Raw genomic sequence first — 52,181 nt, 5'->3', positions numbered from 1 at the left:
AAAAATTCGATTGGAGATAGAAAAAGAAAGAGAAGATGACAATGCGAAAAAGCAATATTTTAGGGATTTTTGTAGGACTATTTATAGGGCTGGTTACAGTCTTAGGAATGAGCCTATTTACTTTTTTTAATTTAAAATACCACTCTGTTTATTATGCTCAGCACATCCCTCATAAGGAGGGGACAGAGCCGGATATCGTTATGCTAATGGAGAATAATGGCTGGATTTATACACCGGAAATAGATGGTATTAGCTATGATGAGGACGGGTCGTACGCTATAACTAGAGAAAAAGGAACAGAATCGTCTGTATTAGATCTTTCAGGTGATACTCTATTCTTTTTCTCGGACTCAGGTGAAAGTTATATTTTTAATCGTAATTTTTCTATCCAAGATGCTTTTGACAAACGTTATCACAAGATAAAATATAATCAACGAAAAGTCCTAAAAGAAATTAGAGAGACCGTTCAACCTGTGATTGATGCTCAACCAAAACCATTAATCAACCTTCAATGGTTGTTTAATTTAATTTATCAAAGTAGGTTTAATTAGAGAATATAATTCTGCAGAATATTTTTGTTGGTTTTATTGGCCTGGATGACATAGTGGAAAAAGCGTGAGGGTTAATAGGTTTATTTCCTTGGTATTCATGACGGCTAACCTTTGAAAACACCTCATTTTTATGCTACTATGAAAGTTATGAAAAAACAGTTACAAGGCTTGACGCAGGTGGAGGTCAAGCGGCGGATAGATGCCGGTAAAACAAATCATTTTAAAGCAAAAACTGGCTCCAGCAATTGGGAGATTTTTAGGCGTAATGTCTTCAACTCCTTTAATGTGCTCAATTTTGCAATCTTTATGGCCTTGATTGCTGTTCAGGCTTGGTCTAATCTTTTTTTCTTCGGAATCATTGTGCTTAATGCCTTTACGGGGATGATGACAGAGTTGCGTGCCCGTCGCATGATTGATAAGCTCAATCTCATGAATAAGGATCAGATCCGTGTGGTGCGTGATGGCGAGGTTACTTCTATTGATCCGAAGGATATTGTCTTGGATGATATCATGCTCTTGTCTGCGGGTGAGCAGGTTCCTAGTGATGCCGTGGTTGTTGATGGGATGGCTGAGCTTAACGAGGCTATGCTGACTGGTGAGAGTGATCACATTCTAAAGAAAGATGGGAAGGAGTTGCTCTCCGGTTCTTATCTTGTGAGTGGTCAGGTCTATGCTAAGGTCATTAACGTAGCCGAGGACAATTACGCCAACAAGCTCATGCTAGAAGCTAAGACTCATAAGCCAATCGTGTCCCGTATTCTTTATAATATGGACAAGATTGCTAAGTTTACGGGAAAGATTGTCATACCGTTTGGGCTTGCGCTCTTTTTTGAGGCTTACTTGATTAAACAGCTCTCCCTTCAAGAGTCGGTAGTTACCAGTTCGACAGCCCTTCTGGGAATGTTGCCTAAGGGAATTGCCCTTTTGACAATTACCTCTCTTTTGACGGCCGTTATTAAGCTTGGAATGAAACATATCCTGGTGCAGGAGATGTACTCTGTCGAAACCTTGGCGCGTGTCGATGTGCTTTGTTTAGATAAAACAGGAACAATTACGCAAGGAAAGATGACCGTTAAGGGTTTGAAACTACTGTCGGAGCGTTTCACTAAAGAGGATTTGGAGCGCTTGCTTGCGGCCTATATGCAGCATAGCAAGGATAACAATGCAACGGCTCAGGCGATTCGAAATGCCTATGAACGTCTGGAGCATCACTATCAGGTAGGGGATGTTATCCCATTTTCAAGTGATCGTAAATGGGGTGCTATGAGCATTGACGGGGTCGGAACTCTCTTTTTGGGAGCACCTGAGATGCTTCTTAAGGAAAACCCAAAAGCAGTCGATCAGGCGCAGGCTCGTGGTTCTCGTGTTTTGATTTTGGCATGGAGTCAGTCAGCGGTTGATACAGAGACTATGAGTTTGCCGAATGATGTTGAAGGCTTGACCTTGCTCGAAATTGCCGATCCTATTCGTGAGGATGCTGCAGAAACTTTGGAATACCTACGTTCAGAAGATGTGACGCTTAAGATTATTTCTGGTGACAATCCTGTGACGGTTTCTCATATTGCCCACCAGGCTGGTTTTGCGGATTATCAAAGTTATATTGACTGTTCTAAGGTCAGTGATGAGGAGTTGGAGGCTTTGGCTGAAGATACTGCAATCTTTGGTCGCGTATCTCCACATCAGAAGAAGTTGTTAATCCAAACCCTTAATGCCAATGGGCATACCACAGCTATGACTGGTGACGGTGTCAACGATATCTTGGCACTACGTGAGGCGGACTGTTCGATTGTTATGGCTGAAGGGGATCCCGCTACACGTCAGATTGCCAACTTGGTGCTTATGGATTCAGAGTTTAAGGATATTCCTGAAATTCTATTTGAGGGACGTCGTGTGGTTAATAATATTGCCCACATTGCACCTATTTTCCTCATCAAAACGGTCTATTCCTTCCTTTTGGGGCTTATCTGTATTGCCAGTATTGTTTTTGGAAAGGCAGAGTACCTCTTGGTCTTCCCATTCATTCAGGTTCAGATGACATTAGCGGGGCAATTTATCGAGGGTCTTCCACCATTTATTTTGACCTTCGAACGTAATATACGACCTGTTGAGAAACATTTCCTCAGACGTTCGCTTCAGTTGTCTATTCCTAATGCCTTGATGCTGGTTATCAGTGTTCTTATTTTCCATCTATCTCAGGTCTATCTTGGTATGAGCAATACGGACATGCTGACGCTGTCTTACTATATGATGGGATCAACGGGTGTTCTTGCCGTTATTCGTGCTTGTATCCCTTTGAATAAGGGACGTGTGGCCTTGATTATTTACTCAGTCTTTGGTTTCTTAATCAGCTCTTACTATCTTCGAGATGTGATTGAAATTTCGACACTTAATAGCTACACCTTGCCAATCTATCTGGTAGCAATGGCTATCTGTACACCGCTTTTCTTCTGGATTAGCTACAAACAAGGTGCTTTCCAAAAAACATAAGTCAAAACTCGAGCTTGGTAACAGGCTTGAGTTTTTTTGATACCTCAACAATAGGAAAGACCTTGATGTGTATGAGATGTGGTACAATAGAGACATGAAAACAGTAGGGCACTTGACGCCAAAAGTCATTAAAGCTTTTGATTTGAACTACAAGCCTGGTGAAGAAATCACGCTGTCTGCACAACGTAAGAAGCATATGGAAAAACATCGCCAGGAATTCAGTGATTTTGATGCCACCTATGAGCGTATTCCAGAGATTATTGCTCATCCGGACTATATCGGTCGCCATCCTAATGGTCAGTCCTTGGAATATATCAAACGTATTGATGGTAATGTTCTGGTAGCGGTCAGATTATGTGATAAACTTAATGTCCGTACCATGTTTGTGATTAAAGATTCTAAGCTGAAAAATTATCTAAATGCTGGTAGAGCTAAGAAAATGTGATATAATATAAGTAAGAAATAACAACGAGGGCGGAAGAGGCAGCCGCCGCACCTTCGGGTCTGAAAGAGATGCAGGACTGTCACCCTGCCGTTGTTTATCAAACCGAGAAGTCCCTTTGGGGGCTTTTTTGCGTAGCAAAGGTATCAATTCTTACAAAAATACAAAAAGTGTATTGACAAAAATAAAAAAACTGTATATAATAACTTTAAAAGTAAGCGCTTACTTAATGTAACAGTTGATTTATGAAGGTTTAGAAATGTTATGCATAGTTTATGTCATTTTATTTCCTTCATCGCAATTACTTTAAGGAGAATACTTATGAGAAAAAATATGAAATCGTTAATGGTTTTGGCTCTTGCTGTGACTTCTTTTGGGACTTTGTCTGGAGTTGCTGCAGCTACGCAGTATCCAGGTGGTGGTGTTTGGACTTACGGGGCTTCTAACGGTGGTGCTTTTTCGAATTACTATCATGGTTCGAAATATCATAGTTCAACTGTAGTTAGTCGTTGGACCTCTAAATCTAGTAAGGCCTATGCTTATGCCGGTCAGACTTCGTATGCTTTTATTAAAACGTCTTTTGGCGAGCAGGCTGCCTTTTACTATAACTATAATTAATTAAGTAACGGTGACTAGGTTGAATGTAATATGTCAACCTAGTTTTTGTTTCCTTGTAATGGTTCCATTTTCGACCGTAAACTTTATTTCAATACAAAGATATATAATTGTTCCGTTTAGGAGGTTTGTATGAAACGTGTTTTTATATTCATCTCGACTATCCTGTTTTCTTGCTACTTAGTCACAATGATTGTTCAACAAAATCAGCAAATATCTTTTTCGAGTTATAATGCTGTAGATGTGACTGGTCAGGCTTTGACTGATCATAAGGTATCTAATCGCAAGGAAGTAACAGATGCTTTAACTAATTTAGCTAATGAGCATAATAGCTTAATTGCTAGACGGATTGTTCAACCAAATGAAAAGGGTGAAATAGATTTTCGTTATCAGTTTTACGGACACGTTTCTCCACCTTCTAATTTAAAAAGGGCTTCTCAGGAGAGTGCTGAAGGCAGTGATATAGTTAGTAACTATCTAATTGTCTCAGGTGATTTAAAGGGAGCAGAACTTATCTCGACATTCAGTCAGCTTGGCTATAATGCGGTTGATTTTTCTTCTTATTCAATACTGTCTTTACTTTTAACAATATTATTGAATGAGGTTTCACTTATTAGTTTCGCATTATTTCTGTTGACCTTTGCTTCACTAGTGTTGATTTACCGAATAAAGGATTTAAGGGATGCGGGAATCAAGCTTGTTTCGGGGCAAAGCATGATGAAAGTAATGTTATCATCATTTATCGTTGATTCTAGGCAGTTATTGGTTGCATATTGTTTATCTATTCTTATTGGGGGAGTAGGTTTGTGGCATTTTCGGATTTTGCAATCTTTGCCTATATTACTTTATTTTACAGGAGTAACTTTATATTTTTTTGCGCTATGTTTTATTTCTCTTGGGTTAAGTTTAATATATCTACTAGGGTTAAAAGCAACTTCTTTAGTTGAAGTTATGAGAGGGCGCCTCCCCTTAAGAAGACTTCTAGGAGTGATGTTCTTAGGACAATTCGTTGCAATTGTAGTTGTTGGTATTACTGTAGGTACGTTGTTGAACAGTTATCAAGATTTTGTGCAATTAAATAGTGCTAAAGAAGAGTGGTCTATAAATAGAAATTACTACCAGCTATCTTATAGTTATAGCTCTGCCTTTACACAAGGTAAGGAAGAAGAAAAGCAGAATAAGTCTTGGTATGACTTCGCAAATCGTACTCTAAAGGACGATAAAGGGCTATTTGTAAAAACAAATTTACGTCAGTTCTTAGTATCAAATATAGCTAATGGGGTTAAAATAACAGACTATGTGCCTAATGGGAATACCATTTATGTTTCACCTAATTACTTGGAAAAGCAAAATGTTGGTGTCTCCGATGAATTTTTAGCACAAATGAAAAAACTTAAGCGTGGCGAATTTGGATTAATAATTCCAGAGAAGTTGAAGAATAGTAGGAAAGAGTTAGAGAGTATATATTCAGAATATATGTCAGGTTTCTCAAGTCGTAGTCTAAATCCTCATAGTCATCACTTATTTAAGGTATCGGTCTCTACCGAATTCGTAAAAGATAAGAAAAAGCGTTTTTTGTACAATACAGATAGTGACATACCTATGCAATTCCTTAATGATCCTATTATTGTTGTGACTACACCTGAAGCAATGGGAGATACACCAAGTAGTCAGTTATTTTGGGGAACAGAAGTAGGTTCGGGACTACACATGACGGGCTATAAGGATAGCATTGATTTACTTAAACAAGGTGGTGTTTATCAGTGGGTTTCTTATTTGACTAATAATCGTAATAGCTACTATAAGATTCTTTCAGAGAGTCGTAGTCGCCTTGCTTTTCTATTAATTGGTGTTTTATTAGGTTTATTGACCTCTATACTTTTATTTGACAGTATGAACCTTCTTTACTTTGAGCAATTTAGAAAAGAAATCTTTATCAAGCGATTATCTGGTATGAGGTTTGAAGAAGTGCATTTTAACTATCTTTTTTCACAAATCTGTGTTTTAGGTGTTGCACTTGTGTTTTTGATTTTCTTGACTCATCATTTGATTATGAGTTTACTTATAGTTTCCTTGTTTATTATCAACATGTTTACCATTTTATACAGACAGACGCTTACTGAGAGTAGAACTTCAGTCAGTGTTTTGAAAGGAAAGTAATATGATTGCAATTAAGAAACTAAGCAAATATTTTGGTAAGCGAGTTATTTTTGATGATTTAAATTTATCTTTTGATAAAGGAAAGATATATGCGCTTATCGGAGAAAGTGGCTCTGGGAAAACAACTCTTTTAAATATTCTGGCAAAACTAGAGACTTATGATAGTGGTTCTGTCACTTATGATGGTACAGACTTGAAAGAGATTAAATCTCAAGTCTATTATCGTGATTATTTGGGTTATTTGTTCCAAAACTTTGGGCTTATTGAAAATGATAGTATAAGTTACAACCTGGATTTGGGGTTGGTAGGAAAGAAACTCAGAAAGAATGATATTCAAGAATGCAAAGAAAAAGTGATGAAAGATGTTCATCTGGAACATTTAAATCTTAATCAAAAAATATACGAATTATCTGGTGGAGAAGCACAGCGTGTTGCTCTGGCTAAACTTTTTTTGAAAAATCCTCCTATCATACTAGCTGATGAGCCAACAGCTTCTTTGGATCCTGATAATGCTCAAGAAATTATGGACTTAATTCGATCACTAAAAAATCCAAATCGTATTATTATTATTGCTACCCATAATCCAGGTATTTGGGAACAAGCAGATCAAGTAATTCGATTAAATAAGATTCGATATAACAACTCTAACGACGATATTAGTTAGTTTTAATATCGAGAACCTAGGTTAAGAGGTATTTTGACTTATTCTCATAAGATATCCTGAGGAGATGCAAATACCATATAATGTAAGAAATAAAGTCAGTTGGGTCGTTGAAATTGTCAAAATTAACAGAAAATTCTTGACATCTCTCTAAAAAGGAGTACAATAGTTAGTAAATCAGAAAGTAACTGGTCTTAGATTTTCAGGGAGCCTGCGGTGATTGTGAGTAGGTAATCGAGATGAGCGAACATTGGGCTGATTGGATGATAATGAGAAGGTAATACATATTCTTCTCGGTTGGCACCCCTTACCGTGCAACTCCTTGTTAGAGGAGATAGAGATGATGGTCGTTTTTTGGAGACCATTAACTGAGGTGGTACCGTGTTAAACTAGATTTAATGCCCTCACAGAGTTTTTCTCTGTGAGGTTTTTTGTTTACTTTTATCTTTAAAGAAGTGTTATTTCATTATTCAATGAAAGGTTGGGTATTTATGGATGCATTAAGCGATATTCGAATTGATATTGATAATATTGATAGACAGTTGCTTCGACTACTGGCCCAACGTCAAATACTTGTGGAAAAGGCAGGACGGCTTAAGCCCAAGAGAGACAAGGTTGCTGTCCAGGCTAGTGATCGTGTTGCTCAAGTGATAGCAAACCGTCGTAAGGAGGCACTAGAGCTTGGCTTATCGCCAGATGTGGCTGAAAGTGTTTGGAGAAGCATGATTAAAGCATTTATTGCTTTGGAAGAGAAAGTGAACAAAGAATAATATGGTGCCAATACATCCTATAAAAGGAGCCTTGCATCAGTCTTATTACTCTCGATAAACCAGTTTGAAAGGAAATATTATGAGAAAAATTTTACCAGCCGATACCTTAACACCAATCTTGGCTTATATGCGTGTTCAAGGGGAACACAAGGTTATCCTTGAATCTATTCCTCGTGAGAAGGAAAATGCACGTTTTTCTATTGTTGCCTACAATCCGGTCTTTGAAGTAACCTTCAAGGATGGTGTTCTTTATGAAAATGGTAAGGCGATTGATCAAGATCCTTTCGAATACTTGGACCAAGTAACAGTCAAGGGCATCAAGTCTGACCTACCTTTCGCAGGTGGTGCTATCGGGTTTGCAGGCTATGACATGATTGGTCTCTATGAAAATATTGGTGAGATTCCTGAAGACACGATTGGGACACCTGATATGCATTTCTTCATCTATGAGTCTTATTTGATTTTTGACCACAAGAAGGAAAAGGTTTATGTGGTTGAGGACAATATCTACTCTGATCGTGACAACGATGCGGTGCGTCAAGCTCTTGGTCAGGTGGTAACCAACCTCCAGACTCAGGCGCCAAACGAGTTTACGCCTCAAGCCTTGCAAGCCTTGCAATTTTCAAATCATATCGAAAAAGAAGTCTTCATGGATATGGTGGCTAAGGCCAAGAAACTCATTCGTGAGGGAGATATGTTCCAATGTGTGCTTAGCCAACGCTTTTCAGCGGACTTTGAGGGAGATCCTTTGGATTACTACCGTAACTTGCGTGTGACCAACCCATCAAACTATCTTTATTTCTACGATTTTGGAGATTATCAGGTGATTGGTGCTAGCCCAGAGAGTTTGATTTCAGTGAAAAATGGAGAGGTGGTAACCAATCCGATTGCTGGAACTCGCCCTCGTGGTACCAATGAGGCGGAAGACGCTGCTTTGGCAGATGAACTCTCACATGATGTCAAAGAAACTGCGGAACACCGTATGTTGGTTGACTTGGGACGTAATGATATTGGTAAGATTGCTAAAAATGGTACGGTCAAGGTGACCAAGTATATGGAAGTTGAGTATTTCCGCTATGTGATGCACCTTACCAGTGTGGTTAAGGGACAACTCTTATCGGAATTGACAGCACTGGATGCACTAAAATCAACCCTACCAGCTGGAACCGTATCTGGAGCACCTAAGATTCGTGCCATGCGTCGTATCTATGAGCTTGAGCAAGAAAAACGTGGTATTTATGCGGGAGCTATTGGTTATCTGTCTGCGACAGGAGATATGGACTTTGCCATTGCCATCCGTACTATGATTCTCAAAAATCAAAAAGCCTATGTTCAAGCAGGTGCAGGTGTTGTTTACGATAGTGTTCCTGAAAATGAATTTTACGAAACGATTAACAAGGCGAAAGCTATGACAAGAATAGGAGATGCCCAATGATTTTATTAGTTGATAACTATGACTCTTTTACCTATAATTTGGCACAATACCTAGGGACATTTACAGAGGTAAAGGTCTTGCGTAATGATGATGAGACCCTCTATGAAGCGGCGGAAAAAGCTGACGGGTTAGTCTTTTCACCAGGTCCAGGTTGGCCAGCTGATGCGGGTAAAATGGAAGCCTTGATTAAGGATTTCGCTGGTAAAAAACCGATGATGGGAATTTGCTTGGGGCATCAGGCTATTGCGGAAACTTTTGGCGGTAAGCTCGGCTTGGCTAAAAATGTCATGCATGGAAAACAAAGTAACATCACTTTTGAAACGCCATCGCCTATTTTCAAGGATATCGACAATGATGTCCCAATCATGCGTTACCATTCCATCGTTGTTGACCAAATGCCAGAGGGCTTTGATGTGACAGCTATCACAACTGATGATCAAGAAATCATGGCCATTCAACATAAGGAGCTACCTATTTACGGTTTGCAATATCACCCAGAAAGCATTGGAAGTCCAGACGGGCTTAAGATGGTTGAAAATTTCGTAAAAATCGTTGCAGGCTAGTTGGACAGTTTTTGGACTAGATTTGTCTACGCTCAAAACCTCTTCTCGTGCATCAGAAAATATTGAACAGTTTTTAAAAGGAAAACAGATATGAAAGAAATATTCCTACAAATCTCAAGCCGCCAAGACTTGTCTCAAGACCAAGTCCAAGCAGTCTTTAACCGCATTCTCAAAAATGAAGTCTCAGAAAGCCAAATTGCTGCCTTCCTTATGGGGCTTAAGACTAAGGGGGAAACAGCAGATGAAATCACAGGTATCGTGCGTGCCCTCAAATCACATGCGACTGTCTTGCCTGAGACTTTCACAGATGCTATGTGTAACTGTGGAACTGGTGGTGACCAGTCTTATAGCTTTAACATTTCGACAACTGTTTGCTTTGTCCTAGCAGCAGGTGGTATTCGTATGGCCAAGGCTGGTAACCGTTCGATTTCCTCTAAATCTGGTTCGGCAGATGTCCTTGAAGCCCTTGGAATCAACGTTGCGGCATCACCAGAAACCCTATCTAAAGCACTTGATGAGGTTGGTTTGGCCTTTATCTTTGCCCAAACCATGCACCCAGCCATGCGTTTTATCGGTCCAGCTCGCCAAGCTCTTGGGATTCCAACGATTATGAACTTGGTCGGACCACTGGCTAATCCGCTTGACCTTGAGACACAACTTATGGGCCTCTACCGTGTGGAATTGCAACAGATTGTTGCTAATGCGATCCAACAGTTGGGACGTAAACGTGCGGTTATTATCACAGGTCCTGACAATATGGACGAAGCTGCTCTTTATGGCACTAACACCTACACTCTTTTGGAAGATGGCCACATCAGCCAACACACTTTCACTTATGAAGATTTGGGTATGGAAAAGGTTGAGTTGTCTGATATCACAGGTGGCGATGCCAAGGAAAATGCAGAGATTCTCCTTAGTGTCTTGAAAAATGAAGCTAGTCCTTATCTTGAAACAACAGTGCTTAATGCTGGTCTTGGCTTCTTTGCCAATGGTAAGGTTGCGACCATTAAAGAAGGTGTTGAGCTTGCTCGCCAATTGATTGCGGACGGATCAGCCCTAGAGAAACTTCACCAACTCCAAGAGGTACAAGTATGAGTAAAGCCTTTCTCCCAACAATCTTAGAACAAAAAGAAAAAGAAGTGGCTCAGTTGGTCATGGAAGACTTGCAGCCCTTGCGCCAGACCTATCGTCTTTATGAGTTTCTCAAGTCAAATCAAAACAAGCTGCAAATTATTTCTGAAGTGAAAAAAGCTAGTCCAAGTATGGGTGATATTAACCTGGATGTGGATATTGTGGCTCAAGCCAAGACCTATGAGGAAAATGGGGCAGCCATGATTTCTGTTTTGACGGACGAGGTTTTCTTCAAGGGTGATATTTCCTATTTGAAAGAAATTTCGTCAGAGGTGGCTATTCCAACCTTGGCTAAGGATTTCATTATTGATGAGAAACAGATTGTGCGTAGCCGTAATGCGGGAGCGACAGTCATTCTCTTGATTGTAGCGGCCTTGCCAGAGGCTCGTCTCAAGGAGCTCTATGATTTTGCGACTAGCCTTGGCTTGGAAGTCTTGGTTGAAACGCATAATCTACCAGAATTGGAAGTGGCTCACCGTATTGGTGCCGAAATCATCGGCGTTAACAACCGTAATTTGGTCACTTTTGGGACAGATATCAATACCAGTCTTGAGTTATCAACGCATTTCAAGGACAAGCCTGTTTATATTTCTGAGTCAGCTATTTTCACAGGTCAGGATGCTGCCTTAGTTGCCCCATATTTTAATGGGATTTTGGTAGGAACTGCCCTTATGACGGCTGACAATGTGGCTGAAAAGGTCAAGGAGTTGCAAATTGACAAAGGTTAAAATTTGTGGACTGTCGACACCAGAAGCAGTAGCAACTGCAGTTGAAGCAGGTGCTGACTACATTGGCTTTGTGTTCGCCAAAAGCAAGCGTCAAGTGAGTCTTGAACAAGCTCACGAGCTAGCTAAAGGAGTGACAGGCCAGACAAAAATTGTCGGTGTCTTTGTTTCACCAAGTCTTGAAGAACTGGAAGAAGCGATTAGTCAGGTTCCCTTAGATATCGTTCAGATTCATGGAACATTTGATGAGACTCTGATTCCAGAGATATCAGTACCAGTTATTCGAGCTATTCAGATTTCAGATAGTGAGTCTCAAGTTAAGAGCCAGGCGGATTATCTTCTCTTTGATGCTCCTATTGCTGGTAGTGGTCAGACCTTTGACTGGCAACTCTTGGCTGACAAGCAGATTGAGCAGGACTATTTTATCGCTGGTGGCTTGACTGTGGATAATGTGGCAGAGGCCAAGGAAACTTTCCAGCCCTATGCCTTAGATGTGTCCTCAGGTGTCGAGACAGATGGTCACAAAGATTTAGATAAGATTAAAGCATTTATAGAAAGAGTGAAAGCATGACATATCAACAACCTGATGCAAAAGGATTTTACGGAAAATTCGGTGGTCAGTTCGTTCCTGAAACGCTGATGACAGCCGTTATTGAATTGGATAAGGCCTATCGTGAGGCCAAGGAAGATCCAAGTTTCCAAGCGGAATTGGATGATCTCCTCAAAAACTATGTGGGCCGTGAGACGCCTCTTTACCACGCTAAACGTTTGACTGATCATATTGGTGGAGCGCAAATTTATCTTAAACGTGAGGACCTTAACCACACAGGTGCCCACAAGATTAACAATGCCCTTGGTCAAGTCTTGCTTGCCAAACGTATGGGCAAGAAGAAAATCATCGCCGAAACTGGTGCAGGTCAACACGGTGTTGCAACAGCAACAGCCGCAGCCCTTTTCGACATGGACTGTACGATCTATATGGGTGAGGAAGATGTTAAACGTCAGGCGCTTAACGTTTTCCGTATGGAGTTGCTTGGTGCCAAGGTATTTAGCGTCACAGATGGTTCGCGCGTGCTTAAGGACGCTGTAAATGCAGCCCTCCGTGCTTGGGTAGCAGGTATCGAGGATACTCACTACATCATGGGATCTGCCCTTGGTCCTGCACCATTCCCAGAAATTGTCCGTGACTTCCAATCTGTCATCGGTCGTGAAGCTAAACGTCAATACGCAGAGATTTCTGGCGGTAAACTGCCTGATGCTGTGATGGCTTGTATCGGTGGTGGTTCAAATGCTATCGGTATGTTCTACCCATTTGTTAATGATAAATCAGTAGCCATGTATGGTGCTGAGGCTTCTGGTTTGGGGCTTGATACTGAAAAACATGCCGCAACCTTTGCCAAAGGTCGTCCAGGTATTCTTCATGGAGCGCTTATGGATGTCCTCCAAGATGCTCATGGTCAAATCATGGAAGCCTTCTCTATCTCAGCTGGTCTGGACTATCCAGGGGTTGGTCCTGAGCACTGTTATTTCAACGAAATTGGACGTGCGACTTACGACTCTATTACAGATGAGGAAGCTCTCGAAGGTTTCAAACTTCTGTCACGTTTAGAAGGTATTATCCCAGCTCTTGAGTCTAGCCATGCCATTGCCCTTGCGCAAAAAGTGGCAGCTAAGATGTCGCCAGACCAAAGTCTCATCGTCTGCCTCTCAGGTCGTGGGGACAAGGACGTTATGCAGGTTAAAGAACGTTTCGAAGCTGAAGCAGAAGGGAAATAAACCATGACAAAAACACTAACAAAACACCTACAAGCTATCAAAGACAGTAAACACGGCATTTTCGTACCTTATATTATGGCGGGAGACCACGCTAAAGGCCTAGACGGACTCTTTGAGACCATTGCTCTCTTGGAAAATAGTGGTGTCTCAGCTATCGAGGTGGGTATTCCATGGTCAGACCCAGTGGCTGACGGCCCCGTTATTGAACTTGCAGGACAACGTAGTTTGGCTAAAGATGTGACTTTGACAGCTATCATCAAGAAGCTTCAAGAACAAAAAACACAGGTGCCTTTGGTTATCATGACCTACATCAACCCAGTTTATCAATATGGTATTGAAGCCTTTGTTAAGGACCTGGCAGATACATCTGTCAAGGGGCTCATTATTCCTGATTTGCCAGATGAACACGCTGACTTTATCACCCCTTATTTGAAAGACAGTGATATTGCTCTCGTGCCTCTGGTGAGCTTGACTACAGGTATTGACCGTCAAAAACAGTTGATTGATGGTGCTGAAGGCTTTATCTACGCCGTTGCCATCAATGGTGTCACTGGTAAGACTGGTAATTACCGTGATGACCTTGACAAACACTTGGCTAACTTGACTGCCCATGCAGACATTCCAGTTCTCACAGGTTTTGGTGTGTCAACTGAAGACGATATCAAACGCTTTAACGCTGTATCAGACGGTGTTATCGTAGGATCAAAAATCGTCCGTGACTTCCACGACGGTAAGGAAAAAGAAGTCGCTGAATTTGTTACATTCGGTTCACATTTTGAAAAATAGAAGACGATGCTCTCCAGAAATGGGGAGTGTTTTTTATCAAAAACATTCTTGGGGATATTTTGATTTTCTTAGTTTCCAGTATTATACTATGAGTGTGGAGTGGCAATTACATTTATCTCTTGTTCTTATTTTCATCTTACTTATAGAAAGAAGGTAGACAAATGAAAGTATCATTAAGGGTAATGCTAGGAGTCTGTTTCTTAATAGGAGCATTACTATTTTTCTATCGTGGAGAGAATCACTATGCACTGATTTTCCTTGTGGTTGGTGCCTTGTATCTTTATAAGGGGTTAAGCTGAGAGTTAAATCTCGTATTGAATGAATAAGCCTGTTTAGTGACATTTATGTCACTATTTTTTTCTTTTTGGAAGCTATAGAATGATTTTATAACTAAAAAGAAAGGAAGAGAAGGCATCACAGAACATGATTAATCATATTTTTTCATTCTTTCTATCACACAAGAAAGCTCTAGCAATACTCTTTATGATTATTTATTTGGCTGTTATTTACCTAGGCATGTTTAAATTTTTGTATGTTGAAGGCAGGGATTTTGGACGTAGCCTCGTCAACTCAATCTTATCTTAGTAAAGTGTAGCACCTCTTAGGTGGTGTTTGTTTTTTAAAGATAAATCTACAAACGTAAACAAAACCCTTGACATATCTCCACAGCAGTGTTAAAATAAATCTACAAAAGTAAACGAATGATAACATTCAGAAAGGAACTATCATGCTGACAATTTCATCTGCGGAATGGGAAGTCATGCGAGTGCTCTGGGCTAAGGGGCAGGCGACTTCTTCAGAGATTATAGCAATTCTATCTAAGAAGCTAGACTGGTCGCCTTCGACAGTTAAGACCTTGCTTGGACGTTTGGCGGACAAGGGGTACCTAACTAGTCAGCGTCAAGGACGAGGGTTTATCTATCAAGCTAGCTTGGGGGAAGATGAGGCGAATTTTCAGGCTTTAGAAGCTGTTTTTGACAAGATTTGTTTGACCAAACATAGCGATTTGTTGGGTCAACTCATGGCAAAGACGCCGATGACCCAGGCCGATGTGGATAAGTTACAGGCCGTGCTTGCAGCAAAAGAACCTGTGGATCAGGTGGTTTGTGACTGTGTGCCTGGTCAATGTGCTTGTGGGCATCATATGGAGGTGATATAGGAAATGGCAAAAGAAACCTTTGTGGTTAATGGGATGACCTGTGCATCCTGTGTAGCCAATGTTGAAAATGCTGTTAATAAGTTGGATGGTGTGGACAAGGCTGTGGTTAACCTAACCACCGAAAAAATGTCTGTGGATTACTCTGGGGATAAGGTTAGTCCAGAAGCTATTGAAAAAGCTGTGGCTGACGCTGGTTATGAAGCTGAAGTTTACAATCCAGACACAGCCAAAAGCCAGGAAGAGCGTGAAGAAGACAAAATTCACAAGGTACGTGAGCGCCTCATTTGGTCATCTGTCTTCACCATTCCTCTCTTTTATCTTGCTATGGGCCCAATGGTTGGTCTACCTGTGCCAAACTTCTTGTCTCCTCACCATGCAGCCTTGACTTATGCCTTGGTGCTACTAGTTTTGACAGTACCAGTCATGTGGTTGGGCCGTTCCTTCTATAGTAATGGTTTTCGTACCTTGGCCAAGGGTCATCCTAACATGGATGCCTTGGTAGCCTTGGCAACATCGGCAGCCTTTCTTTATAGTCTCTATGGTACTTACCATATTTCATTGGGGCATGCCCATCACGCCCACCAACTTTATTTTGAGTCAGTGGCTGTTATTTTGACCTTGATTACTCTAGGAAAATACTTTGAAACCCTGTCTAAAGGTCGAACTTCAGAAGCTATCAAGAAACTCATGCACTTGTCAGCCAAGGAGGCAACCGTCCTTCGGGATGGTAAGGAAGTCAAGCTTCCTGTGGATGAGGTTGTTCTTGGTGACCATATTGTGGTCAAACCTGGGGAAAAGATAGCCGTGGATGGTCAGGTAATTTCTGGTAGCTCTGCGATTGATGAGAGTATGCTTACAGGGGAGTCACTCCCTATTGAAAAATCCTCTGGTAAGCCAGTGTTTGCAGGTTCTATTAATGGTCAAGGTAGCTTAATTTATGAGGCTGAAAAGATTGGTAAGGACACCTTACTTTCCCAAATCATTAAATTGGTTGAGGATGCCCAACAAACCAAGGCACCGATTGCCAAGATTGCCGATCAAGTGTCAGCGATCTTTGTTCCTGTTGTCATGGCTATCGCACTTGTTTCAGGTCTCTTTTGGTACTTTGTCATGGGACAAACCTTTACCTTCGCTATGACAGTAGCAGTTAGTGTCTTGGTTATTGCTTGTCCATGTGCTTTGGGTCTTGCGACACCGACAGCTATCATGGTTGGTACAGGCCTTGGTGCCGAACACGGTATTCTCTACAAGCGTGGGGATGTGCTCGAGCTAGCTCACAAGGCTGATGTCCTCGTTTTTGACAAGACAGGAACTATTACTCAGGGTAAACCTCAGTTGGTTTCTAGCTATACCTATGACAATAGTGGAGCAACCTTACAGCTTTTGGCATCCTTGGAAGCCAAGTCCGAACACCCTTTAGGTCAAGCCATCCTTGTAGCAGCAGAAAATGCTAACTTGGACTTGTTAGAGATGGATAACTTTTCAAGTTTGACTGGACGAGGTCTTACTGCCAGCTATGCAGGTAAAACTTATCTAGCTGGAAATCAAACCCTTATGGCTGAGGAAAAAGTCGACTTGACTTCAGCACAAGCTGATTTCCAAAGCTTGACGGCCGATGGTCAAACTCCTATTTTCCTAGCTGAAGATGGTAAGTTAATTGGACTCTTTGGTGTAGCCGATCAGGTTAAAGCAGATAGTGAAGATATGGTGGCAGCCCTTCATCAAATGGGCAAGGAAGTCATCATGTTGACTGGGGATAATGACCAAACAGCTCAAGCTATCGCTCAAAAGGTTGGCATCAAACGCGTTATCAGTCAAGTGCTTCCGCAAGAGAAATCTAGGGTGATTAGCGACCTTCAGGCAGAAGGAAAATCAGTCATCATGGTTGGTGATGGTATCAATGATGCCCCAGCCCTTGCGACTGCCGATATCGGTATTGCCATGGGATCAGGGACAGATATTGCTATGGAAAGTGCCGATATGGTCCTTATGAAACCCAACCTCATGGATGTCGTTAAGGCTCTGAAAATTAGTCAGGCGACTATCACAACGATTAAAGAGAACCTCTTTTGGGCCTTTATCTACAATATCTTGTCTATCCCAGTAGCTATGGGTGTCCTCCACCTCTTTGGAGGTCCCCTTCTTGACCCAATGATAGCAGGACTTGCCATGAGCTTTAGCTCTGTCTCAGTCGTCCTCAATGCTCTGCGCCTCAAACGTCGCAAAGTCTAAGTGTCGATTGCTTACAACTCTCGCCATTAAAGGAGTGTACTAAAAAAATAATTAAAGAAAAGGAAGAAAGAAAAATGACAAAAACATATAACATCACAGGAATGAAATGCCAAGGCTGTGTTAACACCGTTACTGAAAAACTCTCCGCTGTCAAAGGTGTAGACAAGGTTCAAGTTGACCTCGAAAACAAACAAGTCACTATTGAAGGGAAACCTTGGAAATGGTCTCTCAAACGTGCCCTTAAAGGCACTAAGTTCGAGCTTGGTGACGAAATTTAAGACAGGAATGAAACAGCTATTAGGCTGTTTTTTTGCCTATAATCTTTTTGAAAATCCCTTCCTTTTGTGATATGATTAAGGTATTATGTTCTCAAAACTGAGACTAGAAAATCAAGAAAAGAAAACGGTATACCTATGTCTAAACAAACCCTTATCCTTCTCTACGGTGGACGTTCAGCAGAACGTGAAGTGTCTGTGCTCTCAGCTGAGAGTGTTATGCGTGCGGTGGATTACAGCGCATTTGAGGTTAAAACCTACTTTATCACTCAGTCTGGTGATTTCATCAAAACACAAGAATTTACAGAAACACCAAGTGATGATGAGAAGCTCATGACTAATGACACAGTTGTGGCTAGTCAGGTTATCAAACCAAGCGATATTTATGAGGAAGGCGCTGTGGTATTCCCTGTGCTCCATGGACCTATGGGTGAGGATGGATCTATCCAAGGTTTCCTCGAAACCCTTAAGTTGCCATACGTGGGTACTAATGTCTTGTCATCAAGTGTGGCTATGGACAAGATTATGACCAAGCATATTCTTGAAGTTGCAGGTGTCCCTCAGGTTGCCTACACAGTCTACATCGAGGGTGAAGATTTGGAAGCAGCAGTAGCAGAGACGCTTGAAAAATTGACCTTCCCAGTTTTCGTAAAACCTGCTAACATGGGGTCATCTGTTGGGATTTCGAAAGCTGAAAACGAAGCGGAGCTTCGTGCAGCGATTGATCTGGCTCTCAAATATGATAGCCGTATCTTGATTGAGCAAGGTGTGGTTGCCCGTGAAATCGAAGTTGGTATCCTTGGAAATACAACTGTCAAAACGACAGATCCAGGTGAAGTGGTCAAAGACGTGGCTTTCTATGATTACCAAGCTAAATACATTGACAATAAGATTACCATGGACATCCCAGCTCACGTGCCTGCAGAAGTCATGACGCAAATGCGTACCTATGCAGCCAAGGCCTTCCGTGCTCTTGGTGGTTGTGGTCTTGCTCGCTGTGATTTCTTCCTGACAGAGGATGGAGCCATCTACCTTAACGAGCTCAACACCATGCCAGGTTTCACTCAATGGTCAATGTACCCACTACTTTGGGAAAATATGGGACTTTCATACTCAGACCTTATCAAGGAATTGGTAGCCTTGGGACAAGAAATGTTCGAAAAACGTGAAAGCCATTTGATTTAAGCACTATGATTTAGAAGACAGACATCTTAGTCTCGGAGAAATCTCTGAGACTGAGGTGTTTTTTTCTTTACAGAAATCTAGATTTTATTTATATCTTTTCTTTATCACGCTGATAAAAAATACATATTATCCAAATAATCTAACAGGTGGTAGAATAAATCTAACGTTTCAAATGAAATAGAGCAATTCATTCGTGTTTTGTGAAGCTGTGCTTTTCAAATGCGAGAGAAGGGTCAAAGGGCTAGAAGTAGATGTCAGTGAGTGCTTACGGAATTTTACACGCCTTTTGCATCTTGTAGAATTGAACACAGGCTAAATTCCTAGAGCAAAAGACAAACTTCCTAGTGTGCCCGCACACGCCGTCAGTTTCCTATTTGCCTTACGGAATTTTCTACGCCCTTTGTATCTTAAATGAGGAGGTAAGTTTTGGACTGGTCCATTGTTCAACAGTATTTGCCCTTTTATCAGAAGGCATTCTTTTTAACCTTACATATTGCCGTTCTGGGGATTCTTGGTTCCTTCCTTTTGGGCTTGGTGGTGAGTGTTATTCGTCATTATCGAGTACCGGTTTTGAGTCAGCTTTCGACGGCTTATATTGAGCTATCTCGTAATACGCCGCTCTTGATTCAGCTTTTCTTTCTCTACTTTGGCTTGCCTCGTATAGGTTTGGTTCTATCCTCAGAGGCTTGTGCTGTGGTAGGTTTGATTTTCTTGGGTGGTTCCTATATGGCGGAGTCCTTCCGAAGTGGTCTAGAGGCCGTTAGTCAGACCCAGCATGAAGTGGGCTTGTCTATTGGTTTGACGCCATTCCAAGTCTTTCGCTATGTGGTCCTTCCTCAGGCAGTAGCTGTGGCGTTACCGTCATTTAGTGCTAACGTTATTTTCCTTATCAAGGAAACGTCAGTATTCTCAGCGGTAGCCTTGGCGGATTTGATGTATGTGGCCAAGGATTTGATTGGTCTTTACTACGAAACCGATGTGGCTCTAGGCATGTTGGTGGTGGCTTATCTCTTAATGTTGCTGCCGATTTCTCTAGTCTTTAGTTGGATTGAAAGGAGGTTACGCTATGCAGGATTCGGGCTTTCAGGTTCTTCTTCAGGGGAATAATTTCCTACGTATCTTACAAGGTTTAGGCGTAACTATTGGAATTTCCATCGTTTCGGTGCTTCTGTCCCTTTTACTAGGAACCCTTTTTGGAATTGTCATGACTTCGAAATCTAAGATTGTACGTTTTTTGTCACGTATTTATCTGGAATTTATTCGTATCATGCCCCAGTTAGTCTTGCTCTTCATTGTTTATTTTGGTCTGGCTAGAAATTTTAACATCAATATCTCAGGCGAGCTATCGGCTATTATCGTCTTTACCCTTTGGGGAACGGCTGAGATGGGTGATTTGGTGCGTGGGTCAATCACGTCACTACCTAGACACCAGTTTGAGAGCGGAAGGGCCCTTGGCTTGACCAATGGCCAACTCTATACCTATGTGATTATCCCACAAGTCTTGCGTCGCTTGTTGCCTCAGGCTATTAACCTGGTGACGCGTATGATTAAGACCACATCCTTGGTGGTTTTGATTGGTGTAGTAGAGGTGACCAAGGTTGGTCAGCAGATTATTGATAGTAACCGCCTGACTATTCCAACAGCTTCTTTCTGGATTTATGGCACGATTTTGATTCTTTATTTTGCCATTTGTTACCCAGTATCTAAGCTGTCTACTTATCTTGAAAATCGTTGGAGGAATTAAGATGACAGAAAGCATTTTACAAATCAAGGATTTGAAAAAGTCCTTTGGGGACAATCAGATTCTCAAAGGCATCTCCTTGGATGTTAAACAAGGTGAAGTCGTTGTTATCCTGGGTTCCTCAGGTTGTGGAAAATCGACCCTACTACGTTGTATCAATGGCTTGGAGACTATTCAAGGAGGGGATATTCTCCTGGATGGCAAGTCTATCACTGGTAGCAAGAAGGATTTTCACCTAATTCGCCAGAAAATCGGCATGGTCTTTCAAAGCTATGACCTCTTCCCGCATTTGGACATCCTGCAAAATCTGATTTTGGGGCCAGTCAAAGCTCAAGGGCGTAATAAGGAAGAAGTCATTGCGGAGGCTGAGAAACTTTTGGACCGTGTGGGACTTTTGGACAAGAAGCATAGCTTTGCGCGACAACTGTCAGGTGGTCAAAAGCAACGTGTAGCCATTGTCCGTTCACTGCTCATGCATCCTGAAGTTATTCTCTTCGACGAAGTGACGGCGTCGCTTGACCCTGAGATGGTTCGTGAGGTCCTGGAACTAATCAATGACCTCGCTCAAGAAGGACGCACCATGTTGATTGTAACCCATGAGCTTCAGTTTGCGCGTGCCATCGCTGACCGTATTATCTTTATGGATAAGGGTGTCATCGCTGAGGAAGGGACTGCTGAAGAATTCTTCAATCATCCAAAGACACAGCGAGCTCAAGAGTTTCTCAATGTCTTTGACTTCAGCCAGTTTGGTGCCTATTTGTAACCCATTGTTTTTAGTAAAAAATATAATATTTTAGGAGATATTTATGAAATTAACAAAGAAAATTTTTGCCCTATTAGCCCTCGTCTTTGCCTTGGTGGCAGTGACTGCTTGCTCAAGTAACAGTAGCTCTGGTAAATCGACAGCCAAAGCACGTACTATTGAAGAAATTAAGAAGAGTGGTGAACTCCGTATCGCCGTTTTTGCGGACAAGAAACCTTTTGGTTATGTAGATAACAAGGGTGCTTACCAAGGTTACGATATTGAACTTGGTAACCGTTTGGCTAAAGACTTGGGTGTTAAACCTAAATACGTCTCAGTAGATGCGGCCAACCGTGCCGAATTCTTGATTTCAAACAAGGTAGATATTACGCTTGCCAACTTCACAGTAACTGATGAACGTAAGAAACAAGTGGACTTCGCTCTTCCTTATATGAAAGTCTCAATCGGTGTGGTATCACCTAAAGACAAGGTCATTAAGGACGTTAAAGAGCTTGAAGGTAAGACTTTGATTGTTACTAAGGGGACAACTGCTGAAACTTACTTTGAAAAGAACTACCCAAATATCAAATTGCAAAAGTATGACCAATATAGCGACGCTTACCAAGCCCTCCTTGATGGTCGTGGCGATGCCTTCTCAACAGATAATACAGAAGTTCTTGCTTGGGCTCTAGAAAATAAAGGTTACGAAGTTGGAATCACATCGCTTGGTAACCCAGATACTATTGCCCCAGCCGTTCAAAAAGGTAACAAAGAACTCCTTGACTTTATCAATAAAGACATTAAGAAACTTGGCGAAGAGAATTTCTTCCACAAAGATTATGAAAAGACACTTCACCCAACTTACGGTGATGCAGCTAAAGCTGATGACCTCGTGGTTGAAGGTGGCGAAGTGAAATAAGACTAATTCCTCTCTAAGGGGAAGTCTTGCTTAACAAGAATAAAACAACCACTCCTGCTTATATCTAGTCTAGCTAGAAGCAGGGGTGGTTTTTCTTGTTTTAGAGTGATTTTTTTCTCACCTTTTTGCTTTTTATGTTTCTCCATCCAATGACAATAGTTGACAAGAAAGCGGCTCCCACCATTCCCCAAAAAAGAAAAGAGTCAATATAATCAAAAAAAGTTTTGCGTTCACCATAGACCGAGGTAGAGCCATCTTTCCAAGTAATGGTTTTGTCCCTATCATCAATCCTTTTGTAAGACTCATCATTATAAGTCAAATAATGATCCTTCCGTACATACATATTCAAATAGTTATAGCCGTTCTTTGTGGGAAGGTCTGAGACCAGACTTTCCTTGGCGTAAACTTCAATGTAGATGGTTCCATCTTTAAGACCTTTAATTTTCTGAGTTCGAGCATTTTTGATAAGGATTTTTCCATCTTGTACAATTTCCCAATCGTACTTACGACTTCTTCCTCCTTCGTTATAGGAAATAGCAAGCTTGTGGTTTTCAGACTGCCATAGCTCGTAGATACTATTTTCACTGATACCATCATAAAAGAATCTAATATAGATGTTGACTATAGGTACCATGATTAGAAAACAAATACTCAAAATCTTGACTAAACGGTCTTTGAATTTACCCCAACGTGCTCGCCATCCAGTTTTATACTTTTGTGTTCTTCGATATTCATTTTGTGAATGGTCACTTATATTAATTTTCTGTCGGTCAGCGTATTTTCTCTTTAGTTGATGCCTCATTTAGCCTATTTTTCTTTTTTAGATTTCTTTTTATTCTCCAATCGACAAAAATGGCATACAAAATCATAGAACCAATAATTCCAAAAAAGATATAAGGTTTCAGACGATCAAACAAGGTTATTCGTTGACCATAAAGGGATTTTGAACCATCTTTCCAGGTAATGCTCTTGTTTTCATCATCAATCAGTTTGTAGGATTCGCCATCATAGGTCAAGTAATCGTCTTTACGGACATACATATTCAAATAATTGTAGCCGTTCTTTGTGGGAAGGTCTGAAAACAGACTTTCCTTAGCATAAACTTCAATATAGAGGGTCCCATCCTCTAAGCGTTTAATATCATCGATACGTGCATTTTTGATGAGGACATTTCCGTCTTGAACAATATCCCAATCACGCTTACTTCCCTTTGAACCATCTTCATATGATATGGCAAGCTTATGATTTTCAGATTGCCATAGACCGTAGATACCATCTTTAGAAACCCCATCGTCAAAGAAAATCATATAAACGATGAAAATCGGTATCATGAGTAGGAAACATATCATAAACACATTGACTAGACGGTCTGTAAATTTATCCCAGAGTGCTCGCCATCCCGTTTTACGTTTTTGTTCTTTTCGATATGCTTTTTGTGAATGATATTTTCGGTTGAGTTTCTTTCGGTCAGCGTATTTTCTTTTTGATTGGTGTCTCACTTAGTTTTTCTCTCCTCTTTTGCCGAGCCTCTAAAATAACAAGAAAGAAGCCCAGTCCCAGAATTCCACGATAGATAGTTTGAACAATTGTAGATAGGTTTGTTTTCCGTTCACCATAAGGGCTGGTAGAACCATCTTTCCAAGTAATAGTCTTGTTTCCAGAATTGATACGCTTGTAGGATTCGCCATCATAGGTAAGATAATTGTTTTTGCGAAGATAGAAATCCAGATAGCTGAAGCCGTCCTTGGTCGGTAGGTCTGTCAGGTAGCCTTCCACAGTGTAGAGCTCCATGTGAAGAGTCCCGTCATTAAGCCGCTTGACCGGGCGAGTTCTAGCAGCATAGATAATATACTTACCATCCTGTACGACTTGCCAGTTGATATTTCCTCGTTTCCGAATATGCTTATAGGAAATCGCTAACTTATGATGATCAGACTGCCAGAGACCATAAATGTTGTCTTGATTGACTGTATAATGATCATAATAATAAAATCCACCATAAAGCAGTGCTAGTAGCACTAAGATAATCAATTCAGCTGTTGGCTCTAGTGGGATTATCTTTCTCCAATCAAAGCGCCATCCTTTGGGTTCTTCAATACTTTGGCAGTCTCTATTTATATTTTCCTCTCCTTTAGAGAGGTTGATTAATTTTTTCTTTGTCATGCCTAATCCTTTCATCAACCATTGTAACAAATTCATCTCCCAAGCAAAAGCTAGCCTGATTTGTGATATAATTGGGAGTGATTGCGGGCAAGAAAATCTTATTTCTTGCCAGACTTGTAAAAATAAAACAGAGGATTTTAAGATGAAACTGACACTCCATGAAATTGCCAAGGTTGTTGGCGCTAAAAATGATGTCACAGCCTATGAAGATGTTGCCATTAACCAAATTGAGTTTGATAGCCGTAAGATTACAGCGGGCGACCTCTTTTTGCCGCTAAAAGGTGCGCGTGATGGACATGATTTTATCCAAACAGCCTTTGACAATGGTGCTCTAGCGACATTCACAGAAAAAGAATTGCCAGCTGATCAAGCCCACATCCTAGTCGATGATGCTCTTGAAGCTTTTCAAAAACTAGCTGCCTACTATCTTGAAAAGACTGGTGTTGACGTTATTGCGGTGACTGGTTCTAACGGTAAGACAACGACCAAGGATATGATTCATGATATCTTGGCCACAACCTATCGTACTTACAAGACCCAAGGTAATTACAACAATGAGATTGGTCTTCCTTATACTGCCCTACACATGCCTGATGATACGGAGAAAATCGTTCTTGAGATGGGGCAAGACCACATGGGAGACATTCACCTCTTGTCAACCTTGGCGAAGCCAAAAACAGCTGTTGTTACCTTAATCGGAGAGGCTCATTTGGAATTCTTTGGTAGCCGTGACAAGATTGCTCAAGGTAAAATGCAAATGCAAGACGGTATGCCTGATGGTAGCCTCTTGCTTGTACCTAGTGATCCTATCGTCGATCCATTCTTGCCAAGCAATCTTGACGTGGTACGCTTTGGGGATGGTGCGGAGCTTACGGTCTCTGAGTTGACAGAGTTCAAAGACCACCTCACCTTCTCAACAAACTTCCTAGACGGACAAGTTACCTTGCCAGTCACTGGAAAATACAATGCCACAAATGCCATGGTTGCTGCCTATGTCGCAAAACATTTGGGTGTAACTGAAGAAAACATCCTCTCAGCTCTTGCTAACTTGCAGCTTACCAAAAACCGTACTGAATGGAAAAAAGCAGCTAACGGTGCCGACATCCTTTCGGATGTCTACAATGCCAATCCAACAGCTATGAAGCTCATTTTGGAGACCTTCTCAGCCATTCCTAAGAATGAAGGAGGCAAGAAAATTGCTGTCCTAGCTGATATGAAAGAACTCGGTGAACAGTCTGTGCAACTTCACACGCAGATGATACTAAGTCTGACACCAGATGCTATTGATACGGTGATTTTCTACGGTGAGGATATTGCAGAATTGTCGCAACTTGCTAGCCAAATGTTCCCTCTTGGTCATGTTTATTATTTCAAGAAGACAGCTGATGAAGACCAATTTGACGCTATGGTTAAGCAAATCAAAGAAAGCCTAGGCGAGTACGATCAAATCTTGCTCAAGGGCTCTAACTCTATGAACCTAGCCAAGGTCGTGGAAGAATTACAAGCTAAGAATTAAGTTCTCTAACCTGCTCTCTAAAGCAGGTTTTTGCTTTACCCTGAAATTTGATATAATAGCAGGCATAGTAATTTCAGCAGGAGAAGAGAATGAAGAATTTTTTGACAACCACCCAAACTCATCCACCTCAGATACCTTTGCCCTATTATTTACTTATGCTCTTGGCAATGGTGTTTTTGAGTTACTTGAGTTGGCGTTGGTATAAGAATAAGATATGGCGTTGGACCTTTCTCACTATCCAAGCCATTCAACTCTTTGCCCTCTATACTTGGTACCTCTGGCAGGGCTTTCCTCTTTATATTAGTCTGCCCCTTTACCATTGCCGCATGGCCATGTTTGCTGTTCTCCTCCTGAAAAATAGTAGAATAAAGAGCTATTTTGCTATTATGGGAGTTGTCGGGACTTACTGTGCATTGATTTATCCAGTATTTGATCCCTATGAGTTTCCACATATCACAGGCTTTTCTTTCCTATTTGGCCACTATGCCCTACTGGTCAATAGCCTCAATGTCATTTTTAACAGTTATAAAATCCATCCCATCAGCAAGCGGCTGATTGTGGTGGCTACCTTATTACTAAATCTAGCTTTGGTAATAGTTAATCAGACCATCGGTGGAAACTATGGCATGCTTAAACACACACCATTTATTATGGGAACTCCCTTACTTGTCAAATACCTTGCTGTTTCAGGAGCTCTGATTATTCTCATGATAATCATGAAAAAAGGTCTGGAGCGTTTTGAAGAGAAATATTAAATAAATGAAGAAACACGCTATCAGAAAGTTGATAGCGTGCTTTGTCAATTTATTTGTTTTATTCTAGTTTTATTCTAACACAAAACGCTTTCAGAATTGCTTTCACACTGTAATTTGGATATAATAAAAGAGCTGTGCCTGCGAGAATTATCGCAAGCCTTGACAACAAATGTAGCTTTCAAAAGACAGAAATTTTCTGAAAGAAGTGCTACAACGATCTTGCTTTTCGTTCTGGTAAAAACCCTATTGCTATTAGTAGCTCTGGGACATGGAATTTCTGAGATTTACAAAGAAGCTGCTGACATCCATACCACTAAGGAAAAGTAACAAAAAGATTATTTTCAAAGAAGAAAGAAAACTATGAGTATTCAAGACGAAATCAAAAAACGCCGTACTTTTGCCATCATCTCTCACCCCGATGCTGGTAAAACAACAATCACTGAACAATTGCTTTACTTTGGGGGTGAAATCCGTGAAGCTGGTACCGTAAAAGGTAAGAAAACCGGAAACTTTGCCAAATCAGACTGGATGGATATTGAGAAACAACGTGGTATCTCAGTAACTTCATCTGTGATGCAGTTTGACTATGCTGGCAAACGTGTCAATATCCTTGATACCCCAGGGCACGAGGACTTCTCAGAAGATACTTACCGTACCCTTATGGCGGTTGATGCTGCCGTCATGGTCGTTGACTCAGCCAAGGGTATCGAGGCACAAACCAAAAAACTTTTCGAAGTTGTCAAACACCGTGGGATTCCTGTCTTCACCTTCATGAACAAATTGGACCGTGATGGACGAGAGCCACTTGACCTCTTGGAAGAGTTGGAAGAAGTGCTTGGTATTGCCAGCTACCCAATGAACTGGCCTATCGGTATGGGTAAAGCCTTCGAAGGACTTTATGACCTCTATAACGAACGCTTGGAGCTCTATAAAGGTGACGAGCGCTTTGCCAAGATTGAAGATGGTGATACTCTTTTTGCCAACAACCCATTCTATGAGCAAGCTAAAGAAGATATTGAACTCTTGACAGAAGCGGGTAATGAATTCTCTGAGGAAGCTATTTTAGCTGGTGAATTGACACCGGTCTTCTTCGGTTCTGCCCTTACAAACTTTGGGGTTCAAACCTTCCTCGATACCTTCCTCAAATTTGCACCAGAACCACATGGTCACAAGACAGTGGATGGTGACGAGATTGATCCTCTCAACAAGGATTTCTCTGGTTTTGTTTTCAAAATCCAAGCCAATATGGACCCACGTCACCGTGACCGTATTGCCTTTGTTCGTATCGTTTCTGGTGAATTTGAGCGTGGTATGAGTGTTAACCTAACCCGTACTGGTAAAGGAGCTAAGCTCTCTAACGTCACTCAGTTCATGGCCGAATCTCGTGAAAATGTCGAAAATGCCGTGGCTGGAGATATTATCGGGGTTTACGATACAGGAACTTACCAGGTTGGTGATACCCTTACAGTAGGTAAAAACAAGTTTGAATTTGAGCCACTACCAACCTTTACGCCAGAGTTGTTCATGAAAGTTTCTGCTAAAAACGTCATGAAACAGAAGTCCTTCCACAAAGGAATTGAACAATTGGTGCAAGAAGGAGCCATCCAGCTCTACACCAATTACCAAACAGGTGAATACATGCTTGGTGCCGTTGGTCAACTTCAGTTTGAAGTCTTCAAACACCGTATGGAAAATGAATACAATGCCGAAGTCGTTATGACACCAATGGGTAAAAAGACTGTGCGTTGGATTCAACCTGAGGACCTCGATGAACGCATGTCATCAAGCCGAAATATCTTGGCTAAAGACCGCTTTGACCAACCAGTCTTCCTCTTTGAAAATGACTTTGCCCTTCGTTGGTTTGCGGATAAATATCCAGATGTAACATTGGAAGAGAAGATGTAATACGGCACAAAAGATGACGATTTTAAATCGTTCATCTTTTGACGCTAGCCACTATCTTGTGGCTAGCTAGCCGTCTCACTAACTACGTCAGACGAATAATATCGATTCGTCTGACTTCGTGTCGTAATATCTTAATAATGATATCTACACTACATACTATGAGACCGTGGCTAAATCCCTTACTAACTCGAAAACGGAAAAATATCGTTTCCGTTTTCTCATGTCGTAATGCTATGTATAGTTTATGTAAATCGTTCATCTTTTGACGCTAGCCACTATCTTGTGGCTAGCTAGCCTACGTCTGACTTCGTGTCGTAACATCTCATAAAAACATGAAAAACCATAGGACTGCCACTAAAGACTGTCCTATGGTTTCTTTTATTTTTCTGTATTGAGTAATCTGCCTAGGAATCGTTGTAGGGCGAAGAAAACAATGAGGCTGGCCAATGTTTCTCCTAGGAAAGATGAGCTATTGACAATGAGTGAATAGAGATAAGGGCTTTGTCCCTTAGGGGCATAACTTCCCCAAAAGATGACACCGGCTATAAAGTGAATGAGGTAACGAGCAAAGCTACCAAGCAGAATCCCCCAAGTGATAAGCATCAGAGACTTGACTTTATTGTCTTGTTTAATGGCTTTATCAAGGGCTGGTTTGACCACACCACTGATACCAATCAGACTAAAGGCGACAAAGTATTCCAGAAAACCTTGTGTTAAGGTTAGCCAACCACCGGCGGCTTGCCCTGTAACAACTTGAAGTAGCCCCCAGATAAGACCGCCCATAGCACCAGCTTTTAAGCCCCAGCGAAAACTGAGGAGAAAGATGGGCACCATCTTAAAGGAAAGGGAAATCCAAGGGCCTAGTGACATGGGCTGAGTAACTAGGTCCAGGATATAAGCAATGGTTGCAAAGAGTGCAACCTCAATCATTGGTCGAATACTTGTTTTCGACATAAAAAAACCTCCTATACCAATCGTCTTGATTGGCTATTTTTGCCACATCAAAACGACGTCATAGAAGTTCCTCTATTTCAATCTATTTTGAGACACATCCCTACGCAGGTTCTAACCTGATCAGGTGGTAAGAGTTTAGGCAAGTCTTGAAGAAAAATTCAAGCTAGCCATTCTCAGCAATTGCTCCTCTTGTGACTCCTTAATTGTACTACCAGAAACCCATTTTTGCAAGTGTCTGAAATCCTAAAATTGTGGTATAGTTAAAGCAAGGATTATCTTTACAATAAAAAAGGAGAAATAACTATGGGACTTTTTTCAGGACTGCTTGGCAATGCATCTAAAAAAGATAATGATAAGGTTGAGCGCCAATTGGAGGGCATCTTAATTCCAGGTGAACAGGTGGAGTTAGCCTATGCCCTTGTTCGTGACTTGATTGTCTTTACAGAGAAGCGCTTGATTTTAGTCGATAAACAAGGTGTTACAGGGAAGAAGACTTCTTACAAGTCTATCCCTTATCACTCAATCTCTCGTTTCACTGTAGAGAGCTCGGGCCACTTTGACCTAGATGCTGAACTTAAGATTTGGATTTCATCAGCACTTGAGCCTGCAGAGGTCCTTCAATTTAAGAGTGATAATAATGTCTTTGAAATCCAACAAGCTTTGGCAGCAGCAGTGCTGGAATAATGAGGAAGAAAAATGTTTATTGAAAAAGAACTGGGTTATAAGCGTCACTGGATTAATATCGACTCAGATATTATTTCTGAGCAATCCTATCTTTATACCAAGTATGATATTGATCAGGAAACCATAGAGTATGCTTTGGATAAAAATGAACGAGCTCACATGGACTACAATCGTGAGAATGGGACAATCACCTTTATCTATAACGTTCTGGCACTTGAAAAGGACAAGGAATACTATGAAACCATTCCTCTGACCTTTATTGTTCAAGATACGCGTTTGGTGACCATTAGTAACGAGGATAACGCTTATGTGATAAGCAAGATGCAAGATTATGTGGATAACCATGAGGATTTGTCTATCTACAAATTGCTCTTTGCAGGACTTGAGATGATTTCAAATGCCTACTATCCCGTCATTGAATGTTTGGATCAGCAAAAAGATGAGGTTAGTCGACGCCTAAGACAGACAACGACGAGTAAGAATCTTTACGATCTTTCAGATTTGGAAATAGGCATGGTTTATTTGGTGGCTGCCGCTACACAAAACCGTCTTCTTTTGGAGCACATCAAGGGGCACGCCATTTATCGTCGTCTCAACGAGGTCGAAAAAGAACAGTTTGATGATGCTATGATTGAAGCTAGACAGTTAGTAGCCATGACGGACCTCATTTCTAAGGTCTTACAGCAATTATCAGGTTCTTATAATAATATCCTAAACAATAATCTGAACAACAACTTGAGTAATTTGACCATTATTGAGGTACTCTTGGGAGTGCTCGCCGTCATTACCGGTTTCTTTGGGATGAATGTTCCTTTACCGTTTATGACGGTTAGTCCAGCCTGGATTTTCATCATTATCGGTAGTGTGATTCTTTGTTTGGTCTTGGCCCGCCACCTTCGTTGGTTGGTCCATAAATAATAATTAGTGAGTGAAACCGTCTTCTCAAATTGAAGGCTGTTTTAAAACGTTATTTTCTGTCTTTTTATTTCTAAATATGATAGACTAGATGAGTTGTTAAAATAAACGACTATTAAATACAGGTAGTTAATCTACTACACAACCAAGTCTCATAAGGTGGCTTCGCACCGCCTTCAAATAGAAAGAAGAATACTTTGAAATTTACAGATTTAAACCTATCAGAAGACATCCAATCAGCTGTTGTAGCTGCCGGTTTTGAAAAACCATCACCTATCCAAGAGTTGACAATTCCACTCGCTCTTGAAGGTAAGGATGTTATCGGTCAGGCCCAAACTGGTACTGGTAAAACAGCTGCCTTTGGTTTGCCTACCCTAGATAAAATTCGTACAGAAGAAAATACAATCCAAGCCCTTGTTATTGCCCCAACACGTGAGTTGGCAGTGCAATCTCAAGAAGAGCTTTTCCGTTTTGGTCGTGACAAAGGCGTTAAAGTTCGCTCAGTCTACGGTGGTTCTAGCATTGAAAAACAAATCAAGGCCCTCCGTTCAGGTGCCCACATCGTTGTAGGGACACCAGGTCGTCTCCTTGACCTTATCAAACGTAAGGCTCTTAAACTCAATAACATCGAGACTTTGATTTTGGATGAAGCGGATGAAATGCTTAACATGGGCTTCCTTGAAGACATTGAAGCTATCATTAGCCGAGTGCCAGAAGAACGTCAAACTCTCCTTTTCTCAGCAACTATGCCTGATGCCATCAAACGAATTGGTGTGCAGTTCATGAAAGACCCTGAGCATGTGAAGATCAAGGCTAAAGAATTGACCAATGTTAACGTTGACCAATACTTTATCCGGGTGAAGGAACAAGAGAAGTTTGATACCATGACTCGCCTTATGGACGTTGACCAACCAGAATTGTCAATTGTCTTTGGTCGTACCAAACGTCGTGTGGATGAGTTGACACGTGGTTTGAAACTTCGTGGTTTCCGTGCAGAAGGTATCCACGGTGACCTTGATCAAAACAAACGTCTTCGTGTTATCCGTGACTTCAAGAACGACCAAATCGATATCTTGGTTGCGACAGACGTTGCAGCGCGTGGTCTTGACATTTCAGGTGTCACTCACGTCTACAACTACGATATTCCACAAGATCCAGAAAGCTACGTTCACCGTATTGGACGTACAGGACGTGCAGGCCAATCAGGTCAATCTATTACTTTCGTAGCACCAAACGAAATGGGTTACTTGGGAATCATCGAAAACTTGACCAAGAAACGCATGAAAGGCCTTAAGCCACCAACAGCTCAAGAAGCCTTCCAAGCTAAGAAGAAAGTTGCCCTTAAGAAGATCGAACGCGACTTTGCGGATGAAGCTATCCGTTCTAACTTTGACAAGTTCAAGGGTGATGCGGTTAAATTGGCTCAAGAATTCACTCCTGAAGAATTGGCACTTTACATCTTGAGCTTGACCGTTCAAGACCCAGAGACAATGCCAGAAGTGGAAATTGCACGTGAAAAACCATTGCCATTCAAACCATCAGGTGGTGGCTTTGGTGGTAAAGGCGGCAAAGGTGGCCGTGGCAACCGTGGTCGCGATAACAACCGTCGTGGTGGATACCGTGGCGACCGTAACCGCGATGACCGAGACGGTGGCCGTCGTGACTTCAAACGCAAGTCTAAGAAGAATAGCCGTGACTTCGAAAATCGTGGCAACAAACGCCCACACCGCACCTCAAGTGAAAAGAAAAACGGCTTTGTTATCCGTAACAAGGGTGATAAATAAACAAGGAAAACGCTCTATGAAAATAGAGCGTTTTTTATATACTTATTTTTTTAGACTTCCCTTAGGTGAGTGCGGACGTCAGCGAACTTTTTCAAAGTTCCTAATTATAGTATTTTTTTATGAAAGCGCAAACATTTTAAGTGTAAAATAGTTATTATTAGAAAGTAGAAGTAGTAGTCTCAAGTAAATTCAAAAAAACACACGGTTATTTTTCCGTGTGTTCTTTGATATAGGCTAGTTTTTTCTCTCGGCTTTTTTTCTTAAAGAGTGTTTCGGCGCTCATGGCTTCTGGTTTGCTGGCGAAGGCTTCTGTGTAGAGGAGTTTAACTGGTAGGCGGGCTCTGGTGTACTTGGCGCCTTTGCCTGAGTTATGGGTTTTGAGGCGGCGTTCGACGTCTGTGGTATAGCCTGTATAGAGGGTGCCATCGGCACACTCAACCACATACATGTAGGCCTTGCTATCCTTTTCTATCATCGTTTAGGACTCACCCTCAGTCTTTTTTCCAAAGTAAATCTCAAAGATTTCGTCGGTATAGTCACCATTTTCCTTGTGAACAAAGAGAGGTGGAAGGATTTTCAAGCCATCTGTCGAACCGTCTTTAATGGCTTCAATCAGGAGCATGTTAGCCTCACGTCCCATTTTAGGATAGATAAACTGGATGCGTTTAGGCGCTAGATTATACTGGCGCATAGTATCGATGATATCCAAAAAGCGGTCAGGACGATGCACCATGGCAATACGTCCGTTAGATTTGAGGGCATGACGAGCGACCTGGCAAATTTCTTCTAGATTGGTCGTGATTTCGTGACGGGCTAAGAGGTAGTGCTCGGACAGATTCTTCTTGGATGTTTCTGTCGCCTTAAAGTAGGGAGGGTTACAGAGAATAAGGTCCACCTGAGATCGTGGGGCATGGTCAAGCAAATTTTTCAGGTCGTCATTGACAACGGTCACCTGGTCCTCTAGTTGGTTGAGAGTGACGGAACGTTTGGCCATGTCAGCCAGGCGTTCTTGTAGTTCAACCAAGGTAATTGGTGCCTCAGTGCGTGTACTAGCAAAGAGGCCAACGGCACCATTTCCCGAACAGAGGTCGACGATTAACCCCTTCTTTGGAATTTTTGGGAATCGCGAGAGGAGGACACTGTCGATAGAATAGCTGAAGACCTCCTTATTTTGAATGATTTTTACATCTGTGGAGAAGAGTTGGTCAATGCGTTCTCCATCTTTTAAAATTGGATTTGTCATAACTTTTATTGTAACAAAAAACAGCTCCCAAAGGAACTGTTGTGAGTGATTACTCCAGGACACCAAAGGTGTAGCCTTGATCTTTGAAGTATTCGATGATTTGTGGAAGGGTCTGAACTGTGAGCTCCTTACCAGCAGTGTCGTGCATAAGGACAACCTTAACATGACTCTCAGGGAAATATTTTTGTGAACCATCCAAGTAGGCCATCATGGTTTCAGATGTCGTTGGGCGAACAGAGGCTGGTTCTGCATCTCCACAAAGCATATTCCAGTCAATCCACTGGACACCTTCCTTGGCGAGAGCTTGGTCAGTACTTTCTAGACCTTGCCATGACATATGACCACCAGGATAACGGAAAATTCTTGTTTTGAAGTCTTTACCTAGGATGGCTTGGAAATTAGCCATGGTTTGGTTAACCTCAGAAACAATCTGACTTTGATTAGGAACACGTCCTGGATAAAGGAGATTAAAGTTGTGGCTGAGGCTATGGTTGGCAATAGCATGTCCTTCTGTAATTTGGCGTTTGAGGATGTCCGCATTTTCTTGTGTAATGGTGTAACCAATGTGGAAGAATGTGGCATGAACACCATATTCTTTCAAAATACTCATGACTTGTGGGGTCAGTGTTGGATCAATCCCGTCGTCAAACGTTAAAAAGACTACCTTGTCGTCGATATCCTGAGACTTGCCTCGAATAGTATTATTCACAGCAGTAACATCGTAAGCATAGTCAGAAGCTGCGATGCTGTGGTTACTACCTTTTTTAAGTTGTGTCTTATCATCTTCTTTAGCTTTTTCTGAAGATGAAGTTGTGCTATTAGCGACTTGTTCAGTCTTTTCAGCCTTGGCTACTTGTTCAGATTTCGTGTTATGGCGTTGGAATAGGACAAAGCCTAGGATAGCCAAAACAGCCAAGTTTGCAATAATGAGGCAAAGATTAAGTGCCTTTCGATTTTTCCCTATAATCTCAATACTTTTTTTCATAGTTACATTATAGCTCAAACTATTAGAAAGTGCCACACCATTTTCAAGACTTTTACAAAGAAATTCGATGAAAAAAGATCTCCTTTTTTTGGTATAATAGTAAAAAACTTGTAGAAAAAGAGGTAAAAACGTGTTTTACGCTTATTTACGTGGGCTTGTTGTCTTCCTTCTTTGGATTATCAATGGTAATGCCCATTACCACAATCGCGATAAATTATTGAACAAGGATGAAAACTACATCTTGGTTGCTCCGCACCGAACGTGGTGGGACCCTGTTTATATGGCTTTTTCAGCCCGTCCTAAGCAGTTTATTTTCATGGCTAAGAAAGAACTCTTCAAGAGTCGTATCTTTGGTTGGTGGATTCGCATGTGTGGCGCCTTCCCAATTGACCGTGAAAATCCTGGTCAAGAAGCTATCAAGTACCCTGTTAACATGCTTAAGAAGAGTAATCGTAGTTTGATTATGTTCCCAAGTGGTAGCCGTCATTCTTCTGATGTTAAGGGTGGAGTTGCGGTCATCGCTAAGATGGCCAAGGTTAAGATTATGCCAGTTGTCTATCAAGGACCTCGTGAGCTCAAGGGGCTCTTGACGGGTGAACGTGTGGATATGAACTATGGTAATCCTATTGATATTTCAGATTTGAAGCGTTTGAATGACGAAAATATTCAAGAGGTTGCTCGTCGTATCCAGTCTGAATTTGATCGTCTCGATGAAGAAGCTTTGAGCTATCAAACAGGCAAAAAACCAAACCCATTGACATATATTTACCGTGTACCTCTCGCTCTTGTGGCTATCATTGCAGTGCTTTTGACCATGGCTTTCTCATATGTAGCTAGCTTTGTTTGGAACCCTGAAAAACACCGTGCCAAAGAAACGCAGAAATAAGCAAATAACTCTGTCAGACATAGATCTGATGGAGTTTTTTACTTTTTGATATATTTTTTTAATTTTTTACGAATAAGAAAGAAAATATATCAATTAAGGAGAATAGCGTGAAGGAAAAGATTCTAGCCTATGTCAAAGATAATCGTCTGTTTGTGAGTGTCATCGCTGTACTGATGGTGATTTTTTGCTTCTTTCTATGGATGACTTGTGGTGCCGGCAACAGCATGGAGGCGGAGACGTCTTATACAGATGTGACAGCTTTGTCAACCTCCTCCTCCAAACAAAGTTCACAGTCTCTTTCTGAGGCGTCTTCCCAGTCAAAGACTGAAGGAAGTGAAAAGGAGAAGTCAAAAGTAACGGTAGATGTTAAGGGGGCTGTGGCTAATCCGGGTGTTTATACTTTAAAAGCAAGCGCTAGGGTGACTGATGCCATCAAAGCTGCTGGGGGAATGACTGAGGATGCGGATGCTAAGAGTGTTAATTTAGCTGCAAGCCTGTCAGACGAAGAGGTTATCTATGTGGCAACTAAGGATGAAAACCTTTCTGTTCTTGGTCAATCAGGAACTGGTCAGGTCTCTGACAAAGGAGGGCAAACTAGTGCTAAGGATGGCAAAATCAACTTAAACACAGCGACTTCAGAGGAGTTACAAACCATTTCTGGAATTGGCGCTAAGCGTGCTGAGGATATCATTGCCTATCGTGAAAGTCATGGAGGTTTTCAATCCGTAGATGACTTGAAAAATGTCTCAGGAATTGGTGATAAAACTTTAGATAAAATCAGAGAGTCCCTCTATGTGGCTTAAAAAAGCTCCCATCAATCTTTTTTCCTTGACTCTTTTAATAGCTGCTCTTTATTTTACGATTTTTGCCACTAATGTTTATGCTATTGGGGCGTTGTCTTTTCTTTTAGGATGTTTTTTGAAGCATCATTGGAAGAATAAGGCAGCCCTAAAGTTGGTGGGGCTTGTAGGTAGTTTCTTTTTGATTTACTTTTTATTCTTGCAACACAGAGCTACCATACAAGATAAACAAGCTCCTACTGCAATCAATCAAGTGACTCTGGTTGCTGATACGCTATCGGTTAATGGTGAGCAATTATCAGCTATTGGAAAGGCAAAGGGACAAACCTATCAGGTTTTTTACCGACTCAAATCTGAGAAGGAGCAGTATTTTTTTAAGACTACTAGTCAAACCTTGGTATTAAAAGGGAAAATAAAGTTATCCCCAGTAACTGGTCAACGTAATTTTCAAGGGTTTAATTATCAGTCTTATCTAGCCAGTCAAGGCATTTATCGAATGGCTCAGATTGAGCGCTTGGATCATGTGGTGTCTCAAAAAAACACATCTCCCCTAGCTTTTTTCCATCAACTGAGGAGGAGGGCTTTGGTTCATATTCAGACGCATTTTCCTAATCCTATGAGACACTATATGACAGGTCTGCTCTTTGGGTATTTGGATAAGGAGTTTGATGAGCAAAGTCAGCTTTACACAAGCTTAGGTATTATTCATCTATTCGCACTTTCGGGGATGCAAGTGGGCTTTTTTCTGGGATGGTTTCGCTACGGACTCCTACGCTTGGGCCTTCCTAAAGATTATCTATTTATTATCTTGCTGCCTTTTTCCTTATGCTATGGCTTAATGACAGGTTGGACAGCTTCTGTCCTACGTTCCTTGATTCAAAGTTTGTTGGCTGAGTTTGGTATTAAAAAACTGGACAATATGGGAATAACCTTGCTTCTAATGTTTCTCTTTTTACCTCATTTTCTTTTGACAGTGGGAGGTGTTTTAAGTTGTTCCTATGCCTTTTTGTTGTGTTTGTTTGATTTTGAGGAGATGTCATCTCTTAAAAAGTCAATCTGTACGAGCTTGGTATTGAGTCTTGGGATTTTGCCCTTTCTAACTTACTATTATGGGACCTTTCAACCGGTGAGTTTAATTCTGACAGCGATGTTTTCGATAGTCTTTGATAGCTTTCTCTTACCTGTCTTGACGGTCTTCTTTGTCCTTTCAGGGTTGGTAATCTTTTCTCAAATCAACCCACTTTTTGAATGGATGGAGACCTTTTTGACTTGGATACAATCCTGGATAGGCCAGCCTTTGATTCTAGGGAAACCTAGTTTGTTTCAGTTTGGCTTGATGATAGCTGTATTGGTTCTGCTCTTTGATTTTTGGAAAAAGCCTCAGTTTAGGATTTGCCTTTTGATGATTTTTGGTCTTTTGATGGTCTGGGTCAAACATCCTTTAACCAATGAGGTGACTATGGTTGACGTTGGTCAGGGAGATAGTATTTTTCTGAGGAGTATGAAAGGCGATACCATCCTGATTGATGTGGGTGGCAAGGTGACTTTCGGCCTAAAGGAAAAATGGCAAGAGGCTAGTCAGACGAGCAATGCGGAGAAAACCTTGATTCCCTATCTACAGGCTAGGGGAGTGTCTCAAATTGACCATATGGTCCTGACTCATACGGATACAGACCATATTGGTGATTTGGAAGAAGTAGCCAAGCGGTTTAAGATTAAGGAAATCTGTGTCAGTCAAGGAGCTTTGACTAAGCCTAGTTTTGTGAAACGACTTAGGACTTTAAAACGCCCAGTTCGTACTCTAAAGGCTGGAGACAACTTACCCATGATGGGAAGCAAGCTACAGGTTCTTTATCCAAATAAAGTTGGTGATGGTGGTAATAATGATTCGATAGTGCTCTATGGAAAATTATTAGGAAGCAGTTTTCTGTTTACGGGTGATCTGGAAAAGGAAGGAGAGGAGGAACTGATGGCCAGTTATCCCAATTTAAAAGCAGGCATCCTCAAAGCTGGACACCACGGTTCAAAAGGGTCATCGTCTGAAGCGTTTTTGGACCAGTTGCAGCCCTCCCTTGCCCTTGTTTCAGCTGGTGAGAATAATCGCTATAAACATCCAAATGATGAAACTTTGAAGCGTTTTAAGGAACGTCACATTAAGGTTTTACGAACAGACCAGAACGGTGCTATCCGTTTTAAAGGGTGGTTTAAGTGGTCAAGTGAAACTGTCCGATAATTGTTAGCGTTCTTAATTTGTCATGCACCTCAATCTATGGTAGAATGTAAAGGCTAATATTCCAGTATAAGAAAGATTGAACAGTATGCGTAAAATTATCATCAATGGTGGTAAGAAACTTCAGGGAGAAGTTACAGTATCAGGGGCTAAAAATTCAGTTGTTGCTTTGATTCCAGCCATCATTTTATCTGATGGAGTGGTTACTCTTGATGGGGTGCCAGCAATCAGCGACGTCGATAACCTCATTGAAATTATAGAAGTAATGGGTGGTTCTGTTAAGCGTGATGGCGAAACACTTGAAATTGATCCACGAGGCGTTAAGGATATGCCAATGCCATTTGGTAAGATTAACAGCCTTCGTGCTTCTTACTATTTCTACGGTAGCTTGCTTGGACGTTACGGTCAAGCAACAGTAGGTTTGCCTGGTGGCTGTGATTTGGGACCACGTCCTATTGACCTTCACCTTAAGGCGTTTGAAGCGATGGGTGCAAGCATTTCCTATGAAGCAGAGTCTATGCGTATTGCGACTGATGCTGGTCAACGCATTAAGGGTGCTCATATCTACATGGATACGGTCAGTGTTGGAGCGACTATCAATACCATGTTGGCAGCGGCTAAGGCTGACGGTCGTACGGTTATTGAAAATGCGGCGCGTGAACCTGAGATTATTGATGTAGCAACTCTTCTTAACAATATGGGAGCGCGTGTACGTGGCGCTGGTACAGAAGTCATCACGATTGACGGTGTAGAAAGCTTACATGGCACTCGTCACCAGGTCATTCCAGACCGTATTGAAGCGGGTTCTTACATTGCTATGGCTGCGGCTATCGGTAAGGGAATTAAGGTTAAAAATGTTCTTTATGAACACCTTGAAAGTTTTATTGCTAAACTTGAAGCAATGGGTGTTCGTATGACCGTTGAAGAAGATGCCATCTTTGTGGAAGAGCAAGGTGATCTAAAACCTGTTGACATTAAGACGTCGCCTTATCCAGGTTTTGCAACAGATTTACAACAACCTATGACACCATTGTTATTGAAAGCAAGTGGTCGCGGAAAAATCATAGATACAATTTATGAAAAACGTGTGAATCACGTTCCTGAATTGGCTCGTATGGGTGCTGATATTCAAGTACTCGGTGGACAAATTGTTTACAATGGTCCAACGCAACTTTCAGGTGCACCAGTAAAAGCTAGTGATTTGCGTGCGGGTGCGGCACTTGTTACAGCGGGTCTTATGGCAGAAGGTCAAACTGAAATTACCAATATTGAGTTTATCCTTCGCGGGTATTCAAATATCATTGAGAAACTTTCTGACCTTGGTGCAGATATTCGTTTGATTGAAGATTAAGTCTAAGGTTCAACCCCTAGTGGTTGAGCCTTTTTCCATTTTTAAAACTGTGTTATAATACTATCATGGATATTTGGACTAGTCTGGGTGCTTTTGCCTTTTTTGAGTCGGAGCGCCTTTCTTTTAGACCACTCATCTTTTTGGATCGTTTTGATTTACATGAAATTGTATCAAATCCTCAGAATCTACAATTTTTCTTTCCTGCCACTCAAACACAGCATGAAACGGATTGCCTTTTGGTTCATTATTTCATGAAGGAACCTCTAGGTGTATGGGCCATTGTAGATAAAGAGTTAGATAAGATGATTGGCGTTGTTCGTTTTGAAAAGATTGATGTCCAGAAACGGACTGCAGAGCTTGGCTATTTTTTGAATGCCTCATACTGGGGGAGAGGTCTAATGACTGAGGCGGTTACCTGTCTGTCAGATTTGGCTTTGACAGCTATGGGAATGGACCGTATTATTCTTATTGCCCATTTGGAAAATAAGGCATCGATTCGTGTAGCGGAAAAATCTGGCTTTAAGCTTGTGTCCCGCTTTAAGGGAGCAGACCGATACACTCGTACCATGCGTGATTATCTCCGCTTTGAGAAGGAGGAGAACTGTGAGTAAACATCAAGAAATTCTAGATTATCTTGAGGCCTTGCCAATCGGTAAGCGTGTTAGTGTGCGTAGTATTTCGAATCACTTACAGGTTTCTGATGGAACTGCCTATCGAGCCATTAAAGAAGCTGAAAATCGAGGGCTGGTTGAGACTCGTCCTCGGAGTGGGACGGTTCGAATTGAAAAGAAAGTCCAAGTTCGCCTTGACAGGCTGACCTTTGCGGAGATTGCAGAGATTACAGAGTCTGAGGTTATCTCTGGTCATGAAGGTCTGGAACGTGTCTTCAGTAAGTTCTATATTGGAGCCATGACTATTGAGAATATCACCCGTTATTTAACCAAGGGAGACCTTCTTATTGTTGGGGACCGTGAGGATATTCAATTGCTTGCCCTAGAACACAATAATGCTATTCTAGTGACGGGGGGCTTTCAGGTTTCCGATAGGGTAAAAGAGCTTTCTCGTTTGAAGCAATTTCCAGTTATGGTAACAACTTACGATACCTTTACCGTGGCAACCATGATTAACCAGGCACTTTCGAATGTCCGCATCAAAACAGACATCAAGACTGTAGCTCAAGTCTATACCAGACGAGAAGACTACAACTACATGACTCCAGAAATGACGGTCAGGGATTTTCAGAATTTGGTTAAACGGACCAATTTGGTACGTTTTCCAATTTTATCTGAGTCTGAAAAAGTGATTGGGATTGTGACCATGCGGGATGTGTCTAATCAGCAACCGACGACCATGCTTAAGGCAATCATGACAAAGCCGACGGTGACACGACTTGAGACTAGTTTGGCAACTGTTGCCCAAAAGATGATTTTTGAAGACTTTGATATCATTCCTGTTGTGGACGAAGAAAAACATTATCTAGGTGTTATCACTCGTCGTCAGGTTTTGGAAGAACTTCAGGACAATAATCGTGGCAACTTGCACACCTTTAGTGATCAAATGATAGCTAACCTAAATCAGGACAAGCATGCTTTCAGCTTTGAGGTAGAGCCCACTATGATTGACAATTCTGGGAACCTCACTCAGGGTGTTCTTGCAGAGATGGTTAAAGAGGTTGTCTATCGTATCATGGAAAAGCAGGAGCAAAATGGTCTTGTGATTGAAGAGATGATGTTTTACTTTCTTCAGGCAGCTCAGATCGATGACAAGGTGACGATTACACCAAGTATTATCGCTGAGACCAGACGTAGAGCGCATCTGGACCTTATGGTTACTCACGGAAATCATACCGTCTGCAAATCAGTCGTTGTGGTTAAGAAAACTTAGGAACGAATAAAAAATAAAAGATATAAAGAAAACGGAGAAAACAATGATTACATTAAAATCAGCACGTGAAATTGAAGCGATGGATAGGGCAGGGGATTTTCTTGCTAGCATTCACATTGGTCTACGTGATCTCTTGAAACCAGGAGTAGACATGTGGGAAGTAGAAGAATATGTGCGTCGTCGTTGTAAAGAAGAGAATGTCCTTCCCCTTCAGATTGGAGTTGAGGGAAGCATTATGGATTACCCTTATGCAACATGCTGTGGCCTTAATGACGAAGTGGCACACGCCTTTCCACGTCACTATATTTTGAAAGATGGTGACCTCTTGAAAGTGGATATGGTCTTGTCAGAACCTATTGATAAGTCAGTCCTTGATGTGTCAAAATTGGACTTTGACAATGTTGCTCAGGTTAAAAAATACACGGGATCATATTCTGGCGGTTTGGCTGACTCATGCTGGGCTTATGCGATTGGAACGCCATCTGATGAAGTTAAAAAACTTATGGAAGTAACACGTGAGGCTATGTACCTTGGTATTGAACAAGCAGTAGTCGGTAACCGTATCGGTGATATCGGGGCGGCTATCCAAGAATACGCTGAAAGTCGTGGTTACGGTGTTGTTCGTGATTTGGTTGGACACGGAGTTGGACCAACAATGCACGAAGAACCAATGGTGCCAAACTATGGGGTGGCTGGACGAGGTCTCCGTCTCAAAGAAGGAATGGTTTTGACTATCGAGCCAATGATTAACACTGGTACTTGGGAAATTGATACTGACCTTGAAACGGGTTGGGCTCACAAAACTCTTGACGGTGGACTTTCTTGTCAATATGAACACCAATTTGTTATTACTAAGGATGGTCCAGTAATTTTGACTTCTCAAGGTGAAGAAAGAACTTACTAATATGAAACGACAAGGCTTAATGGCCCGTCTCCTGGATAAACTCCAGTGGCGCCCTTTGCAGGTTTATCTTAGGCATTATCGTAGTGCAGAGATAGACATTTCAACTATCGCAGTGGCTTACTATCTCATTTTGACGGTTTTTCCGCTCATTGTCATTGCGGCCAATGTCTTTCCCTATCTGAATATTGATACGACAGATCTCTTGAAGTTTATGAATGAGCATCTTCCTAAGCAGTTTTATGCACCTGCAGCCAACGTTGTTCAGGATATCTTCTCGACACCTTCTGGACAGTTGTTGGGAGTTGCCTCTTTGACGGGATTCTGGACCATGATTAAGTCCTTGTCTTCACTTCAAAAGGCGATTAACAAGGTGTATGGTGCCTCAGAACATCGTGATGTCTTTATTAGTCACATTATCGGTGGTTTCATGAGTCTGGTCATTTTGTTCCTGCTCACCTTTGCACTAATGCTGTCCACAATTATTCAGTCGGTCCTTCGAGTTATCAATCAGACCTATCCTATTGGTTCCAAGATGACCCAGCTTATTCTAAATAGTATTCAACCTCTGAGTATTGCAGTTGTCTTCCTGGGAATGATGGTGCTTTATTTCGTGCTTCCAAATGTGAAGATTCGAAAAATCCGTTACGTTATGCCAGGGACTATCTTTACGACTTTAGTGATTGGTTATTTAAGTAACTTGTTTGGAACCTACGTGATTCGTACCTTGAGTCGATTAGTTGACATCAAGTTATTTGGATCCATTATGATTTTCGTCTTCATGCTTTGGTTCATCTTTTTGGCCAGGATTTTGATTTTGGGCGCCGTCTTTAATGCGACCTATCAAGAACTTAGACAAGGTGAACTAAAAAGTAGAAGAGGAGATGTGATTACTATTATTCAGAGCTTTTCTGGAGATGGTAGTGACAGCAAAAAACACAAAAAACATGAGGATGATTCCTAGATGATAAAAAGAGCTTGGTGAGATCCAGGCTCTTTTGACGGGATTATTGATTTTTCGTAACTAATAAAAAACATTGATTATGGAGGAAAAATGAAAAAACAAACTGTTCGTGATTTAACACATATTGCTATTGTGGCAGCTCTTTATGTAGTCTTGACTGTTGTGCCACCTTTTAACTTAATTTCGTATGGTCCCTACCAGTTCCGAATTGCAGAAATGTTCAATCTTTTAGGATTTTATAATCGCAAGTATATCATTGCCGTGACTTTGGGCTGTGTGATTGCTAATTTCTTTAGCTTTAACATGATTGATGTGGTTGTCGGAAGTCTCTCGACACTGGTCTTTGTCGGTTCAGGTGTTTATTTCTTCGATCGATTTAAGAACCAAGATATTTTAGGTGGACTTTTTGACAAGGCTCATGTTTACTTTGCTTTTTACTTCTCATTCTTCATGGTGACAATTGCGGCTGAGTTGACCTTGGTTACTCAGGCACCATTTTGGGTAACTTGGTTCACTGTTGCTATGGGAGAATTGGCTTCTCTCTTAGTTGGTGCAATTCTTATTAAGAAATTGGCCAAAGTTATTGATTTTGTTTCCTAAATTAACGTCTGTAAAGGCGTTTTTTTCTGCTTTTATGTTAAAATGTTCCTATGGAAAAACGAATGAAAGAGCTGGTTGTTAAACTTAACCAGTATGCAAAAGAGTATTATACGGAAGATAATCCATCAGTGTCAGATGCCGAGTATGATAAGCTTTATCGTGAGCTTGTAGCTTTGGAAGCTGAACATCCAGAACTTGTTCAAGCAGATAGTCCTACGCATCGTGTGGGAGGTCTAGTCCTTGATGGTTTTGAAAAATATCAACATGAGTATCCGCTTTATAGTTTGCAGGATGCTTTTTCACGAGAAGAGCTAGATGCCTTTGATAAGAGGGTTAAGGACGAATTTCCTAATGCTGATTATATGGCTGAACTCAAAATCGATGGGCTTTCTATCTCGTTGACCTATGTGGATGGTATTCTTCAGGTAGGTGCGACACGTGGTGATGGTTCTGTAGGTGAGAATATCACTGAAAATGTCAAGCGTATCTCAGATATTCCTCTGAAGTTGGACCAACCTCTTAATATTACGGTGCGTGGGGAGTGTTACCTGCCACGGGCTGAGTTTGAACGCATCAACATCCAACGCCAGGAAAATGGTGAGGCCGAATTTGCCAATCCACGTAATGCTGCAGCAGGAACTCTTCGTCAATTAGATACCAAAGTGGTTGCAGAGCGTCGTTTGGCGACTTTCCTTTATCAGGAAGCTAGTCCAACGGAGCGTCTAACACAAAATGATGTCTTAAATGAAGTGGCAGAACTCGGTTTCTCTGTTAATCCACGACGCATTGTCACATCATCGATGGATGAGATTTGGGACTTTATTCAAGCTGTTGGAGAAGATCGTGATCACTTGGCCTATGACATTGATGGTGTTGTCATCAAAGTCAATAGTTTGGCTATGCAAGAAGAACTCGGTTTTACAGTTAAGGCGCCACGTTGGGCCATTGCTTATAAATTCCCGGCTGAGGAAAAGGAAGCAGAGCTTCTCTCAGTGGACTGGCAGGTAGGTCGTACGGGTGTAGTAACGCCGACTGCTAATTTGACTCCAGTGCAATTAGCGGGGACAACGGTTAGTCGGGCCACCCTTCATAATGTAGATTACATTGCCGAAAAAGACATTCGTATCGGTGATACCGTAATTGTCTACAAAGCTGGTGATATTATCCCTGCTGTACTTCGTGTAGTAGAGAGTAAGCGTACGACACAGGAGCCGATGGAAGTACCGACTCAATGTCCATCTTGTGGCAGTGGTCTTTTACATTTTGAAGATGAAGTTGCCCTACGATGTATCAATCCTTCTTGCCCTGCTCAGATCAAGGAAGGCCTGATTCATTTTGCCTCTAGAGATGCCATGAACATCGCAGGTATGGGACCTTCAGTGGTTGAAAAGCTCTTTAAAGCTGAATTGGTTAAAGATGTGGCTGATATCTATGGCTTGAACAGTCAGGATTTCCTTCAATTGGAAGGTTTCAAGGAAAAGTCGGCTGAAAAACTTTACGCAGCCATTCAATCATCAAAAGAAAATTCTGCAGAGAAATTGCTCTATGGCTTGGGTATTCGTCATGTTGGCGCCAAAGTTAGTAAGCAGTTGCTAGAAGCTTTTGGCAGTATACAAGAGTTAGCCAGTGCAGATGTCGAGGCTATTGCTGCTGTAGATGGTTTAGGAGAGGTTATTGCCAAGTCCATCCAGCGCTATTTTGCTAAGGAGGAGGCTCAAGTTCTTATGAAAGAACTGGAATCCTATGGCGTTAATTTGTCCTATCTTGGACAAAAGGTGGCAGATGATGCTATCTTATCTGGTAAGACAGTTGTTTTGACAGGGAAATTGGAGCACCTTAAACGTAGTGAAGCAAAGGCAAAACTAGAAGCTCTGGGTGCTAAGGTGACAGGCTCTGTCTCTAAGAAAACAGATTTAGTAGTTGCTGGTAGTGATGCCGGAAGTAAGTTGGAAAAAGCACAAAGCCTAGGAATTGAAGTAAAAGATGAGGCTTGGTTGCTGGATTTATAGGAGTTCAATATGAAACAAAAACGTGCCCGCTTAATTTATAATCCAACATCTGGACAAGAAATTATGAAAAAAAATGTTGCCGAGGTCTTGGATATTCTGGAAGGTGCTGGCTTTGAAGCGTCAGCCTTTCAAACAACACCAGATGAGAACTCAGCAAAAAATGAGGCCACTCGTGCGGCCAAAGCAGGCTTTGACTTAGTTATTGCTGCTGGTGGCGATGGTACAATCAATGAGGTTGTTTCTGGGATTGCCCCGCTTAAAAAACGCCCACAAATGGCGGTTATTCCAACGGGAACGACAAATGACTTTGCACGCGCCTTGAAGATTCCAAGAGGAAATCCTGTTGAAGCAGCCAAGGTTATCGCTAAAAATCAGACCCTTCTGATGGATATTGGCCGTGCCTATGATGACAAATACTTCATCAATATTGCGGCTGCTGGTTCCTTTACGGAACTAACCTATAGTGTACCTAGTCGCTTAAAGACAGTACTTGGTTATTTGGCCTACCTTGTTAAGGGGGCAGAGTTGTTGCCACAGGTAAAGAAGGTTCCTGTTCGTATTACGCATGATGAGGGTGTTTTTGAAGGTGGTCTTTCCATGATTTTCGTTGCCTTGACCAATTCAGTTGGTGGCTTTGAAACGATTGCCCCAGATGCTAAACTGGATGATGGTAAATTTACTCTAATCATGGTTAAGACTGCTAACCTCTTTGAATTGGTTGACCTCATTCGTCAAATTCTCCAAGGTGGTAAACACATCTATGACAAGAGAATTTCCTATATCAAAACGAGCTCGCTGTATATTGAGCCTTTAAGTGATGATCGTATGATGATTAACCTCGATGGCGAATACGGTGGTGATGCACCAATTCATCTCCAAAATCTGAAGAATCATATTGAATTTTATGCAAATATTGATGAGATTTCTGATGATGCCATCACTCTTCCAGATACAGACGAATTAGCTCTTGAAGCCATCGCACAAAAATTCAGTACAGAAGCTGAAAAAATTGAGAATGACTAATGTTAAACCTTTAAGCAACCTAAGATAGGTTGCTTTTTAAGTATATTTGTAGAAAATGACGCTTTCATTTGTTACAATAGAAAAAACTGGGAAATTGTTATATAGAATATTTAGAGGAGTAGAGGTTTAATAAAGAGAATGAACATTATTTAAGTGATGATCATCTAAAGAATGGTGATCAGGCTTTCGAGTCGGCTTTTCGTAATAAAGGGCCAGAGTTTGAATCTGCTTTTCAGGAGGAAAAAGCTGAGAAGCGACATTTCTTTTTGACCCTTGCTTTGCCATTGATACTCTTAGGTGTGAGCTAGGGCTCGGTCTTGTTATCCTGGGAGTATAAGCCGATAATTGTGTATCTGGCTGTAATTGTGGCATGTTTTGTCCTTGCTATCATTCTCTTTAGAATGGGACAGAAGCTAGGTAGATTTCTCTTCACCGCAATCGTGGTTGGCTTGATTGGACTATCCTTCTTTGCCACTTTAGGTGGTTCTGTCTATCGAGGGGCTATGAAAAAATACAGGTTGATTCAGCAGGTGTCTCAGTCAGATCTTGATGAAGATAAACCAGATAGCGATGATCCCAAAGATTACGAAGATGAGTCTGCAATTTATAACTGGACGGAAGAAGATTTTGAAAATCTGAAACCCAAGGCTGATACCTTACGTTCGATTATTAAAAGTCATGGTAAGGGGAATTATGTCGAGATGGAGTCTAGTGGTCTCAAGGTGAGATATGACCGTGGAGATGGCAATGAGTATATTAATCTCTCTTTTGTGAAGGACGAAAAGGGACGCTTTGTCTATGATGGCGGAACAGCGACTTATCCAGTTGATGGCGTTACGGTAGTTGATAATTATAGTAGTGACTGGACAATAGAACAGCTTAACCGGTTACGCACTAAAGACCAAGACTATCTTGGTCCAGCAACAGCCTTGTCTGAGGTGGTGAGGGAACACCCTCAGGCGGACAGTGCTCAGAGGCGCATAGCGTGCACTCTTCAGGAGCTATGCATAAGACAGTTGATCTTGATTATACTGACCAGAATAGCTCTATTGAGAGAGCACAATTGTTAAGACTATCTTTTGAGTATAACGAAAAGAAAAAGGACTATTATTTGAGCTATAATTCTGTGGCTCGTCGCTACTGGGGATGACTATCTATGATAATGAATAACTAGACAGCAATTTTTTTAGTAATAAGAGATTCAATTATAAAGGGGGATTTTATAATGACAGCATCAAAAACCAAACGTCTCTTGTATTTTATGTCCGAATTGGAAAAGGGAAATGACATTTCAAAAACGGACTACCTTGCTCGCTTTGGCATAAGTGAGCGTACTCTTAAAGAGGATGTGAGTGAGCTCAAGGATAATTTGACTGAGCTCCGTCCTAATATGAAAGTGAAGTATTCTAGAAAATATGGTTCCTACCATGCTGAGTATGAACAAGGTTATGGTAACCTTAAATACAATCAGGCAGTTATCCTATCTAAGATTCTTTTAGAGAGTCGTGCCCTTCGAAAGGATGAAGTAGCAGAGATAATCAACATCTTTGTTGAGAGGGCTGTAGACGACAAAGAGCGCAGACGTATCAAGCGATTGACTGAGCTAGAACTAGATAGTTATCAAGAACTTAAGATTTATCAGGAACAAGATAAGTCACTCTTACCAGCTATTTCAGCCATTTTCGATGCTATTGTGGACCAACGTCCATTGTCATTTAGCTACCGTAAGCCAGGTGAAAAAGTGGAGGAGTATAAGGTCTTTCCAATTTCAGTCATTTTTGACAACCACTATTTCTACTGTATTTCTTACAAATTGGATGAGAACTTTACTTGTGATTACAAGTTCTCTGAAATACGTTATTTCCGTGTCGATCATTTTCAGACCATTCATAAATCTGAAAATGACGTCGCCTTCACGCTTAGTCCAGAACAAGAAGCCCGTCTCATTACAGATGAGCAGGTGCGTTACCAAGCTTTCTCAATGCTTTCTGGTAACGAATGGGCTCGAATTACCTTTGAGTATAAAGGTCTCTACCGTGATGTCTTGGAGTCTGATATTCCAAAACTGAAATTGCTAGAGGAAAGCACTAGTGAAGGTGTTGATCAGGTCCGTTATGAGATTGAAACCTTTAGTTTATTAGGCTTTCAAAAGTATATTCAACGCTTTGATGGAGATTTTGTTTTCCTTAAGATTGAAGCAATGGATAATTAATGAAAAAGGCATTCGTTTATCCGAATGTCTTTTCAAATCTGACAAAAATAGTATAATTGTGTTAAAATAGGAATACGGAAGCGTTATCATTTCCAAAAGGAGGGAAAATATGAAAGAAAAGAAAAAAGAAATGCAAAGACAAGTCTTGACTCTTTTAGGAATCTTGATTTTTGCCTTTGTTAACGTCTTCATCTTTGATGATAAGGTGGGTGCTGGTTTTTCTGCTTTCTCAACTATCACTCTGATGAGTATTGGACTTTTGTCTAAGCGCACCAGTCTGCGAGTTTTGGCTATTATTTCCTATCTCATCAATGTGGTAGCAGCTCTTTTTGGCTTCAACTATGTTGGTTTTCTAACAGCAGTTCAGGCCATTGAACTTATCTTCGTTATCTGGTATCTTTACCCACGTGACACCTTTTTGAGACGAGATACAACTGATAAATACACTTACCGCTATCGTTGGATTCATTTGCTCTTGACGGTTTTGATCTCACTTGGAGGTTACATTGTTTTTGCAGTTGTTTCTAGTATTTGGAATGGTTCTTTTCTAGAATACGGTGGAAACACAGCTCTCATTTTCGCCATGCAGTACTTGCTTTTCTTGAGTATCACTAAGTCAAGGCAAGATGAACCGACTAAGGTTGCCCATTTGTTCCAAAAGGAACGCCGTACTAAGGAAATGAAAGCTGCAATAGAGGCTGAACGTCAAGCCAAAGAAAGAGCACTTGCTCAAGCCTTTGAGGTACCTTTGAAGGCACCTAGTCAAACGGCTGCAAAATTTGGTAACAACATGGTTAAATTTGCAGCTGTCTGGCTTTTGGTGATGGATATGTCCATCTTGGCTTATTTCTTCCGTCCAAATGATGTTGGTTTCGGCTTTGGTGCCTTCTTTGTACTCTTGACCATTGTCTTGTCTTTGATTTTCAAATCTGAGGAAGACAAGGAGGACGTTTTCTCTATCATCTATCACAAGATTCGTCCTATCCAACCTATTTTCTTCATTCTGCTCTTGATTGCTCACGCGCATAAGTTTAGCTACGGGGCTGCTTACGCTCTCTTGTTCTCAGCTGCTTATTTCTTCTGGGCAATCAATAAGATTAATATGAAGACCCTCTTGACCTTTACAGTCATCATTTATTTCTTCCCAGTCTTTGGTTACCTATCTAACCCTTATCGTCTAGGTGCTGAAAACCTTAAGATGGTAGGTGAACTGGTGACAGATCGTAATAAGTCTAATACCTTCTATATCGGTCATTATTGGTCACTTTTAGGTTTACAGATTGATGGTGAATATGAAGGAGTCCCTGTTGCTTGGCAGGCTGCTAAGTATGCAAATATTGAGACCTTATATGATGAGGAGGATAACACCTCAGGTATTTTCTATGAAGATAATCATGGTGACTATGTTTATGATTTACACCTAACAAATAACAAAGGTACCATTGAAGTAACAACGGGCTCTGGCAAAGATAAGAAAGAATTCCAATTCATGGACTTTGCCAGAACCTATTATCGATATGAAAAATTGAAAAAAACGGATAACCAAAAGCGTTATAAAGATTTTTACAAGATAGGTACTGTTTCGACTGAGTTGGGAACTTATAATCTTTATCTCGAAATGAATCAAGATTGGGTTGATGACTATCAAAAAGATCCTACTAATGTTGACTACCGTTTACTTATTTTTGGAGACAAACTGACACCAAAAGAAGCTTACGAAAAAGCATATCATTACTAAAAAAGTATCTCTGCAATTTGCAGAGATACTTTTGTCTGGGCTCTTTGTCAACTGTAGTGGGTGACGAAAAGCTAACATCTAGAGAGGACCAGATAGGTCTTCTCTTTTTGTATATTCAGAGTGATGAAAACACGCTTCCTAAAGTTGATAAAATTTTTAAAACCGAAGCCCAACCGTTTGATGTCTTTAATCAACTTATTAGTTGCTTCAAGTTTGGCATTTGAATAGTCTGTTTCTAGCGCATTCTTGATGTATTGCTTGTGTCTAAGAAAAGTCCTAAAGACTGTTTTGAAGTAATGATTGACCTTGCTTATATTCTCCTCT

At 41.2% G+C, this 52,181-nt stretch carries 50 protein-coding genes, 1 pseudogene and 1 riboswitch; of the genes and pseudogenes, 42 read left to right on the top strand and 9 right to left on the bottom strand.

Annotated elements, in window-relative coordinates:
* Positions 1 to 41 precede the first annotated feature (41 nt).
* From HMPREF1517_RS02665 to HMPREF1517_RS02560, 22 genes are all read left to right on the top strand, one after another.
* Positions 42 to 551, top strand: a complete 510-nt coding sequence (locus HMPREF1517_RS02665; protein WP_037599221.1) for a hypothetical protein — start codon at positions 42 to 44, stop codon at positions 549 to 551.
* Positions 552 to 689: 138 nt separating this feature from the next.
* Positions 690 to 3,038 (top strand): HAD-IC family P-type ATPase, encoded by a 2,349-nt coding sequence (locus tag HMPREF1517_RS02660; protein ID WP_037599220.1) that lies wholly within the window; start codon positions 690 to 692, stop codon positions 3,036 to 3,038.
* Positions 3,039 to 3,132: 94 nt separating this feature from the next.
* Complete coding sequence (locus HMPREF1517_RS02655; protein ID WP_004183234.1) at positions 3,133 to 3,483, top strand: PBECR3 domain-containing polyvalent protein; 351 nt, start codon at positions 3,133 to 3,135, stop codon at positions 3,481 to 3,483.
* A 318-nt stretch (positions 3,484 to 3,801) separates the two neighbouring features.
* Positions 3,802 to 4,098, top strand: coding sequence for a lactococcin 972 family bacteriocin (locus HMPREF1517_RS02650; RefSeq protein ID WP_004183233.1), 297 nt, complete (start codon positions 3,802 to 3,804; stop codon positions 4,096 to 4,098).
* Between the two features lie 129 nt (positions 4,099 to 4,227).
* Complete coding sequence (locus HMPREF1517_RS02645; RefSeq protein ID WP_004183231.1) at positions 4,228 to 6,255, top strand: DUF1430 domain-containing protein; 2,028 nt, start codon at positions 4,228 to 4,230, stop codon at positions 6,253 to 6,255.
* A gap of 1 nt (position 6,256) precedes the next feature.
* The gene (locus HMPREF1517_RS02640) at positions 6,257 to 6,919 is read left to right on the top strand and encodes an ABC transporter ATP-binding protein (RefSeq protein WP_004183229.1); all 663 of its coding nucleotides are present in this window, start codon (positions 6,257 to 6,259) and stop codon (positions 6,917 to 6,919) included.
* Positions 6,920 to 7,407: 488 nt separating this feature from the next.
* Positions 7,408 to 7,686 carry a chorismate mutase gene (locus HMPREF1517_RS02635; RefSeq protein WP_037599223.1) on the top strand — a complete coding sequence of 93 codons (279 nt, stop codon included), beginning with the start codon at positions 7,408 to 7,410 and terminating at the stop codon, positions 7,684 to 7,686.
* A gap of 79 nt (positions 7,687 to 7,765) precedes the next feature.
* Positions 7,766 to 9,121, top strand: coding sequence for an anthranilate synthase component I (gene trpE / locus HMPREF1517_RS02630; protein ID WP_037599219.1), 1,356 nt, complete (start codon positions 7,766 to 7,768; stop codon positions 9,119 to 9,121).
* Positions 9,118 to 9,684 (top strand): aminodeoxychorismate/anthranilate synthase component II, encoded by a 567-nt coding sequence (locus tag HMPREF1517_RS02625; RefSeq protein ID WP_037599218.1) that lies wholly within the window; start codon positions 9,118 to 9,120, stop codon positions 9,682 to 9,684. The genes trpE and HMPREF1517_RS02625 overlap by 4 nt, the downstream gene beginning before the upstream one ends.
* Before the next feature lie 90 nt (positions 9,685 to 9,774).
* Positions 9,775 to 10,779: an anthranilate phosphoribosyltransferase gene (gene trpD / locus HMPREF1517_RS02620; RefSeq protein WP_037599217.1), complete on the top strand. Its 1,005-nt coding sequence runs from the start codon at positions 9,775 to 9,777 to the stop codon at positions 10,777 to 10,779.
* Positions 10,776 to 11,543 (top strand): indole-3-glycerol phosphate synthase TrpC, encoded by a 768-nt coding sequence (trpC, locus tag HMPREF1517_RS02615; protein WP_037599216.1) that lies wholly within the window; start codon positions 10,776 to 10,778, stop codon positions 11,541 to 11,543. The genes trpD and trpC overlap by 4 nt, the downstream gene beginning before the upstream one ends.
* The gene (locus tag HMPREF1517_RS02610; protein ID WP_037599215.1) at positions 11,530 to 12,111 is read left to right on the top strand and encodes a phosphoribosylanthranilate isomerase; all 582 of its coding nucleotides are present in this window, start codon (positions 11,530 to 11,532) and stop codon (positions 12,109 to 12,111) included. The genes trpC and HMPREF1517_RS02610 overlap by 14 nt, the downstream gene beginning before the upstream one ends.
* Positions 12,108 to 13,316, top strand: a complete 1,209-nt coding sequence (trpB, locus tag HMPREF1517_RS02605; protein WP_002891598.1) for a tryptophan synthase subunit beta — start codon at positions 12,108 to 12,110, stop codon at positions 13,314 to 13,316. The genes HMPREF1517_RS02610 and trpB overlap by 4 nt, the downstream gene beginning before the upstream one ends.
* A 3-nt stretch (positions 13,317 to 13,319) precedes the next feature.
* Positions 13,320 to 14,102 carry a tryptophan synthase subunit alpha gene (gene trpA / locus HMPREF1517_RS02600; protein WP_037599214.1) on the top strand — a complete coding sequence of 261 codons (783 nt, stop codon included), beginning with the start codon at positions 13,320 to 13,322 and terminating at the stop codon, positions 14,100 to 14,102.
* 727 nt (positions 14,103 to 14,829) lie between these two features.
* The gene (locus HMPREF1517_RS02595) at positions 14,830 to 15,261 is read left to right on the top strand and encodes a CopY/TcrY family copper transport repressor (protein WP_037599213.1); all 432 of its coding nucleotides are present in this window, start codon (positions 14,830 to 14,832) and stop codon (positions 15,259 to 15,261) included.
* A gap of 3 nt (positions 15,262 to 15,264) precedes the next feature.
* On the top strand, positions 15,265 to 17,493 hold the full coding sequence (locus tag HMPREF1517_RS02590; protein ID WP_037599212.1) for a heavy metal translocating P-type ATPase: 2,229 nt from the start codon (positions 15,265 to 15,267) through the stop codon (positions 17,491 to 17,493).
* 74 nt (positions 17,494 to 17,567) lie between these two features.
* On the top strand, positions 17,568 to 17,771 hold the full coding sequence (copZ, locus tag HMPREF1517_RS02585; protein ID WP_002891592.1) for a copper chaperone CopZ: 204 nt from the start codon (positions 17,568 to 17,570) through the stop codon (positions 17,769 to 17,771).
* 135 nt (positions 17,772 to 17,906) lie between these two features.
* Positions 17,907 to 18,953 carry a D-alanine--D-alanine ligase gene (locus HMPREF1517_RS02580; protein WP_037599211.1) on the top strand — a complete coding sequence of 349 codons (1,047 nt, stop codon included), beginning with the start codon at positions 17,907 to 17,909 and terminating at the stop codon, positions 18,951 to 18,953.
* A gap of 426 nt (positions 18,954 to 19,379) precedes the next feature.
* Positions 19,380 to 20,060, top strand: coding sequence for an amino acid ABC transporter permease (locus HMPREF1517_RS02575; RefSeq protein WP_002891586.1), 681 nt, complete (start codon positions 19,380 to 19,382; stop codon positions 20,058 to 20,060).
* Complete coding sequence (locus HMPREF1517_RS02570; protein WP_002891585.1) at positions 20,020 to 20,697, top strand: amino acid ABC transporter permease; 678 nt, start codon at positions 20,020 to 20,022, stop codon at positions 20,695 to 20,697. Before HMPREF1517_RS02575 ends, HMPREF1517_RS02570 begins: the two co-directional genes overlap by 41 nt.
* A gap of 1 nt (position 20,698) precedes the next feature.
* Positions 20,699 to 21,457 (top strand): amino acid ABC transporter ATP-binding protein, encoded by a 759-nt coding sequence (locus HMPREF1517_RS02565; RefSeq protein ID WP_037599210.1) that lies wholly within the window; start codon positions 20,699 to 20,701, stop codon positions 21,455 to 21,457.
* 43 nt (positions 21,458 to 21,500) lie between these two features.
* Positions 21,501 to 22,355, top strand: a complete 855-nt coding sequence (locus HMPREF1517_RS02560) for a cysteine ABC transporter substrate-binding protein (protein WP_002891583.1) — start codon at positions 21,501 to 21,503, stop codon at positions 22,353 to 22,355.
* Positions 22,356 to 22,455: 100 nt separating this feature from the next.
* Here the strand turns inward: HMPREF1517_RS02560 and HMPREF1517_RS02555 are convergent, their stop codons facing one another.
* Genes HMPREF1517_RS02555 through HMPREF1517_RS02545 form a run of 3 tightly spaced genes read right to left on the bottom strand, consistent with a single transcriptional unit; the run spans position 22,456 to position 24,518 of the window.
* Entirely contained in the window at positions 22,456 to 23,157 is a 702-nt protein-coding gene (locus tag HMPREF1517_RS02555) for a hypothetical protein (RefSeq protein ID WP_037599209.1), read from the bottom strand.
* Positions 23,126 to 23,854: a hypothetical protein gene (locus HMPREF1517_RS02550; RefSeq protein WP_037599208.1), complete on the bottom strand. Its 729-nt coding sequence runs from the start codon at positions 23,852 to 23,854 to the stop codon at positions 23,126 to 23,128. The genes HMPREF1517_RS02555 and HMPREF1517_RS02550 overlap by 32 nt, the downstream gene beginning before the upstream one ends.
* A complete protein-coding gene (locus tag HMPREF1517_RS02545) occupies positions 23,823 to 24,518 on the bottom strand; it encodes a hypothetical protein (RefSeq protein ID WP_084639274.1) in 696 nt (231 codons plus the stop codon). The genes HMPREF1517_RS02550 and HMPREF1517_RS02545 overlap by 32 nt, the downstream gene beginning before the upstream one ends.
* Positions 24,519 to 24,660: 142 nt before the next feature.
* Here HMPREF1517_RS02545 and HMPREF1517_RS02540 point away from each other — a divergent pair, with 142 nt between their 5' ends.
* The 3 genes from HMPREF1517_RS02540 (at position 24,661) to HMPREF1517_RS02530 (ending at position 28,694) form a co-directional block, all read left to right on the top strand.
* Complete coding sequence (locus tag HMPREF1517_RS02540) at positions 24,661 to 26,034, top strand: UDP-N-acetylmuramoyl-tripeptide--D-alanyl-D-alanine ligase (protein ID WP_037599207.1); 1,374 nt, start codon at positions 24,661 to 24,663, stop codon at positions 26,032 to 26,034.
* An 89-nt stretch (positions 26,035 to 26,123) separates the two neighbouring features.
* Complete coding sequence (locus tag HMPREF1517_RS02535) at positions 26,124 to 26,789, top strand: YwaF family protein (RefSeq protein ID WP_037599206.1); 666 nt, start codon at positions 26,124 to 26,126, stop codon at positions 26,787 to 26,789.
* 360 nt (positions 26,790 to 27,149) lie between these two features.
* Positions 27,150 to 28,694 (top strand): peptide chain release factor 3, encoded by a 1,545-nt coding sequence (locus HMPREF1517_RS02530; protein WP_002884210.1) that lies wholly within the window; start codon positions 27,150 to 27,152, stop codon positions 28,692 to 28,694.
* Positions 28,695 to 29,072: 378 nt separating this feature from the next.
* Here HMPREF1517_RS02530 and thiT read toward each other — a convergent pair whose 3' ends face one another.
* The gene (thiT, locus tag HMPREF1517_RS02525; protein WP_037599205.1) at positions 29,073 to 29,648 is read right to left on the bottom strand and encodes an energy-coupled thiamine transporter ThiT; all 576 of its coding nucleotides are present in this window, start codon (positions 29,646 to 29,648) and stop codon (positions 29,073 to 29,075) included.
* 80 nt (positions 29,649 to 29,728) lie between these two features.
* A riboswitch (TPP riboswitch) is annotated at positions 29,729 to 29,848 on the bottom strand.
* Positions 29,849 to 29,951: 103 nt separating this feature from the next.
* Here thiT and HMPREF1517_RS02520 point away from each other — a divergent pair.
* From HMPREF1517_RS02520 to HMPREF1517_RS02510, 3 genes are all read left to right on the top strand, one after another.
* Entirely contained in the window at positions 29,952 to 30,332 is a 381-nt protein-coding gene (locus HMPREF1517_RS02520; protein WP_002891573.1) for a PH domain-containing protein, read from the top strand.
* Positions 30,333 to 30,344: 12 nt separating this feature from the next.
* Positions 30,345 to 31,250, top strand: a complete 906-nt coding sequence (locus tag HMPREF1517_RS02515) for a magnesium transporter CorA family protein (RefSeq protein ID WP_037599204.1) — start codon at positions 30,345 to 30,347, stop codon at positions 31,248 to 31,250.
* A gap of 194 nt (positions 31,251 to 31,444) precedes the next feature.
* Positions 31,445 to 33,031, top strand: coding sequence for a DEAD/DEAH box helicase (locus HMPREF1517_RS02510; RefSeq protein ID WP_004183188.1), 1,587 nt, complete (start codon positions 31,445 to 31,447; stop codon positions 33,029 to 33,031).
* 205 nt (positions 33,032 to 33,236) lie between these two features.
* Here the strand turns inward: HMPREF1517_RS02510 and HMPREF1517_RS02505 are convergent, their stop codons facing one another.
* The 3 genes from HMPREF1517_RS02505 to HMPREF1517_RS02495 are packed head-to-tail and all read right to left on the bottom strand — an operon-like array spanning position 33,237 to position 35,259.
* Entirely contained in the window at positions 33,237 to 33,506 is a 270-nt protein-coding gene (locus HMPREF1517_RS02505; RefSeq protein WP_037599203.1) for a GIY-YIG nuclease family protein, read from the bottom strand.
* A 3-nt stretch (positions 33,507 to 33,509) separates the two neighbouring features.
* Positions 33,510 to 34,274: a tRNA1(Val) (adenine(37)-N6)-methyltransferase gene (locus HMPREF1517_RS02500; RefSeq protein ID WP_037599202.1), complete on the bottom strand. Its 765-nt coding sequence runs from the start codon at positions 34,272 to 34,274 to the stop codon at positions 33,510 to 33,512.
* Between the two features lie 49 nt (positions 34,275 to 34,323).
* Positions 34,324 to 35,259 (bottom strand): polysaccharide deacetylase family protein, encoded by a 936-nt coding sequence (locus HMPREF1517_RS02495; protein ID WP_037599201.1) that lies wholly within the window; start codon positions 35,257 to 35,259, stop codon positions 34,324 to 34,326.
* Positions 35,260 to 35,389: 130 nt separating this feature from the next.
* Between HMPREF1517_RS02495 and HMPREF1517_RS02490 the strand changes: the two genes are divergently transcribed.
* The 11 genes from HMPREF1517_RS02490 (at position 35,390) to HMPREF1517_RS02440 (ending at position 47,907) form a co-directional block, all read left to right on the top strand.
* On the top strand, positions 35,390 to 36,145 hold the full coding sequence (locus HMPREF1517_RS02490) for a lysophospholipid acyltransferase family protein (protein WP_037599200.1): 756 nt from the start codon (positions 35,390 to 35,392) through the stop codon (positions 36,143 to 36,145).
* A gap of 107 nt (positions 36,146 to 36,252) precedes the next feature.
* On the top strand, positions 36,253 to 36,948 hold the full coding sequence (locus HMPREF1517_RS02485) for a helix-hairpin-helix domain-containing protein (protein WP_037599199.1): 696 nt from the start codon (positions 36,253 to 36,255) through the stop codon (positions 36,946 to 36,948).
* Positions 36,938 to 39,178, top strand: a complete 2,241-nt coding sequence (locus HMPREF1517_RS02480; protein ID WP_037599198.1) for a DNA internalization-related competence protein ComEC/Rec2 — start codon at positions 36,938 to 36,940, stop codon at positions 39,176 to 39,178. Before HMPREF1517_RS02485 ends, HMPREF1517_RS02480 begins: the two co-directional genes overlap by 11 nt.
* Before the next feature lie 85 nt (positions 39,179 to 39,263).
* Positions 39,264 to 40,526: a UDP-N-acetylglucosamine 1-carboxyvinyltransferase gene (locus HMPREF1517_RS02475; protein WP_021143745.1), complete on the top strand. Its 1,263-nt coding sequence runs from the start codon at positions 39,264 to 39,266 to the stop codon at positions 40,524 to 40,526.
* A gap of 65 nt (positions 40,527 to 40,591) precedes the next feature.
* The gene (locus tag HMPREF1517_RS02470) at positions 40,592 to 41,137 is read left to right on the top strand and encodes a GNAT family N-acetyltransferase (RefSeq protein ID WP_013991031.1); all 546 of its coding nucleotides are present in this window, start codon (positions 40,592 to 40,594) and stop codon (positions 41,135 to 41,137) included.
* Positions 41,130 to 42,410: a CBS-HotDog domain-containing transcription factor SpxR gene (gene spxR / locus HMPREF1517_RS02465; RefSeq protein ID WP_002884454.1), complete on the top strand. Its 1,281-nt coding sequence runs from the start codon at positions 41,130 to 41,132 to the stop codon at positions 42,408 to 42,410. The genes HMPREF1517_RS02470 and spxR overlap by 8 nt, the downstream gene beginning before the upstream one ends.
* A gap of 43 nt (positions 42,411 to 42,453) precedes the next feature.
* Entirely contained in the window at positions 42,454 to 43,314 is an 861-nt protein-coding gene (locus tag HMPREF1517_RS02460) for a methionyl aminopeptidase (protein ID WP_037599197.1), read from the top strand.
* A gap of 1 nt (position 43,315) precedes the next feature.
* Entirely contained in the window at positions 43,316 to 44,275 is a 960-nt protein-coding gene (locus tag HMPREF1517_RS02455) for a YihY/virulence factor BrkB family protein (RefSeq protein ID WP_013991030.1), read from the top strand.
* 90 nt (positions 44,276 to 44,365) lie between these two features.
* On the top strand, positions 44,366 to 44,875 hold the full coding sequence (locus tag HMPREF1517_RS02450) for a QueT transporter family protein (RefSeq protein WP_037599196.1): 510 nt from the start codon (positions 44,366 to 44,368) through the stop codon (positions 44,873 to 44,875).
* A 50-nt stretch (positions 44,876 to 44,925) separates the two neighbouring features.
* Entirely contained in the window at positions 44,926 to 46,884 is a 1,959-nt protein-coding gene (ligA, locus tag HMPREF1517_RS02445; RefSeq protein ID WP_037599195.1) for an NAD-dependent DNA ligase LigA, read from the top strand.
* 9 nt (positions 46,885 to 46,893) lie between these two features.
* On the top strand, positions 46,894 to 47,907 hold the full coding sequence (locus HMPREF1517_RS02440) for a diacylglycerol kinase family lipid kinase (protein WP_002891548.1): 1,014 nt from the start codon (positions 46,894 to 46,896) through the stop codon (positions 47,905 to 47,907).
* Between the two features lie 126 nt (positions 47,908 to 48,033).
* Here HMPREF1517_RS02440 and HMPREF1517_RS10610 read toward each other — a convergent pair whose 3' ends face one another.
* A complete protein-coding gene (locus tag HMPREF1517_RS10610) occupies positions 48,034 to 48,192 on the bottom strand; it encodes a hypothetical protein (protein ID WP_229056615.1) in 159 nt (52 codons plus the stop codon).
* Between the two features lie 116 nt (positions 48,193 to 48,308).
* Here HMPREF1517_RS10610 and HMPREF1517_RS02435 point away from each other — a divergent pair, with 116 nt between their 5' ends.
* The 3 genes from HMPREF1517_RS02435 to HMPREF1517_RS02425 all read left to right on the top strand — a co-directional run bounded on the left by HMPREF1517_RS02435 (position 48,309) and on the right by HMPREF1517_RS02425 (position 51,857).
* Positions 48,309 to 48,977 carry a hypothetical protein gene (locus HMPREF1517_RS02435; protein WP_229056616.1) on the top strand — a complete coding sequence of 223 codons (669 nt, stop codon included), beginning with the start codon at positions 48,309 to 48,311 and terminating at the stop codon, positions 48,975 to 48,977.
* A 155-nt stretch (positions 48,978 to 49,132) separates the two neighbouring features.
* On the top strand, positions 49,133 to 50,119 hold the full coding sequence (locus HMPREF1517_RS02430; protein WP_037599194.1) for a helix-turn-helix transcriptional regulator: 987 nt from the start codon (positions 49,133 to 49,135) through the stop codon (positions 50,117 to 50,119).
* 109 nt (positions 50,120 to 50,228) lie between these two features.
* Positions 50,229 to 51,857 (top strand): membrane protein, encoded by a 1,629-nt coding sequence (locus HMPREF1517_RS02425; RefSeq protein ID WP_037599193.1) that lies wholly within the window; start codon positions 50,229 to 50,231, stop codon positions 51,855 to 51,857.
* A gap of 78 nt (positions 51,858 to 51,935) precedes the next feature.
* Here HMPREF1517_RS02425 and HMPREF1517_RS02420 read toward each other — a convergent pair.
* Positions 51,936 to 52,181, bottom strand: a pseudogene (locus HMPREF1517_RS02420) (transposase); the annotation flags it as partial.

The sequence above is a fragment of the Streptococcus sp. ACS2 genome (genome assembly GCF_000525585.1).
GTDB lineage: Bacteria > Bacillota > Bacilli > Lactobacillales > Streptococcaceae > Streptococcus.
The sequence above is the reverse complement of the archived record's forward strand: the minus strand, read 5'-3'. Positions and strand labels throughout refer to the sequence as shown.

Bases quoted from the DNA above. Each gene is read 5' to 3' on its own strand.
- HMPREF1517_RS02665 (WP_037599221.1), top strand. From the start codon at position 42: ATGCGAAAAAGCAATATTTTAGGGATTTTTGTAGGACTATTTATAGGG.
- HMPREF1517_RS02660 (WP_037599220.1), top strand. From the start codon at position 690: ATGAAAGTTATGAAAAAACAGTTACAAGGCTTGACGCAGGTGGAGGTC.
- HMPREF1517_RS02655 (WP_004183234.1), top strand. From the start codon at position 3,133: ATGAAAACAGTAGGGCACTTGACGCCAAAAGTCATTAAAGCTTTTGAT.
- HMPREF1517_RS02650 (WP_004183233.1), top strand. From the start codon at position 3,802: ATGAGAAAAAATATGAAATCGTTAATGGTTTTGGCTCTTGCTGTGACT.
- HMPREF1517_RS02645 (WP_004183231.1), top strand. From the start codon at position 4,228: ATGAAACGTGTTTTTATATTCATCTCGACTATCCTGTTTTCTTGCTAC.
- HMPREF1517_RS02640 (WP_004183229.1), top strand. From the start codon at position 6,257: ATGATTGCAATTAAGAAACTAAGCAAATATTTTGGTAAGCGAGTTATT.
- HMPREF1517_RS02635 (WP_037599223.1), top strand. From the start codon at position 7,408: ATGGATGCATTAAGCGATATTCGAATTGATATTGATAATATTGATAGA.
- trpE (WP_037599219.1), top strand. From the start codon at position 7,766: ATGAGAAAAATTTTACCAGCCGATACCTTAACACCAATCTTGGCTTAT.
- HMPREF1517_RS02625 (WP_037599218.1), top strand. From the start codon at position 9,118: ATGATTTTATTAGTTGATAACTATGACTCTTTTACCTATAATTTGGCA.
- trpD (WP_037599217.1), top strand. From the start codon at position 9,775: ATGAAAGAAATATTCCTACAAATCTCAAGCCGCCAAGACTTGTCTCAA.
- trpC (WP_037599216.1), top strand. From the start codon at position 10,776: ATGAGTAAAGCCTTTCTCCCAACAATCTTAGAACAAAAAGAAAAAGAA.
- trpB (WP_002891598.1), top strand. From the start codon at position 12,108: ATGACATATCAACAACCTGATGCAAAAGGATTTTACGGAAAATTCGGT.
- trpA (WP_037599214.1), top strand. From the start codon at position 13,320: ATGACAAAAACACTAACAAAACACCTACAAGCTATCAAAGACAGTAAA.
- HMPREF1517_RS02595 (WP_037599213.1), top strand. From the start codon at position 14,830: ATGCTGACAATTTCATCTGCGGAATGGGAAGTCATGCGAGTGCTCTGG.
- HMPREF1517_RS02590 (WP_037599212.1), top strand. From the start codon at position 15,265: ATGGCAAAAGAAACCTTTGTGGTTAATGGGATGACCTGTGCATCCTGT.
- copZ (WP_002891592.1), top strand. From the start codon at position 17,568: ATGACAAAAACATATAACATCACAGGAATGAAATGCCAAGGCTGTGTT.
- HMPREF1517_RS02580 (WP_037599211.1), top strand. From the start codon at position 17,907: ATGTCTAAACAAACCCTTATCCTTCTCTACGGTGGACGTTCAGCAGAA.
- HMPREF1517_RS02570 (WP_002891585.1), top strand. From the start codon at position 20,020: ATGCAGGATTCGGGCTTTCAGGTTCTTCTTCAGGGGAATAATTTCCTA.
- HMPREF1517_RS02565 (WP_037599210.1), top strand. From the start codon at position 20,699: ATGACAGAAAGCATTTTACAAATCAAGGATTTGAAAAAGTCCTTTGGG.
- HMPREF1517_RS02560 (WP_002891583.1), top strand. From the start codon at position 21,501: ATGAAATTAACAAAGAAAATTTTTGCCCTATTAGCCCTCGTCTTTGCC.
- HMPREF1517_RS02555 (WP_037599209.1), bottom strand. From the start codon at position 23,157: ATGAGGCATCAACTAAAGAGAAAATACGCTGACCGACAGAAAATTAAT.
- HMPREF1517_RS02545 (WP_084639274.1), bottom strand. From the start codon at position 24,518: ATGACAAAGAAAAAATTAATCAACCTCTCTAAAGGAGAGGAAAATATA.
- HMPREF1517_RS02540 (WP_037599207.1), top strand. From the start codon at position 24,661: ATGAAACTGACACTCCATGAAATTGCCAAGGTTGTTGGCGCTAAAAAT.
- HMPREF1517_RS02535 (WP_037599206.1), top strand. From the start codon at position 26,124: ATGAAGAATTTTTTGACAACCACCCAAACTCATCCACCTCAGATACCT.
- HMPREF1517_RS02530 (WP_002884210.1), top strand. From the start codon at position 27,150: ATGAGTATTCAAGACGAAATCAAAAAACGCCGTACTTTTGCCATCATC.
- thiT (WP_037599205.1), bottom strand. From the start codon at position 29,648: ATGTCGAAAACAAGTATTCGACCAATGATTGAGGTTGCACTCTTTGCA.
- HMPREF1517_RS02520 (WP_002891573.1), top strand. From the start codon at position 29,952: ATGGGACTTTTTTCAGGACTGCTTGGCAATGCATCTAAAAAAGATAAT.
- HMPREF1517_RS02515 (WP_037599204.1), top strand. From the start codon at position 30,345: ATGTTTATTGAAAAAGAACTGGGTTATAAGCGTCACTGGATTAATATC.
- HMPREF1517_RS02505 (WP_037599203.1), bottom strand. From the start codon at position 33,506: ATGATAGAAAAGGATAGCAAGGCCTACATGTATGTGGTTGAGTGTGCC.
- HMPREF1517_RS02500 (WP_037599202.1), bottom strand. From the start codon at position 34,274: ATGACAAATCCAATTTTAAAAGATGGAGAACGCATTGACCAACTCTTC.
- HMPREF1517_RS02495 (WP_037599201.1), bottom strand. From the start codon at position 35,259: ATGAAAAAAAGTATTGAGATTATAGGGAAAAATCGAAAGGCACTTAAT.
- HMPREF1517_RS02480 (WP_037599198.1), top strand. From the start codon at position 36,938: ATGTGGCTTAAAAAAGCTCCCATCAATCTTTTTTCCTTGACTCTTTTA.
- HMPREF1517_RS02475 (WP_021143745.1), top strand. From the start codon at position 39,264: ATGCGTAAAATTATCATCAATGGTGGTAAGAAACTTCAGGGAGAAGTT.
- HMPREF1517_RS02470 (WP_013991031.1), top strand. From the start codon at position 40,592: ATGGATATTTGGACTAGTCTGGGTGCTTTTGCCTTTTTTGAGTCGGAG.
- HMPREF1517_RS02460 (WP_037599197.1), top strand. From the start codon at position 42,454: ATGATTACATTAAAATCAGCACGTGAAATTGAAGCGATGGATAGGGCA.
- HMPREF1517_RS02455 (WP_013991030.1), top strand. From the start codon at position 43,316: ATGAAACGACAAGGCTTAATGGCCCGTCTCCTGGATAAACTCCAGTGG.
- HMPREF1517_RS02450 (WP_037599196.1), top strand. From the start codon at position 44,366: ATGAAAAAACAAACTGTTCGTGATTTAACACATATTGCTATTGTGGCA.
- ligA (WP_037599195.1), top strand. From the start codon at position 44,926: ATGGAAAAACGAATGAAAGAGCTGGTTGTTAAACTTAACCAGTATGCA.
- HMPREF1517_RS02440 (WP_002891548.1), top strand. From the start codon at position 46,894: ATGAAACAAAAACGTGCCCGCTTAATTTATAATCCAACATCTGGACAA.
- HMPREF1517_RS10610 (WP_229056615.1), bottom strand. From the start codon at position 48,192: ATGGCAAAGCAAGGGTCAAAAAGAAATGTCGCTTCTCAGCTTTTTCCT.
- HMPREF1517_RS02435 (WP_229056616.1), top strand. From the start codon at position 48,309: ATGGGACAGAAGCTAGGTAGATTTCTCTTCACCGCAATCGTGGTTGGC.
- HMPREF1517_RS02430 (WP_037599194.1), top strand. From the start codon at position 49,133: ATGACAGCATCAAAAACCAAACGTCTCTTGTATTTTATGTCCGAATTG.
- HMPREF1517_RS02425 (WP_037599193.1), top strand. From the start codon at position 50,229: ATGAAAGAAAAGAAAAAAGAAATGCAAAGACAAGTCTTGACTCTTTTA.